This is a genomic window from Arthrobacter sp. Dra40 (assembly GCF_059091905.1).
This window is the reverse complement of sequence record NZ_JBNHHB010000007.1, coordinates 1-57671: the sequence shown is the minus strand read 5'-3', so window position 1 is coordinate 57671 and position 57671 is coordinate 1. Positions and strand designations below refer to the sequence as shown.

The window sequence follows — 57671 nt, the reverse complement described above, 5'->3', positions numbered from 1 at the left end:
TGCGCTGGACGCCGTGCGCAGCCTGGATCCGCAGGTTCCCGTGGTGGCCGGCAACGTGGTCAGCGCGGAAGGGGTTCGCGACCTGGTGGAAGCCGGCGCGGACATCGTCAAGGTCGGTGTGGGACCGGGTGCCATGTGCACCACCCGGATGATGACCGCCGTGGGCCGTCCGCAGTTCTCGGCCGTGCAGGAATGTTCGGAGGCCGCGCGCGAGCTCGGCGCGCATGTGTGGGCCGACGGCGGGGTCCGCTATCCGCGGGACGTGGCTCTGGCGCTGGCGGCCGGTGCCAGCCAGGTGATGATCGGCTCCTGGTTCGCCGGGACGCACGAGAGTCCGGGGGATCTGCTCACGGACAGCAGCGGCCGGAAATACAAGGAGAGCTTCGGCATGGCCTCTGCCCGTGCCGTACAGAACCGTAACCGGCGCGAGGACGCGTTCGAGCGGGCGCGCAAGGCTCTCTTCGAGGAGGGCATTTCGTCCTCGAAGATGTACCTTGATCCGCTGCGCCCAGGGGTCGAGGACCTGCTGGACGAGATCACCGCCGGCCTGCGCAGCTCGCTGACCTACGCCGGTGCGCAGAACCTGGTGCAGTTCCGCGAGCAGGCCATTGTGGGCGTGCAGTCGGCCGCCGGCTATGAAGAGGGCCGCCCGGTTCCGCAGAGCTGGTAGCGGGTACCGGCAGGCCGCGACGGCGGTCCGCCTGCTAGGCTTGTGCGCATAATGGACAGCTATTCTAGGAGCCGGTCCGTGACGCGCCCCGCAGGGCAGGCAGCATGCCGCACCGCGGGAGCACAGGCAGCCCAAGCGGCTGCCCCGTGCGAGGCGTCACCCAGCACCGGCAAATCCCGTGCACGTGCCCATCACACACTTGCCGCCAACGCGGCCGGTCAGGAGCCTTCTAGTCCGGGCTCGGATGACCACCTTCCATCTGCCCGCCTGATCTGCAGGACGGTGGCGCGCTAAATGGAATGGATCCAAATCGCCGCCGGCATGTTGCTGATCCTCGGCACCGGGTTCTTCGTCGCGGTTGAATTCGCCCTGGTGGCCCTTGACCAGCCCACCGTGCAGCGCGCCATCGACAAGGGCGACCGCGGCGCAGTCCCGCTGATGAAATGCCTGAAGTCCCTCTCTACACAGCTCTCCAGCTGCCAGCTCGGCATTACCTTGACCACGCTGCTGACCGGTTTCTTGATGGAACCGGCCATCAGCAGCTTGCTGCGGCCGCCGCTGGCGGCGCTGGGTCTGGCCGAGGCAGTCATTCAGCCCATCGGCGCCGTGATCGCCATGGTGATCGCCACCCTGCTCTCCATGTTGCTGGGCGAACTGGTGCCGAAGAACGCTTCCATCGCCCTGCCGATGGCAGTGGGCAAGCTGGTGGCACGGCCCCAACTGATCTTCACCGCCGTCTTCAAGCCGTTCGTACTGATGCTCAACGGCTTCGCCAACAAGGTGCTCCACCTGTTCGGGCTGGAAGCCAAGGAAGAGCTCTCCGGAGCCCGGACTCCCTCCGAGCTGGCGTCGCTGGTGCGCCGTTCCGCCGAAATGGGCACGTTGGATGCCGGGACCGCGAACTTCCTGGCCAAGACGCTGTCCTTCTCCGGCCGGACTGCGGCCGATGTGATGACGCCGCGGATCCGCGTCGAGTTCATCGATGCGGACCAGACCGTGGCCGACCTGATCGCCGCTGCCCGCCGTACCGGATTCTCCCGGTTCCCGGTGCTCGGCGATTCGCCCGACGACGTCCGCGGCGTCGCGCACATCAAGAAGGCCATCGGCGTCCCGCGCAAGAAGCGTGCGGCCCTGCCCGCGGCCACCATCATGACCGACGTGCTGCGGGTGCCGGAGACGGTGCACCTGGATTCGCTGCTCTCCGAACTGCGTGCCGCGAACCTGCAGTTCGCCGTCGTCCTCGACGAATACGGCGGAACCGCGGGGGTGGTCACGCTGGAGGACCTGGTGGAGGAAATCGTCGGCGAGGTCGCCGACGAACACGACCGGGTGAAGCCCGGAGTGCTGCAGAGCGCCGCTGGCAACTGGTATTTCCCCGGCCTGATGCGCCCGGATGAGGTCACCGAGCAGATCCCGCAGCTGACCGTGCCCGACGAGGCCAGCTACGAAACGGTGGGCGGCTTCATCATGGCCGAGCTGGGCCGGATTGCCGTGGTCGGCGATACGGTTCCGGTGGACGGCGGTACCCTGGAGGTCGAGCGGCTGGACGGACGGCGGGTGGACCGCGTGCGCTTCATCCCCGATCCGGCAACCGGTGCGGGACTGCCCAATGCCGGCAAGGCGGGTGAGCTCTGATGGCGGCGATGGGTATTTTCTGGTTGGTCGTGTTGCTGATCGGCAACGCTTTCTTCGTCGGCGCGGAGTTCGCCGTCATGTCCGCCCGACGCAGCCAGATCGAGCCTCTGGCCGAAGCCGGCTCCAAGCGTGCCAAGACCACCCTGTGGGCCATGGAGCATGTCTCCCTGATGCTGGCCTGTGCCCAGCTGGGCATCACCGTGTGTTCGCTGCTGATTCTGAACGTGGCCGAACCGGCGATCAAGGAACTGCTGCTGCTGCCGCTGGAGGGGTGGCTGGGCGTTCCGCATGAGGTCTCCTATGGGATTTCCTTCGCCGTGGCGCTGCTGGTGGTGACCTTCCTGCACGTGACCTTTGGCGAAATGGTGCCGAAGAACATCTCCGTCTCCGTGGCGGACAAGGCCGCGTTGCTGCTCGCCCCGCCGCTGGTGGCCGTGTCCAAGGTGGTGCGGCCGGTGATCGCCACGCTGAACTGGTCGGCTAACCACATCCTCCGGGCGGTGCGGATTCAACCGAAGGACGAGGTGACCTCCACCTTCACGCTGGAGGAGGTCCAGTCGATCGTGCAGGAGTCCACCAAGCACGGACTGGTGGACGACGACGCCGGACTGATCTCCAGTTCGCTGGAGTTCTCGGCCGTCACGGCGGCCACCGTGATGGTGCCCCTTGACCAGCTGGTGACCATCGGCGTCGACACCACGCCGGAGCAGTTCGAGCGGGTGGTGGGCCGCACCGGGTTCTCCCGGTTTGCGGTGGCCGACGCCGACGACAACCTCACCGGGTACCTGCACCTGAAGGACGTCATGACCATCCCGGAGGACCGGTTCAATAAGACCATTCCGCTGACCAAGGTCCGCACGCTGGCCAATCTGGCGCTGGATGAGGAAATCGAGGATGCGCTGGGCGTCATGCAGCGGACCGGGTCGCACCTGGCCCGCGTGCTGGGCACCGACGGCAGCACCCACGGCGTGCTGTTCCTCGAGGACGTGATCGAAGTGCTGGTGGGCGAGATCCGCGACGAGACCCAGGCCCAGGGCCTCCGCCGGACCGGCGAATAATCCGCCCCGAGGGCGCGGAACTGCTGCGGCGGTTCCGCGCCCTCGGTGCGCGGTAATGCGAACGGTTCGCAATGCGCTAAGCTGGAAATGCTTATTGTTATTGATTCTCATCTGTGAGTAGAACCGAGGTCGCCCGTGAGGCTCTCCCGTACCACCCCCGTCTGCGCAGGCCTGGCCGTGACCGCACTGCTGCTGTCCGGCTGCGCGGCTGCCGGGGGCGCGGACGAAGCGGACGGCACCGTGAGCGTAGTAGCCTCCACCAACGTCTACGGAGACCTGGCCCGCAGCATCGGCGGCGACCAGGTTGAGGTCACGTCGATCATCGACCGGATGGCCCAGGACCCGCACTCCTATGAGGCAACGGCCCGCGACAAACTGGCGGTGTCCCAGGCCGACCTCGTGCTGGAAAACGGCGGCGGCTACGACACGTTCATGCACACCCTCGCCGACGATACCGGCGTCGACCATAACAACATCATCACCGCGGTGGAGCTGTCGCCGCTGCCCGGCGCGGAAGGCGAGGCCGCGCACGCTCCTGCGGCCACAGGCGCCGACGACGGCGGCGCGAACCACGCGGGGGAGGGCGCCGACCACGCGGACCACGGCCATGCGGAGCACAGCCACGGCGGCTTCAATGAACACGTCTGGTACGACCTCGCCACCATGGCCAAGGTAGCCGATGCCGTTGCCGGGAAGCTGTCCGCGCTGGACCCGGAACAGGCCGACACCTTCAAGGCCAATGCCGGGCGGTTCCAAGCCGGGCTGGACAAGCTGCAGGCCGAGGTGGACGGACTGGCCGCAGCCGCCGACGGGGAAGCAGTGGCGGCCACCGATCCGGTGCCGCTGCACCTGTTCGACGCCCTGGGACTGGAGAACAGGACCCCCGACGACTTCATGGAGGCCGCAGAGGAAGGCAGCGATGCATCCCCGCAGGCCCTGAAAGCAGCCGAAGACCTGGTCACCGGCGGGTCGGTCCGGTTCGTCGCCTACAACGAACAGACCGAGGGACCGCAGACACAGCGCCTCCGCCTGTTGGCGGAGAAGGCGGGCATCGCCGTTGTCGATTTCACCGAAACCCTGCCGGAAGGCCAGGACTACCTCGGCTGGATGAGGGCGAACCTCCACGCCGTGGAGAAGGCGCTGCGCGGATGAGCGGGGTTACAACCGCCGCCGTCCGCCTGGAGGGTGCATCGCTGTCCTTCGGCCGGCGGGTGCTGTGGCACGACCTGGATTTGACCATCAGGCCGGGGGAGTTCTTCGCGGTGCTGGGTCCGAACGGCTCCGGGAAGACCAGCTTCCTGCGCGTGTTGCTGGGCCTGCAGCCGCTGAGCCACGGCACGGCCGAAATCAATGGGCGGCCGCTGGAACGCGGCAGCCGGGACATCGGCTACATCCCGCAGCAGAAGACCTTCGCCCCGGAGACACCGCTGCGAGCCCGCGATCTGGTGGGCCTGGGCCTGGATGGTCACCGGTGGGGCATCCGGCTGAACGCGCGGAAACATCGCCGGCGGGTGGACGAACTGCTGGAGATGGTCGGCGCCGAAGGCTACGCGGAAGCCCCGGTCGGGCAGCTTTCCGGCGGCGAACAACAGCGGCTGCGGGCGGCCCAGGCACTGGCTTCCGACCCCAAAGTCCTGCTCTGCGACGAGCCGTTGCTTTCCCTCGACCTGCACCACCAACAGGCCGTCAGCGCAATGATCAACCGGCAATGCCATGACAAGAACAGCGCCGTGGTGTTCGTGACGCATGAAATCAATCCCATCATCGACTACGTGGACCGGGTGTTGTACCTGGCCGGCGGGCAGTTCCGCGTGGGCACGCCGGAGGAAGTGATGACCACCGAGGTGCTGTCGCGGATGTACAACAGCCACGTGGAAGTCATCCACAACCAGGGCCGCATCATTGTGGTGGGCCTGCCGGACGCCACCACGCACCAGCACGGCGGGGGGGAGTAGCCATGGACCCCTCGGAGCTGCTGAACGCGGTCTTCAATTTCAGCGACTACGGCGAGTTGCTGCCGCTGGTGCGCAACTCGCTGATCGCCGGCGCCGTCCTGGGCCTGGTCGGCGGCCTGATCGGTGTGTTCGTGATGATGCGGGACCTGGCGTTTGCCGTGCACGGTATCGCCGAACTGTCCTTCGCCGGGGCGGCCTTCGCCCTGCTGATCGGCGCCAACGTGGTGTTCGGGTCGCTGGTGGGCTCGGTGATTGCGGCCGTCGTCCTGGGCATGCTGGGCATGCGCGCCCGGGACCGGAATTCGATCACCGGTGTGATCATGTCCTTCGGGCTGGGCCTGGGCATCCTGTTCCTTTCGCTCTACGAGGGCCGCTCGGCGAACAAGTTCGGCCTGCTGACCGGGCAGATTGTGTCCGTGGACACCGTGCAACTGAACCTGCTGGCCGCGGGATCGGCGGTAGTCATCCTGGGGCTGCTGGCCATCTGGCGTCCGCTGACCTTTGCCAGCGCCGATCCGGACTTGGCCGAGGCCCGCGGCGTACCCGTCGGTGCGCTGGCGATCGTTTTCATGTTCCTGCTGGGACTGGCCGTGGCGCTGTCCATCCAGGTGGTCGGTGCCCTGTTGGTGCTGTCGCTGGTGATTACCCCGGCGGCCGCCGCGCTCCGGGTCAGCAGTTCGCCGCGGGTGGTAGTGCTGCTGAGCGTGGTGTTCGCCATGACGGCAACCCTGGGCGGAATCCTGCTGGCTCTGGGCGGCAGCCTGCCGATCAGTCCCTACGTGACCACGATTTCGTTCCTGATCTACGTGGTGTGCCGGCTGGCCGGCGCCCGGCGGCAGCGCCGCGGCAGGGTGGGGCGGCGCACTGTGGCCGCGGTGAAGGTCAGCGCCGGCTAACGCAGGGCTACTGGGCGCCGGGCTACTGAACGGCGGGTTGCTGGGCTGCGGGGTTACTGGCCAACGGCGTCGCCGGGCGCGGCGCTGCATTCCGGGCACAGCCCGTACATTTCCACCGTGTGCGCCACCTGTGTAAAGCCGTGCTCCCGTGCCATCCGCGCCGCCCATTGTTCCACCGCCGGAGCCTCGATCTCCACGGTCTTGCCGCAGTTCCGGCAGAGCAGGTGATGGTGGTGGTGCTCGACCGCGCAGCGCCGGTAGACGGCTTCACCCTCGCCGTTGCGCATCACGTCCAGCTGGCCGTCGTCGGCCATGGACTGCAGGATCCGGTAGGTGGTGGCCAGGGAGACCGGCTCACCGCGCTCCTGCAACAACCGGTGCAGTTCCTGGGTGCTGACGAAGTCCTCCAGGCTGTCCAAGGCGGTGGCCACGGCTACCCGCTGGCGGGTCACTCGCTGCTCCGGACCGCGGCGCTGCGCCTGCGGTTTGGCTGACGGGACGGACATGTCCGCTTCGGCTCCTTGCTGCTGGTTCTGGACGCCCGTGGGCTTTTTCCAGCCTACCAGCAGCCCTGATTGGCAGGGCCTGCGGGCCGCCATACCGCCTTCCGCCCGGCGCGGTTAGGGTTGGTGCCATGCAGCTGACAAAATTCACCCATTCCTGCGTCCGGCTCGAAGAGAACGGGCACGTCCTGGCGATCGACCCCGGCAATTTCTCCGAGGTGGAGCAGGCCCTCGACGGAGCCTCCACCGTCCTGGTGACCCACGAGCACGCGGACCACCTCGACCGGGACCGGGTGCTCGGCCTGCTCGCGGAGGCGGACGGAATGGATCTGTATGCTCCGGCCTCGCTAGCGGCCGATCTCCGAGCGCTCGCCCCGGAGACGTCGGCGCGGATCCACGCGGCCGAGCCGGAGACTGAGTTCGAGGTGCCAGGGTTCCGCATCCGCACCTTCGGCGGCCAGCATGCGTTGATCCATCCGCACATCCCGGTGGTGGCCAACATCGGCTACGTCATTAACGACAACCTGTACCACCCGGGGGATTCGTTCATCGTGCCGCACGGGCTGATGGTGAAGAACGTGCTGGTGCCCATCCACGCTCCCTGGTCGAAGACGGCCGAGGTGATCGACTTCGTCACCGCCATGCGCGCCGAGCATGCCTACCCGATCCACGACGCCGGGCTCAGCGACCGCGGCCTGCCGCTGGTGGAAAAGCACGTGACGCTGTTCGGCGGCTACTACGGTACCGGCTACCAGCACCTGTCGCCGGGGGAGAGCGTGGACTTGGCCTGACAGCCGGGGCGGTCGGTGTCCGGGCGTGGACGCTTGGCCCGGTACCCGCCGCTGTGATGGACTGGCCGGACACCGGCGGGCAACGACGCCCGCCAGCAGTCAGGAGGAGATCTCATGAGGACTCTGATGGACGTGCAGACGCTGCGTGAACGGATGACCTCCGGACAGCGCACCGTACTGCTGGATGTCCGCTGGAAACTCGGCGACCGCGGCGGCGACGGCCAACGCCGCTACCGCCAAGCCCACATCCCCGGTGCCGTCTATGTTGACCTGCCGTCGCAACTTGCGTCCGCGCCGTCCGCGGCCGAAGGACGCCACCCGCTGCCGGAGCCGGAGGCCTTCCGCGAGGCCGCGCGGGACTGGGGCATCAACAACGGCGACGTGGTGGTGGCCTACGACGACAACGGCGGCCTGTCCGCCGCCCGGGTGTGGTGGCTGCTGCGCGACGGCGGCTTCGACACCGTGTACCTGCTCGACGGCGGACTGGCCGCGTGGAGCGCCGAAGGGTACGAACTCGACAGCGGCGAAGAACTGGCATCACTGGGAAACGTCGAACTGGGCAGCGGGCGAATGCCCCGACTCGAGCTGGAAGACGTGCTGGACTTCGCCGGTAGCTCGCTGTTGCTTGATGCCCGCGCGCCCGAGCGCTACCGCGGCGAGCTGGAGCCGGTTGACCCGCGCGCAGGCCACATTCCGGGCGCGGTGAGCGCACCGACCACGGAGAATCTCGCCCCCGGCGGGCATTTCCTGCCGGCCGCGGAACTCGCCGCGCGGTTCAAGGACCTGGGCGCCGACGGCCGGGACGTAGCGGTCTATTGCGGCTCCGGGATTAACGCCGCGCACCAAATCGCCGCCCTGGCCGAGGCCGGCATCGGTGCGTCCTTGTTCCCGGGGTCATGGTCCCAGTGGTGCGGGCATCCTGAGCTGCCGATAGCAACCGGCGACGAGCCGTGAACGGCGGCCGTCCGGCGTCGTGCACCACGGAAGCCGGAGCGTCACAGACGGTGCGTCCCGGTGGCATGGCGGTCCGGCAAACGGTAGCGTCGGGCTCATGACACTTGGCCGTCCGGCACCACCGCCGTTGGGAAAACCGCTTTCACTTCAGCAGGAACAGCTAGCCCACGCGGCAGCAGGCCGGCAGACACCGAGGAGCAGTATGGATACGGCGTTGGCCTATGGCGTGGAGGCCCCGGGCTCCGGCCTGGTCCCGCTGCAGGTAAAACGCCGCGACCCGGATGCGCACGACGTGGAGATCGCCATCGCGTTCTGCGGCCTCTGCCATTCCGATGTGCATACCGTCCGCGGGGAGTGGCGCGAGATCGACTACCCGCTGGTGCCCGGCCACGAAATCGTCGGCCGGGTCACCGCCATCGGCCAGGACGTGACACTGCACGCCGTGGGCGATCTGGTGGGCGTGGGCTGCATGGTGGATTCGTGCCGCGACTGCGCCGCCTGTGACGAGGGGCTGGAACAGTACTGCGACAAGGGCGCGGTGGGCACCTACGGGGCCCGCGACCGGCGCCACGGCGGTGAGGTGACGCAGGGCGGATACGCAACCTCCGTCGTCGTCGATGAAAATTTTGTGCTGCGGATGCCGCCGGAGCTGGACCCGGCCGCGGCGGCACCGCTGTTGTGCGCCGGCATCACCACGTACTCGCCGATGCGCTACTTCGGCGTGGAAGCCGGCGATTCCGTCGGCGTGGTGGGTCTCGGCGGGCTGGGGCACATGGCCGTCAAGCTGGCCAAGGCCATGGGCGCGTCCGTGACGGTCTTCACCAGCTCGGCGGACAAGGCCGATTCCGCCCGTGCGCTCGGTGCCGACCACGTGGTGGTGACCGGCGATGACGAGGCGCTCGCCGCCGCCCGGCGCAGTGTGGACCTGGTGATCGATACGGTGTCCGTGGCCCACGACCTGGCGCCGTACCTGCGGACGATCCGGCGCGACGGCGCGCTGATCCAGCTGGGTGTGCCGCCCGAGCCGATGCCGCCGGTGCCGGTCAACCTGCTGATGCGCCACCGGATTGCCTACGGGGCGTCGAACATCGGCGGTATCGCCGAAACCCAGGAGATGCTCGATTTCTGCGCCGAACACGGGATCACCGCCGACGTCGAACTGGTGCGCGCCCCGGAGCTGAACCAGGCCTATGACCGGATGGTGGCCGGCGACGTTGCCTACCGGTTTGTGCTGGACATCGCCTCGCTTAACGACTGAGTCTTCGCCGGCCCACTGATCCGCTGACTGCTGCCCAACTACTGACTGACCGACTGACTGACAGACTGACAGACAAGGATTCCCTTACATGAGCACACTGTTCACCAAGATCATCGACGGCGAAATTCCCGGCCGCTTCGTCTGGAAGGACGACGACGTGGTGGCCTTCCTGAGCATCAATCCGCTCGCGGACGGACACGCGCTGGTGGTGCCGCGGCAGGAAGTGGACCGCTGGACCGACGCCCCCGCCGACCTGCTGCAGAAGCTCACCGCGGTGGCCCAGACCGTCGGCAAGGCCCAAGTGGAGGCTTTCGGCGCCGCCCGTGCCGGCCTGATCATCGCCGGGTTCGAGGTGGACCACCTGCACCTGCACGTCTGGCCGTCGAACTCACAGGCCGAGTACGACTTCAAACGTGCCCAGCAGAACCCCGATCAGGACGTGATGGAGGAATCCGCCCAGCGGCTTCGGGCGGCTCTGCGCGACGCCGGCCACGGGGATAACGTCCCCGAAGACTGACCTTTCTGGAGGGTTGCGCCGGGTGGACATCGTGCCGGGCGAACAACGTGCCCGGCGGCGCGGCCCGGCGAAGCGTTGCGGATCGCGAGGTCAGGGTAGGGCGTCCAGATCACCAAGCGTCGTCCAAATCCGGGGCAGTAACCCCTGACGTGGGCGCCAAACCCTGAGGTCACGCTGAGGTCAGGGGCAGTAACCCCTGACCTCGGCCTGCCCCTGACCTCGGGCCCGGCCCTCGCCGCCGGCCCAGACTTGGCGCCAGACCCTGAGTCGCCAGACACTGAGGCCAGCGTCAGCCGGCGAGGGTCTCGTGCAGCGCCGCCCGGACGCGCTTCTCGGACACCGAGAACGCCGTTCCGAGTTCCTGCGCGAAGAAGCTGATCCGCAGTTCCTCCAGCATCCAGCGCACCTTGTCCAGGCCGGAACCGTCCAGGCTGCCCGGTTTCAGGGCCGCCCGGGCGTCGTCGTACTCGTCTTCGAGCCGTTGCACCACGGACATCTGCTGTGCGTCCCGGCCCACGGCCGTGGGCAGTTTCTGCAGCCTGCGCTCGATGCCCTCCAGATAGCGCGGCAGCTGGCTCAGCTGCGCGTACCCGGTGGCGGCCACGAAGCCGGGGTAGACCAGTTGTTCCAGTTGGCTCTTGATGTCGGAGAGCGGACTGATCAGCGCCAGGCTGGCGTTGGACTTCAGTTCCTTCTGGATCCGCCGGGAGCTGGAGAGGATCTTCTCCACAATGGCGGTCACGGTGAACACGGTGTCGATCAATTCGGCGCGGACCTGCTCGTACAGGGCATCGAACCCGGCCTTGGTGAACGGCAAATCGGCTGGCACCAGCTTGTCCACCGCGGCCTGCGTGCAGTCATCGATCAGCGACGCCACCGAGCCGTGCGGGTTCTGCGTGAAGGTCAGCTTCTCCGTGTTGTTCAGGTGATCCAGCACGTACCGCTGCGGCGAGGGCACGCGCAGCACCAGCAGGCGGATGACGCCCGAGCGCATGGCCGCCTGCTGGCTTGCCGGGGTCTGGAAGACCCGCACACCCGCGGTGGCGCCCTCATCGACCAGCGCTGGATAACCGGTCACGGTGTGGCCGGCCACCTCGCGCTTAACCTCGCGGGGAAGGTCGCCGTCCGGCCAGGCGGTCAGCCCGCTGCGTTCCTGCACGCCGCCGGTTGCCTGACCCGGGGAAGCCGACGACGGCGCGCCGGCACCGGGGGCGGCTGCGGCCGCGGCTCCTTGCCGGCCACCGTGCTTGCCATGCTTCTTGCCGGCACCGCCGCGGCCCTTCTCCGGCGACGGCTGGCCCGATGGTCGGCCAAGGCCGCTCGCGGCCGCCTGAGAACCCGGCGTTGCCCCCAGGGACTCGGCGATCGCCCGCCGGTTGGCCGGCGCCAGTTCCTGCTGCAGTTTCGCCAGGTCCTTGGCCTCGTCCAGCACCTTGCCCTTGCCGTCCACCACCTGGAAAGTCATCCGCAGATGCGGCGGCACGGTCTCCCAGTTCCAGGACCCGGGCGGGATGATGTGCCCCTTCAACCGGCGCAGCACCAGTTCCAGCGAGGGCTCCAGTGCATCCTCGGCCGGATTGAAGTCCGCGGCCAGGGCTGCCGCCGCGCTCCGGGCCACGTCCGGCGCCGGCACAAAGTTCTTGCGGATCTGCTTAGGCAGCGACTTGATCAGCGCGGTCACCAGTTCCACCCGAAGGCCGGGGATCTGCCAGCGGAAGGGGGCTTCGTCCAGCTGGTTCAGGAACAGGACCGGCACGTGCACGGTCACGCCGTCGGACGGATCCGGGGTGGCGCCCGGTGCCACCGGCGAGAATTCGTAGCTCAGCGGGAGCTCGAACGACCCTTGCTGCCAGGTCTTCGGGAACGCCGACGCGTCCAGCTCCTCGGCGTCGGCGGCCAGCACGGCGTCCGGATCGAAATCGAGCAGCGTGGGATCGTCCGCGCGGGCGTCCTTCCACCACTTGTCGAAGTGCCGTTCGGAGACCACGTCGGGTCCGATCCGCTCGTCGTAGAACTCGAACAGCGTCTCGTCGTCCACGCGCAGGTCGCGGCGGCGCATCCGGGTTTCCAGTTCCTCCACCTCGGCCAGCAGCCGGCGGTTGCGGTGGAAGAACTTGTGGTGCGTGCGCCAGTCGCCTTCCACCAGGGCGTGGCGGATGAACAGCTCGCGGCTGAGCTCCCGGTCGATCCGCCCGTACTGGATCCGCCGCTGCGGGACAATCGGCACCCCGTAGAGCGTGACCTTCTCGTACGCCATCACCGAGCCCATCTTCTTGGACCAGTGCGGCTCCGAATACGTTCGCTTGCACAGTTGCGGCGCAATCTCTTCGGCCCAGACCGGGTCGAAGGTGGCAGCAACCCGGGCCCAGAGCCGGGACGTTTCCACCAGTTCGGCCGCCATCACCCAGTCCGGCGACTTCTTGAACAGCGCCGAGCCCGGGAAGATGGCGAACCGGGTGCCGCGGGCGCCGGCGTATTCGCGCTTGCGTTCCTCGTACACGCCGATGTGGCTGAGCAGGCCGGCCAGCAGGGACTTGTGGATGTCATCGTGCTTGCCGGCGGGGTCAACATCCCGCCCGGACTCCAGCGTGATGCCCAGCGGCTTGGCAAGCTGGCGCAGCTGCGCGAACAGGTCCTGCCACTCCCGGACCCGCAGGTAGTTGATGAACTCGGTGCGGCACAGCTTGCGGAACTGGGTCGAGGAGAGCTCCTGCTGCTTCTCCTGCAGATAGCGCCACAGGTTCAGAACCCCGGTGAAGTCGGACTTCTCATCCACGAAGCGCTTGTGCTTCTCGGTGGCCTGCTGCTGTTGGTCGGTGGGGCGTTCCCTCGGGTCCTGGATGGTCAGCGCCGCCGCCAGCACCATCACCTCGCGCACGCATCCGCGCTGGCCGGCTTCCACGATCATCCGGCCCAACCGCGGGTCCACCGGCAGCAGCGCCAGTTTGCGCCCGACGGCGGTGAGTCCGGGTTTCGCCGTCGTCCCGCCTTTGGTGCCGGGTTCGGGCAGGGCTCCGAGTTCGCGCAGGAGCGTGACGCCGTCGTTGATGGCACGGGTCTCGGGCGGCTCCACGAACGGGAACGCCTCAATGTCCTTGGAGTCCCCGGCCACCCCCATGGCGGTCATCTGCAGGATGACCGCGGCCAGGTTGGTGCGCAGGATTTCGGGGTCGGTGAATTCCGGCCGGGAGTCGTAGTCCTCCTCGGAATAAAGCCGGATGGCAATGCCGTCGCTGACGCGGCCGCAGCGGCCCGAGCGCTGATTGGCCGAGGCCTGCGAGATCCGTTCGATCGGCAGACGCTGGACCTTGGTGCGGTGCGAGTAGCGGGAGATGCGCGCCGTTCCGGTGTCGATCACGTACTTGATGCCCGGAACGGTCAGCGAGGTCTCGGCCACGTTGGTGGCCAGCACAATCCGGCGCTGGCCCCCGGGGGAGAAGACGCGGTGCTGCTCCGCCAGTGAGAGCCGGGCATACAAGGGCAGGATCTGGGTGCCCGCCAGCCGGCGGTTGGTCTTGATCCTGGCCGTCAGGGCGTCGGCGGCATCGCGGATTTCGCGCTCGCCGGAGAAGAAGACCAGGATGTCGCCGGGTGCTTCCAGGGACAGTTCATCCACTGCATCGCAGACGGCGTCGAGCGGGTCCCGGTCTTCCTCCAGTTCGTCCGCGTCCGGGTTGTCGGCGTCCGAGCCCGCCGGTTGGTTCAGCGGGCGGTAGCGGATTTCCACCGGGTAGGTCCGGCCGGAAACCTCGATGACGGGCGCAGGGGCGTCGTCGTTGCCGAAGTGACGGGCGAATCGCTCCGGATCGATGGTGGCCGAGGTGATGATCACCTTCAGGTCCGGGCGCTTCGGCAGCACGCGCTTGAGGTAGCCCAGGATGAAGTCGATGTTGAGGCTGCGTTCGTGCGCCTCGTCGATGATGATGGTGCTGTATTTCTTCAGCAGCTTGTCATGCTGGATCTCGGCCAGCAGGATGCCGTCGGTCATCAGCTTGATCCGGGTATCCCGGCTGACTTCGCCGGTGAAGCGGACCTGGAAGCCCACTTCCTCGCCGATCTTTACATCCAGCTCTTCGGCAATACGCTCGGCCACGGTCCTGGCCGCCAGCCGCCGGGGCTGGGTATGGCCGATCAGACCCTTCTCGCCCAGGCCCAGCTCCAGGCACATTTTCGGGATCTGGGTGGTTTTGCCGGAACCGGTTTCGCCGGCGATGACGGTCACTTGGTTCGCGGCAATGGCCGCCATGATGTCCTCGCGCCGCTCTGAAACCGGCAGGGCCGAGGGATACGTGATATTCACAGCCATGATTGATCACAGTCTAGCGGCTGGACCGGCGGCCCCGGCCCGGCCGGACGGGGAGCCGCGGGAGCAAACGGACCGTGGACGAAAATAACTATCCGGTGACATGGGGATGCAATTTGTCCGGCAGAGGAGACGTATCTCATATGGTTGTCCTGACCCCGCGGGTCTGATTGGACAATGTGATTCGGTTCACAGGTAAGATCTTCAGGACGCTTTCCGCAGGGATCGCCCTGCCATATCTTCGGCGCCGATGACGCTGCCGTGGGTGGCGGACCGCAACAGCTGCGCCGGGGAGGGGCAGCAGGCGGAAATGTGCCGGATTACCGTCACATGATGGACATTCGAAAGGAACACCGTGAAGAAACGTTCGACCATGTTCGGCCTGGGTGCAGGCCTGCTGGCCACCACCCTGCTGGTTTCCGCGTGCGGCAGCCCGGCATCGTCCGAGGGCAACGCAGCCGAAGGCGCCACCGAATCCGTGGAAATCGGCATCAGCCAGATTATTTCGCACCCGTCCCTGGACGCGGCCAACGAAGGATTCAAGAAGGCGCTGGCCGACAACGGCTACGTCGAGGGTGAGACCGTGACCTACGACGAGCAGAACGCGCAGGGCGACCAGGCCACAGCCACCTCCATCGCCGGCAAGTTCGCCAGCGACAAGAAGGACCTCATCCTGGCGATCGCCACGCCGACCGCGCAGGCGGCCGTCCAGGCCATCGTGGACACCCCCATCCTCTTCACCGCCGTCACCGATCCGGTATCCGCTGACCTGGTGGAAAGCATGGACGCCCCGGGTTCCAACGTCACCGGTACGTCCGACCGCAACCCCGTCGAAGAGCAGTTGGCCCTGGTCAAGGAGCTGAACCCGGACGCGAAGTCCGTGGGCATTGTCTACTCCTCGGGCGAGGTCAACTCCGGCGTCCAGGTTGAGTGGGCCAAGGAAGCCGGCAAGAAGCTGGGTCTGGAGATCAAGGAAGCGGCCATTTCCAACTCGACCGAGGTCCAGCAGGCCGCCGAGTCGCTGGACGTCGACGCGTTCTACGTGCCGACCGATAACGCCGTCGTTTCGGCCCTCGAGTCGCTGATCCAGGTGGCCGAGTCCAAGAAGATCCTCACCATCGCCGCCGAAGGTGATTCGGTGAAGCGCGGCACGGTGGCCACCTACGGCATCAACTACGAAAAGCTGGGCTACCAGACCGGTGAGATGGCCGTGAAGATCCTCAAGGGCGAGGCCGAGCCGGCATCGATGCCGGTGGAGACCCAGACCGAGCTGGAACTCTACGTCAACGAGGCCGCTGCCAAGCGCACCGGCATCACGCTGCCCGACGGCTTTGCTGACAAGGCCAAGGCCGACCACGTCTTCAAGTAAACCCGAAGGCACTTCCGGCGCGAGCTGAAGAAGTCCGCAGTCCGTCCGGCGACCGGCCACCCCGGCCGCCGGACGGACCCCACGAGAGACCAAGGTCCTTTACTTATGATTACCGCGGTTGAGCTTGGGCTGATCTACGCGATCATGGCCCTGGGGGTCTATCTGACCTTCCGCATCCTCAATTTTCCCGACCTGACGGTCGACGGCAGCTTCACCACCGGTGCCGGAGTTGCCGCCATCAGCATCATCAACGGCATGCCACCGGTCATGGCCACGGTTTTGGCCTTCATTGCCGGCATGGCTGCCGGCGCCGTCACGGGCCTGTTGCATACCAAGGGCAAGATCAACGGCCTGCTGGCGGGCATCCTCACCATGATCGCCCTCTATTCCATCAACCTGCGCATCATGGGCAAGGCCAACCTGCCGCTACTGCGTGAGGAAACCCTGATCACTCCGCTGCGCGAAGCCGGCCTGCTCGGTGGCATCGGCGCCATCGCCATCTTCCTGCTGGTCGCGTTGGCGGTGAAGGTGATCATGGACTGGTTCCTGCACACCGACGTCGGACTGGCCATGCAGGCCACGGGCGACAACGAACAGATGATCCGCAGCTTCGGCGTCAGCACCGACAACCAAAAGATCCTCGGCCTGGCGCTGTCCAACGGACTGGTAGCACTCTGCGGGGCCTTCATCGCCCAGTACCAGGGCTTTGCCGACATCGGCATGGGCATCGGCCTGATCCTGGCCGGCCTCGCCTCGGTAATCATCGGCCAGGCTATCTTCGGCACCCGCCTGATCTGGATCGCCACGCTGGCCGTCGTGTTCGGCTCCGTTCTGTACCGCGTGGTCATCCAGTTGGCCCTGGAAGCCGGACTGAAGCAGACCGACATGAAGCTGGTCTCCGCCGTGCTTGTGGTCATGGCGCTGCTCCTTCCGCAATGGAAGGTCTTCGCCCGGGTCGGTGGTCTGGGGAAGATGAAGAAATCCCTGACGGGAGCGAAGGGCTGACATGCTGGATATCAAGAACGTTCACAAGACCTTCTTCGCGGGCACCGTCAACGAGCGTGTTGCCCTGCAGGACATCAATTTGACGCTGAAGGCCGGCGAATTCGTCACGGTCATCGGCAGCAACGGCGCCGGCAAATCGACCATTCTGAACATCACCTCCGGCAAGCTGCGCCCGGACACCGGCACGGTGAGCATTGACGGCAATGACGTCACAAGGCTTGCAGACCATCAGCGTGCCCGCTTCATCGGACGCGTGTTCCAGGATCCGATGGCCGGCACCTCGCCGGAAATGACCATCGAAGAGAACCTGGCCATCGCCTACGAGCGCGGCAAGCGGCGCGGTTTGCGCCCCGGCGTGACCCGCAAGAAGCGCGAGTTCTTCAAAGAAGAGCTGCGCTCCCTGGAACTGGGGCTGGAGAACCGGCTCAAGGCCAAGGTGGGACTGCTCTCGGGCGGCCAGCGGCAGGCCCTGTCCCTGTTGATGGCCACGTTCAGCAGCCCGAAGATCCTGCTGCTGGACGAGCACACCGCCGCACTGGATCCGCAGCGTGCGGAACTGGTCAGCCGGCTGACGGCCGAGGTGGTGGACCGCCATCAGCTGACCACCCTGATGGTCACGCACAACATGGAGCAGGCGCTGCGGCTGGGCACCCGGCTGATCATGATGCATGACGGCCGGATCATCCTGGACCTCGATCAAGAGCAGAAGCTGAAGGCCACCGTGCCGGACCTGCTGCACGAGTTCGAAAAGATCAAGGGCGTGGTGGACGACCGCACCATGCTCCAGTAGTAACTGGCGCTCCCGGAATAACAGACCACGGCAGCGCACGACGGCGGCTGTCCCACCTACGCGGGTGGGGCGGCCGCCGTTTCCGTGCCCGCGGCAGCGGACAGCCGGCCGGCGAGCTCCGCGGCGCGCTGCCGGAATTCCGCCGGTTCCAGGATTTCGAAGGCGAAGCCGACGGCGGCCAGCTGTACCAGGGGATAGTCGAGCGAGTCGTAACCTGCGCGCAGCATGGTGGCATCGCCGTCGTCGGACAGGGTGGCGATGTTCGGCGGGATCCGCTCCGCCACCGCCTGTAGCGGAGCGTGGATCCGTACCACCACGTCGAACTGGTAGGGAGACCGGGTGATCGACTGCTGGACGTACGCGGCGAGGTCCGGCTGTGGCAGCTGGCGCGGGGCGAAGCGTTCCCGGGGCGTCGGAACGGACTCGAACCGGTCCACCCGGAAGGTGCGCCAGTCCTGCCGGCCGGTGTCGAAGGCCACCAGATACCAGCGGCGGCCCGTGTCCACCAGCCGGTACGGTTCGGCCAGCCGGCGGGAGGATTCGCCGTCGGCCTTGGCGTAGCGGAAGCCGATCACGCGCCGCTCGGCGACGGCGCTGGAAATTCCGGTCAGCACCTCGGGATCCACCGCGGCGGTGGGGCCGGCCAGGGTGACCACGGCGTTCTTCAGGGTGGAGAACTTGGGCCGCAGCCGCGAGGGCAGCACTTGCTCCAGCTTGGTCAGGGCCCGCAGCGACGCCTCGCCGACGCCGGCCACCGGGCTGGCCGTCACGGCGCTAAGGCCCAGTGCCACGGCCAGGGCTTCGTCGTCGTCAAGCAGCAGCGGCGGAAGCTGGGCGCCCGCACCCAGCTGGTAGCCGCCCGCGACGCCGGGGGAGGCGTTGATGGGATAACCCAGGTTGCGCAGCTTGCCGATGTCCCGGCGCACCGTGCGCTCGGTGACGCTCATCCGCTCGGCCAACGCGGAGCCGGTCCACTCCCGGCGCATCTGGAGCAGGGAAAGCAGTTGCAGCAGCCGTGCTGACGTTTCGAGCATGGTCACCTGTGTCTGAAGCCGCCGGCCCGGCGGATGCTATCCGCCGTGGACCGGAGCCGGTATTTCCGGGGTAAGGCCAATCTACCCACGATTGCGGACAAGAGCTGTCCGTGATGACCGCCGCGTGGTCGGCTATGAGGCACTGAAGACTGGGCAACGCGGTCAGGCCGCTCCAAGATGGACTGGAGGGTCCGCGTGGCGGAGTTTCAGGGCTGATGGGAGCGGCGATGTCTTTCAATGCGGCAGTGGAATTGGTCGAGCAACTGACCTGGCACTGGGACGCCCAGGCGCGGCCCCGGTTGCAGGGACTCACCGACCAGGAGTATTTCTGGGAGCCCGCCGAGGGCTGCTGGAACGTCCGCCATCGTGGCATCAGCACCGCCCAGATGGCGGTGGGCGCCGGGGACTTCGTCATCGAATTCGCGGTCCCGGAACCCAAACCGCCGCCGGTAACCACGGTGGCCTGGCGCCTGAACCACATTCTGGTGGGGGTGCTCGGGAGCCGGAATGCTTCACACTTCGGCGGCCCAGAAGTGGGCTACGAGTCCTTTGAGTATCCCGGGACCGCCGTCGGTGCCTTGGCCCTGCTGGACGAATACTATGCGCGGTGGCTCCAGGGTGTCCGCGCTCTGGGCGAGGACGGGCTTGACCGGCCCTGCGGTCCTGCGGAAGGGGCCTTTGCCGACAGGTCCATGGGGACCCTCGTGCTGCACATCAATCGGGAAATGATTCATCATTTGGCCGAGATTGCGCTCTTGCGGGACTTGTTCGCGCACCGCCAGTAGCAAGACGAAGCCCGGCCGGGTAGCGGTCGGGCTCGGGGTGGATTGAGGGTAGGCAACGGTCGGGTCAGACCAACCGGATGACCTCCGAATAGGGGCGGCTCGGGACGGAGCCGGCGGTCCAATCGGCATGTGAACGTTCCGGCGGGGTGGCGCCGCGGCCGTCACGGATGATCAATCGGAGAGTGGCGACGATGACGAAGAGGGCCAGTGCGGTAATCAGAAGGAGTTCCATGCCTCTATGGTGATCCCGCTGGAACGGAAAAAAGAGTGGCAGAAACGACCATAAAGCACAAAAAACTGCCATACTGGTTGCATGTTGAAAACAGTGGCTGTGGTGGTGCTTCCGGGGGCCGCGCCGTTCGAGTTTGGGGTGGTTTGCGAAGTCTTCGGTATCGACCGGTCCGACCGCGGCACGGGCGTTCCGGCGTTTGACTTCCGGATCTGCACGACCGTGCCCGGGGTGGTCAGCAGCAAGCTGGGATTCTCGCTCAACGTCCCGCTTGGACTGGAGGCGGCCGCCGACGCAGACCTGGTGGTGGTTGCGCCTTACCAACAGATGGACCAAGTCCCCGACGAACTAAGGGAAGCCCTGCACGCGGCGCACGCCCGCGGCGCCTGGGTGCTGTCCGTGTGCTCGGCGGCCTTTGTGCTGGCCGAAGCGGGACTGCTGGATGGTCGCCGAGCCACCACGCACTGGCAGTACTCCCATCAGTTGGCGGCCAATTATCCGCAGATCGAAGTCGACGAAAACGTGCTGTATGTCGAGGACGACCGCATCATCACCAGCGCCGGGACGGCCGCGGGGATCGATGCCTGCCTGCATCTGGTCCGGACCGAACTCGGCGCCTCGGTGGCCACGGCCATCGCCCGGGACATGGTGGTGCCGCCGCACCGGGCCGGCGGGCAGGCGCAATATATTGACCGTCCGATGTCGCTGGCCGGCTGCCACACTCTGAAAGACCTGCTGGTGTGGCTGGATGAAAATCTGGCCCAGGACGTGACGGTCGCCCAGTTGGCCGACCGGGTGCATATGTCCGAGCGCACGTTCGCGCGCCGCTTCCGGGCCGAAACCGGGGCCACGCCGGCAGCGTGGATCAACGCGCAGCGGGTGCTCCGCGCGCAGGAGTTGCTGGAGGAATCGGACCTCAATATCGACGAAATTGCGCGGATCACGGGATTCGGCCAGGCGGTGCTGCTGCGCCACCATTTCGCCAAGTCCGTTGGCGTAAGCCCGGCGGCCTACCGCCGCACGTTCCGCGGCAGCGGTGTTCCGGCCAAGGCTCTTCAGCCTACGGCCGCGGCCCGTTAGGGGCGGTCACCTGTGGATCCGCGATGACCTGCCCTTGTGCTGCAGCCTTGCCGCATGGACAATCATAAGCGTGCTTAGTATATGGGCTGGCGATCACCGTTCGGCGGTTTGCTAGGCGCGCGACATCACGCTAGCAAGGGAGATCCGGTGATGAGTTCAGATTCAGAAGGAGCCAGCAGTTCAAAGGGACGCCGCGATGATGTGGTCGCCGCCGAGCATCGCCAGTTTGGCGGAATGAAGTTCGGGTCGGCGTTCTTCGGCTGGATAGCCGCCACTGGTATAGGAGCGATCCTGACTGCGTTGGTGGCCGCCATTGGCGCGGCCACAAGTTCGCAGAGCGCAGATCCGAGCCAGGCCGCCGACCAAGCGTCCCAAAATCTGGGCACGGTGGGGATAATCGGCGGTATCGTCCTGGCCGTGATCCTGTTCATTTCGTACTTCTGCGGCGGATATGTGGCAGGACGGATGGCTCGGTTCGACGGCGTGAAGCAAGGTTTGGCCGTGTGGCTCTGGGCCATCGTGGTGGCGATTGTGCTGGCCGTCCTGGGGTTGATCGTTGGTAGCCAGTTCAATGTACTCAGCAAATTGAACAGTTTCCCCCGCATCCCCGTGGGTGAAGAAACGTTGACGACCGGGGGAATCATCGTCCTGGTGGTCGCGGCACTAGTCTCGCTGGCGGGTGCGCTGCTCGGTGGCAGGTCCGGAATGCACTTCCACCGCAAAGTGGACCAGGTCGGTGTGGACCACAGTCTGGGGTCGGCAGAGCGCTGACGCAGGCGGTTGCCAAAGCCGAACAGGGGTAAGCTGCTCCGACTGGCGCTTAAACAAGGGAATCCCCGGCCGATTGGCCGGGGATTCCCTTGTCCTGCATCATCAGTGCCCTCGATAGGATTCGAACCTACGGCCTTCTGCTCCGGAGGCAGACGCTCTATCCCCTGAGCTACGAGGGCGCGGCACCGGCTGTTCGCCTGATGCCCTGCGGGACCTATTGAGCTTATCAGCATCCGAGCCGCCAGAAGAAATGCGCAACGCTGCACGCCGAAAGGAACTGTTGTGGGGGAGCGGCCGGCCCCCGCCCCCGCAAGCCCGGTGCGAGCCCGGTCACAGCCGGAGGGCGGAAAGCGGGGCGGTACAAGCGATTGCCCTATGCTTGTTGGGTGACTCCTGAAGAACTTTCCGCTGCCATTGCCGCCTGCCTGCAGGCCGCCGTCGACGCCGGCGATTTCGCCGTCGAAATGCCGGACGAGGTCCGGGTGGAGCGTCCGAAGAACCGGGAGCATGGAGACTGGGCCACCAACATTGCCATGCAGTTGGGCAAGAAGGCCGGCATGAACCCGCGCCAGTTTGCGGAGATTCTCAGTGCCCGTCTGGAGAAGATCGACGGCGTCGCCCGGGTTGAGATTGCCGGGCCCGGCTTCCTCAACATCACCGTGGATGCCGCCGCGGCCGGCGTGCTGGCCAAGAGCATCGTCGAAGCGGGAACAAGCTACGGCACCAGCGACGACCTGGCCGGGCAGCGCATCAACCTGGAGTTTGTCTCCGCCAACCCCACCGGACCGATCCACCTGGGCGGCACCCGCTGGGCCGCGCTCGGCGATTCGCTGGCGCGCATCTTGGTTGCCCAGGGCGCCGACGTGGCCCGCGAGTATTACTTCAACGACCATGGCTCGCAGATCGACCGCTTTGCCCGCTCCCTGCTGGCGAAGGCCAAGGGCGAGCCAGCGCCGGAGGACGGCTACGGCGGCGACTACATCGCCGACATCGCCAACGCGGTGCTGGCACAGAACCCGGACGCGCTCTCCGCCGCGGACCCGCAGGAAGAATTCCGCAGTCGCGGCGTGGAGCTGATGTTCACCGCCATCAAGAAATCGCTGCATGAATTCGGCGTGGATTTCGACGTGTACTTCCACGAGAATTCGCTGTTCGAGGACGGCGCCGTCGAGAAGTTGCTGGAAGAGCTGAAAGGCTCCGGCAGCCTCTACTTCAACGACGGCGCATGGTGGCTGAAGTCCACCGACTTCGGCGACGACAAGGACCGCGTGGTCATCAAGTCCGACGGCAACGCGGCCTACATCGCCGGCGACATCGCCTACTTCAAGAACAAGCGCGACCGCGGGTTCGACCTGTGCATCTACATGCTCGGCGCCGACCACCACGGCTACGTCGCTCGGTTGAAGGCCGCCGCGGCCGCGATGGGCGACAGCGCCGACCGGGTGGAAGTGCTGATCGGCCAGATGGTCAACCTGGTCAAGGACGGCAAGCCGATGCGGATGTCCAAGCGCGCCGGCACCGTGGTGACCATGGAGGACCTCGTCGACGCCGTGGGCGTGGATGCGGCCAGGTACGCACTGACCCGCTCGCACGCCGATTCGAACATTGACATTGACCTGGACCTGCTGGTCAAGCACAGCAACGACAACCCGGTCTACTACGTGCAGTACGCCCACGCGCGCACCTGCGCCGTCGCCCGCAACGCTGCCGCCTCCGGAGTGGAACGCAGCGCGTTCGACGCATCGCTGCTGGACCACGCCACCGAGAATGAACTGCTGGCCGTGCTGGGCGCCTACCCGTCGGTGGTCGCCATGGCCGCGAAGTTCCGGGAACCGCACCGCGTCGCGCGCCACCTGGAAGTCATCGCCGGCGCCTACCACCGCTGGTACGACGCCTGCCGGGTCACCCCGATTGGCGACGGCGAAGTCACCGACACGCACCGGACCCGGCTGTGGTTGAACACCGCCGTGACCCAGGTGCTGGCCAACGGCCTGGACCTGCTGGGCGTCAGCGCCCCGGAGAGGATGTAATGCCCGCAGCACACGTATCCGGCGCGGCGTCCGAGTTGGCCCCGGACTGGCTGACCTGCCCGCAGGATGTCAACGCGCTGGACGCCAAGCTGTGGGCCCAGGACGTGGCCCGCGGCGCAGCCGGAGAGCTGGAAGTCTCCGGCATCGGCGTCCGCGAGCTCAAGGAGCAGTTCGGCACGCCGCTGTTTGTGGTGTCCGAGGACGACTTCCGTGCCCGTGCCCGCGCCTTCAAGCAGGCCTTCGACGATGCCTTCAGCTCGCTCTGCGGCGGCGTGGATGTCTACTACGCCGGCAAGGCGTTCCTCAGCGTGGAGATTGCCCGCTGGGTGGCACAGGAAGGGCTGCGGCTGGATACCTGCAGCGGCGGGGAGCTTGCCGTGGCCGCCCGCGCAGGGATTCCGGGGGAGAACCTGGGCCTGCACGGCAACAACAAGTCGGACGCCGAGATCCACCGCGCCCTGGACATGGGGCTGGGCCGCATCGTGGTGGACAGCCTGGATGAACTGGCACGGGTCGGGGCCATCGCCGCCGCCCGCGGCGAGATGGCCAACGTGATGCTGCGGCTGACCCCCGGCGTGCACGCGCACACGCACGAGTTCATCGCCACGGCGCATGAAGACCAGAAGTTTGGCCTCTCGATGGCCGCCGCCGACGCCGGCCGGGAGCAGGAGAACACGGAGCACGACGGCGGGGCGCCGGTTCAGTCCGCCGGCTCGCCTGCCGCGCAGGCCGTGGCGGCGGCGCTGGCGCACGAGTCGATCAACCTGCTGGGCCTGCACTGCCATATCGGCTCGCAGATTTTCGAGCCCGAAGGCTTTGCGCTGGCCGCGGAGCGGCTGCTGACCTTCGTGGCGCAGGTCCGGGATGAGCACGGCGTTGACCTGCATGAACTCGATCTGGGTGGCGGCTACGGCATCGCCTACACCGAAGCGGACACCCCGCGGCCGCCGGCCGAACTCGCTCAGGCGATGGCCGCCGTCGTGCGCGCCGCCACCGAGCGGCTGGGCATCCCGGTGCCGCGGATCTCGATTGAGCCGGGCCGCGCGATCGCCGGGCCGAGCACCTTCACCCTCTACTCGGCCGGTACCCGGAAGACCGTGCAGGTTGACGTGGATGGCGGCGGCAGCCGTCCGCGGCGCTACGTGTCCGTGGACGGCGGCATGAGCGACAACGCCCGCCCGGTGCTCTACGACGCCGATTATTCGGCCGTGTTGGCTTCCCGTGTGACGGAAGCGGCGCCGATTATTTCCCGCGTGGTTGGTAAACACTGCGAGAGCGGTGACATTGTAGTCAGGAACGTTTACCTGCCCGAGGACATCGAGGCGGGGGACCTGCTGGCGGTGCCGGCGACCGGGGCCTATTGTTGGGCGCTCTCCAGCAACTACAACTATGTGGCCCGGCCGCCTGTGGTTGCCGTGCGCGGCGGCGAGGCGCGGTTGATCATCCGCGGCGAAACCGAAGACGACCTGCTGGCCCGCGACCTGGGCTGACCCCCGACGGGCGGCAGGCAAGGCGAGCGAGATAAAAGACTGAGAGTTTGAGCAGCATGAAAACGCTGAAAGTGGCACTGTTGGGATGCGGGAACGTCGGAGCCCAGGTGGCCCGGATCCTGATTGACGACGCCGAGGTGCTCGCCGCGCGTACCGGCGCGCGGCTGCAACTGACCGGGATCGCGGTGCGCGACGTTGCCGCCAAGCGGACCGTGGAACTGCCCGCCCGGCTGTTCACCACCGAGGCCGTGCCGCTGGTCAAGGACGCCGACATCGTCATTGAGCTGCTCGGCGGACTGGAACCGGCGCGGTCGCTGATCCGCAGCGCCATCGACAGCGGCGCCGCCGTCGTCACCGGCAACAAGGCCCTGCTGGCCGCCGACGGCCAGGACCTCTACGCCCGTGCCGACGAAGCCGGCGTCGAGCTTTCCTTTGAAGCGGCAGTTGCCGGCGCCATTCCGCTGCTCCGGCCCATCCGCGAGTCGCTGGCCGGCGACCGCATCACCAAGGTGATGGGCATCGTCAACGGCACCACCAACTACATCCTGGACCAGATGGATTCCACCGGGGCCCAGTTTGCCGACGCGCTGGCCGCCGCGCAGGAACTCGGCTACGCCGAAGCGGACCCCACGGCCGACATCGAAGGCCACGACGCCGCCGCCAAGGGCGCGATCCTCGCGGAACTGGCCTTCCACACCGCGTTCGACCTGGCCGACGTCCAGTGCCAGGGCATCAGCTCCATCTCCGCGGACGACATTGCCGCGGCCAAGGACGCCGGCTACGTGATCAAGCTGCTCTCCATCGCCGAGCGGCTGCGCGGCGTGGACGGCCGCGAAGGCGTGGCCGTGCGCGTCCACCCGACCCTGCTGCCGCTCAAGCACCCGCTGGCAGCCGTGCATGGGGCATTCAACGCAGTCTTCGTGGAGGCCGAAAACGCCGGCGAAATGATGTTCTACGGCCAGGGCGCCGGCGGAGCGCCGACCGCCTCGGCCGTGGTGGGCGACGTGGTCAGCGCCGCCCGGCGCATGGTCGGCGGCGGCCCGGGACGGACCGAAACCCCCACGGTGGCCTTGCCCGCCGTCGGACTGGATTCGGTCAAGACCAGCTACTACATCGGCCTGGACGTGGCCGACCAGCCGGGCGTGCTCTCGCAGATCGCCGGCGTCTTCGCCGAGCACGGCGTCTCCATCGAGACCATGCGCCAAACCATCCACGCCGAAGACCCCCTGGCCTCTGCCAACGACGGTGGCCAAGTGACCGCCGAGCTGCGCTTCGTCACGCACCGGGCGTCCGAGGCTTCGCTGGCCGCGACGGTCGAAGCCGTGCGCGCACTCGATATTGTCAACGCTGTTACCTCTGTCCTGCGAGTAGAAGGAATCTAAGTGGCCCACCAATGGCGCGGCGTCATCCGTGAATACGCGGACCGGCTGCCGGTAACGGAGCAGACCGAGATCATCACCCTCGGCGAAGGCGGCACCCCGCTGGTGCGGGCCAAAGCCCTCTCCGAACTGACCGGCTCCGAGGTCTACCTGAAGGTGGAGGGGATGAACCCCACCGGCTCCTTCAAGGACCGCGGCATGACCATGGCCATGACAGCGGCGGTGGAGGCAGGTGCCAAGGCCGTGGTCTGCGCGTCCACCGGCAACACGTCCGCCTCGGCGGCCGCCTACGCCACCCAGGCCGGGCTGAAGTGCGCGGTGCTGGTCCCCGCTGGCAAGATCGCCATGGGCAAGATGAGCCAGGCGATCGCGCACGGCGCCGAAATCATCCAGATCAACGGCAACTTCGACAACTGCCTGGAAGTGGCCCGCAAACTCTCCGAGGCCTACCCGGTGTTCCTGGTGAACTCGGTGAATCCGGCGCGCATCCAGGGCCAGAAGACGGCGGCCTTCGAGACGGTTGACTACCTGGGCGACGCCCCGGACATCCACGTGATGCCGGTGGGCAACGCGGGCAACATCACCGCCTACTGGAAGGGCTACCAGGAGTACGCCGCGCCGTACGAATCGGCCACTGCCGGCATGCTGGGCCCGGTCGCCACCAAGACCCCGACGCTCTGGGGCTTCCAGGCCGCCGGTGCCGCCCCGCTGGTGCTGGGCCACCCGGTGACCGAGCCGGAGACCATCGCCACCGCGATCCGGATCGGTAACCCGGCCTCCTGGGACACCGCCATCGCCGCCCGCGACGAGTCCGGCGGACTGATCGATTCCGTGACCGACGACGAAATCCTGGCCGCGCACCGCTGGCTGTCCTCGAAGGAGGGCGTCTTCGTGGAGCCGGGTTCTGCTGCCGGCGTGGCCGGCGTGATCAAGAAGCACGCCGCCGGCGACGTGCCGTCGGGCAAGACCATTGTCATCACGGTCACCGGCCACGGCCTGAAGGACCCGCAGTGGGCACTGCGAACCGAGGATGGCAGCGAAGCGTCGCCGATCAAGGTGGACTTCGACGTGGTCAGCGTGGCCTCCGCCCTGGGTCTTGAGTAGCAGCACCTTGGCGGGGGAGGACGCCGCGGTGGCCGGCCGCGTCGCGCCCGGCCAGCGCATCACGGTGCGGGTGCCGGCCACCAGCGCCAACCTGGGTCCGGGCTTCGACAGCCTGGGCCTGGCCCTCGCGTTCCACGACACCGTCACGGTGGAGTCGACCGACGACGGCGTCTTCCAGGCGTCCGTCACGGGCGAGGGCGCGGCCAACCTGCCCACGGACGAATCGCACCTGATCATCCGCACCCTGCGCAGTACGCTGCGCGAGGCAGGGTACGACGCCGGTGGGTTGCGTTTGGAAGCCGAGAACCTGATCCCGCATGGGCGGGGGATGGGTTCCTCCGCCGCCGCCGTGGTGTCCGCCGTGCTGTTGGCCGATGCCCTGCTTCCGGAGCGGGCACGCCTGGGTGCCGGGAAGATTCTGCAGATCTGTTCGGCCCTGGAAGGCCATCCCGATAACGTGGCGCCGGCTCTGAGCGGCCAGTTGGCCATCTCTTGGGAGGAAGTCGGGGTGTACTACAGCACCTGCGTCCCGATCTGCCAGGACATCGTGCCGGTGGTGGCGATACCCTCCTACGAACTCTCCACCGAAACGGCACGGAATCTGCTGCCTGCCTCGGTGCCGCACCACGTTGCCGCCGCCAACTCCGGCCGCGCCGCGCTGTTGGTCCACGCACTCACCCGCGACCCCTCCCTGCTGCGGGCCGGAACCGAAGAGTGGCTGCACCAACGGCACCGGGCGCCGGCCATGAAGCCCAGCGCCGCCCTCATCGAGGCGCTGCGCAGCGAGGGCTATGCCGCCGTCGTCTCCGGCGCCGGACCCACCGTCATGACGCTTGCCGCGAATGAGGCCGAAGCGGTGCAGGTCCAGAAGGCCATCGCCACCCATCTGGAGCAGCACGACATGCCGGGAAGCTGGCGTGTTCTGAAACTGGCAGTGGACACAGATGGTGCTAAAGTGGAAGTGCACCCCCGGGATTAACCGGCGAGGAATCCTGCCCGGATGCTCCGGATCACTCAAGCCGAGCAGCCGTTGAGGTAGAATCCACGTTCCAGGTGCAGCCTTTTAGGAGCCTTCCGCGGCACTCAACGGCGTTGCTGTCGGCCATCGGCCGGACAGGACCTCCCTCGTTCCAGCCGGATGGCTTGTTTCAAAGGCTTTCATATCTGTTCACCCGGACTTTCCTCGGCATGACGCCGGAGGCAACAACGGGCCCCGGCCGCGCTTCTCATGCTTGGTCGGGTGGCAAACAACGCGGTGCGCTTCATATGCACACCGCCCGACGAGGGGGAAGGATCCTTCGTGACCGAAACCACTGACCTGACTGCAGGTGTGGAAACAATAGACTCTCCTGCACCGAAGAGTGCAGGCCTTGCCGGTCTGAAGCTGGCCCAGCTGCAGGTGCTGGCCGGACAGCTCGGCATCACCGGCGGCTCCCGGATGCGCAAGGGCGACCTTGTCACTGCGATTTCCGACCACCAGCGCGGATCTTCGGTTGCAGACCGTGCAGCCAAGAAGGCCGACCAGCCGGCGCGCACCGAAGCTCCTGCTCCGGTGAAGGAAGAGACCGCCGGCACGGCCGGTGAGGGCGCCGGCAGCACGCCCGGCGGTGACCTCACCAAGGCCGCCGAGCGGGTCAGCCGTACCCGCAACCGTAACCGCCGCGCCAGCAGCGACGGCACGGTGGCATCTGCCGACGGCGAGGCCACGGCCTCGAACACCGCCACCGCGGCGCCGGCCGAGGCCCCTGCCCAGGCCCCGGCCGCGGAGACCGTCCAGGCCGACGGCGAAGTCCGCCAGGAGCGCCGCGGCCGCGGACGCAACCGCCGTTCGGACTCCGGCCAGCAGGACGCAGCCGAGACCAAGGCCGACACCCAGCAGGACACCGCCGAAGCCGGCAAGCAGGACGAAAAGAAGGACGGCCAGGACGGCGCCCAGCAGCAGCAGTCCGGCCGCGGCGAAGGCCAGTCAGACCGCCGCAACCGCGATCGCAACCGCAACCGCAACGAGGCCGACCGCGACAGCCGGGACACCCGCGACAGCCGGGACACCCGCGACACCCGTCAGGACACCCGCGACAACCGGCAGGACAGCCGGGACAACCGTCAGGACGACGGCGAGGACGGCGGCCGCGGACGCAACCGCAACCGCCGCAACCGCCGCGACAACGACACCAACACCCGTTACCGCGACCGGAACGAGCGCCGCCGCGGCCGCGACCGCGGCCCGGATGTGGACGACACCGAGGTCTCGGACGACGATGTGCTGCTGCCCGTCGCCGGCATCCTGGACGTGCTGGAGAACTACGCCTTCGTGCGTACCTCCGGCTACCTGCCCGGACCGAACGACGTCTACGTCTCGCTGGCCCAGGTCAAGAAGTACAACCTGCGCAAGGGCGACGCCGTCGTCGGCGCCATCCGCGCCCCCCGCGACGGCGATTCGGGCGGCCAGAGCAGCCGGCAGAAGTTCAACGCGCTGGTCAAGCTCACTAACGTCAACGGCAAGCCGGTGGAAGACAACAAGGACCGCGTTGACTTCACCAAGCTGGTACCGCTCTACCCGTCGGAGCGCCTGCGCCTGGAGACTGAGCCGAAGAAGATCGGCCCCCGCGTCATCGACCTGGTGGCCCCGATCGGCAAGGGCCAGCGCGGCCTGATCGTCTCCCCGCCGAAGGCCGGCAAGACGCTGATCCTGCAGTCCATCGCCAATGCGATCACCACCAACAACCCTGAGGTCCACCTCATGATGGTGCTGGTCGACGAGCGGCCTGAAGAGGTCACCGACATGCAGCGCACGGTCAAGGGCGAGGTCATTGCCTCCACCTTCGACCGTCCCGCCGATGACCACACCACCGTGGCCGAACTGGCCATCGAGCGCGCCAAGCGCCTGGTGGAAATGGGCATGGACGTGGTGGTCCTGCTGGACTCGATGACCCGCCTGGGCCGCGCCTACAACCTGGCCGCCCCGGCTTCCGGCCGCATCCTCTCCGGCGGTGTGGATTCGTCCGCACTGTACCCGCCGAAGCGCTTCTTCGGTGCCGCCCGCAACATCGAAAACGGCGGCTCCCTGACCATCCTCGCCACGGCTTTGGTGGAGACCGGGTCCAAGATGGACGAGGTCATCTTCGAGGAATTCAAGGGCACCGGCAACATGGAACTGCGCCTGTCCCGCTCGCTGGCCGACAAGCGCATCTTCCCGGCCGTCGACGTCAACGCCTCCGGCACCCGCCGCGAGGAGAACCTGCTCTCGCCCGAAGAGGTCAAGATCATGTGGCGCCTGCGCCGCGTCCTCTCCGGACTGGACACCCAGCAGGCGCTAGAACTGCTCACCGGCAAGATCCGGGAAACGCAGTCCAACGTGGAATTCCTGATGCAGGTCCAGAAGACGACGCTCGGCTCGAAGGCCGAGAACGACAAGTAGCTGCCTAATAGCCGCTGATTTTTTGCCGGCCCCGCCCCTACGCCGGGCGGCCCAGGATCTGCGATCCTGAGCCGCCCGGCTCCGGTAGGCCCGATGCCACTCCCGGGCCGGCAAAAAAATCAGCGGCTGTTGCTGTTAATTCGGCTTTGCCTGCCCGTCCTTGTCGTTGCTATTTAGACTTGTTGTGAGTCGAAAGAGGTTTGAAGATGTTTGAGTCCGTTCAGGGGTTGCTCGATGAGCATGCCCAGCTGCAGAAGGAATTGAGCGACCCTGCTGTCTATGCCGACCAGGCGCGGGCGCGGAAGCTGGGGCGGCGTTCGGCGGAGCTGAACGGCATTGTGGAGGCGCACAAGCGCTGGTCGCACCTGTCGGACGATCTCGAAGCGGCACGCGAACTTGCCGACGAGGATCCGGAACTGGCGGCCGAGGTGCCGGGCCTGGAGGCCGAAGTCGAGACCGCCCAGGAACGGCTCCGCCGGCTGCTGATCCCGCGGGATCCGGACGACGCCCGCAACGTGATCATCGAGGTCAAGGGCGGCGAAGGCGGCGACGAGGCGGCACTGTTCGCGGGCGACCTGCTGCGGATGTACATGCGCTACGCGGAATCGCGCGGCTGGAAGACCGAAATCATCTCCGCGACGGAGTCCGACCTGGGCGGCTACAAGGACGTCCAGATGGCCATCAAGGGCAACTCCAACGACCCCGCCGAAGGCGTGTGGGCCAGGCTGAAGTTCGAGGGCGGCGTGCACCGCGTGCAGCGTGTCCCGGTGACCGAATCGCAGGGCCGCATCCATACCTCCGCTGCCGGCGTGCTGGTGCTGCCCGAAGTCGACGAGCCGGAAGAACTGGACATTCACCAGAACGACCTGAAGATCGATGTCTATCGTTCCTCGGGCCCCGGCGGCCAGTCCGTGAATACCACCGACTCGGCGGTGCGCATCACCCACCTGCCCACCGGCATCGTGGTGGCGATGCAGAACGAGAAGTCGCAGCTGCAGAACCGTGAGGCCGGCATGCGCGTGCTCCGTGCGCGGCTGCTGGCCCACCAGCAGGAGCAGATCGACGCCGCGAACTCCGAGACCCGCAAGTCCCAGATCCGCACCATGGACCGGTCCGAACGCATCCGTACCTACAACTTCCCGGAGAACCGGATCGCCGACCACCGCACCGGCTACAAGGCCTACAACCTGGACGCGGTGATGAACGGCGAACTGGAACCGGTGATCCAGTCGGCCATCCAGGCGGACGAGGAACACCGGCTGGCCGCCCTGGGCGAGGAAAACTAGCCAGCGGTGCCCGGCACGAATCTTGCCGACGCCCTCTCCGCCGCCGCCGCGCGGCTGGCAGAGGCCGGCGTCCCTTCGCCGCGGGTGGACGCCGAATTGCTCGCCGCCCACCTGCTGGGCGTCTCGCTGGGCCGCGTCCGTGCGCTGGCGCTGATGGACGCGGAGTCTCCGGACGGACTTGAGGACCTGGTGGCCGAACGCGCCACCCGCGTTCCGCTGCAGCACATTACCGGCCGGGCCTTCTTCCGGCACCTTGAACTGCAGGTGGGGCCGGGCGTCTTCGTGCCGCGGCCGGAGACCGAAACCGTCGCCCAGCACGCCATCGACCAGGCGCTGGCGCTGCCCGCGGCCAAAGTCGTGGACCTGGGCACCGGCTCCGGCGCCATCGCCGCCGCCGTCGCCAGCGAAGTGCCCTCGGCCACCGTGTACGCGGTGGAACTCAGCGACCTCGCGCATGCCTGGGCCCAGCGGAACCTGGCTCCGCTGGGCGTCACCCTGCTCAGGGAGGACCTGCGCACCGCGCTGTCCGCGCACGACGGAACCTTCGACGTCGTCGTGTCCAATCCGCCCTACATTCCCGCCGAAGCGGTCCCGCGCGAGCCCGAGGTCGCCGACCACGATCCGCAGATGGCGCTCTACGGCGGGGGAGCGGACGGGATGGAGCTGCCGGCCGCCACCGCGGCAACCGCTGCGCGACTGTTGAAGCCCGGCGGCTACTTCATCATGGAGCATGCCGAGGTCCAGGCCGCAGCGGTGCTGTCCCTCCTGCAGGCTGCCGGATGCTGGCAGCAGGTGGCTACCGAGTACGATCTAACCGGGCGCGAGCGGGCCACGTCCGCTCGACGGTTATGAGAATGGAACAATGAAACTGTGAGCACCACGTTCAACTGCACCGACGCCGCTGACCGCAGCGAGGGACTGGCTGCCGCACAAGCCGCCCTCGCAGACCGGCAGTGTGTTGTCATGCCCACCGATACGGTCTACGGCATCGCCGCCGACGCGTTCTCGCCCCAGGCGGTGGCCACGCTGCTGGCCGCCAAGGGCCGCGGGCGGAAAATGCCGCCGCCGGTGCTGGTGCCGCGGCCGCAGACCATGGACGGCCTCGCCACCGACGTGAGCGACGAAGCCCGCGCCCTCGCCGATGCGTTCTGGCCGGGCGGCCTGACGCTGATTTTCCGTGCCCAGCCGTCGCTGACCTGGGACCTGGGCGAAACCAAGGGCACCGTCGCCCTGCGCATGCCCGACGACGAGCTCGCGCTGGAACTGCTGGCAGCCACCGGACCCTTGGCCGTGTCCTCCGCCAACCGCACCGGCCAACCCTCGGCGCAGACGGCCGCGCAGGCCATGGAGCAGTTGGCTGAGTCGGTGGACGTCTATTTGGAAGATGGCTTTCGTCCTGCCGAAGGCGCGACGGCGGTGCCTTCCACCATCGTGGACTGCACCTCCAGCCCGCTGCGGGTGGTGCGCGAAGGCACCATCAGCCTGGAAGCCTTGCGCACGGTCGTCCCGGATGTCCTGGGCCTCGGGGAGACGGTAGAAGCATGAGCCGCGATTCCGCTCTTCCGGCCGGCAAAACGGCCAGCAGCGACCGCGCCCTGTGGCTGTGGTCGCAGATCCTGCTGGACTCCCTTGCCTGGGTCGTGGCAATTCTGCTGGCCGTTTTCCTGCGCTACGAGATGACGCTGAGTCCTGCCAAGATTCCCGGCATCATCCTGCTCTGCGCGCTGGCAATAGCGGCCCAGGTGGCCGTCGGGTCCGCCTTCGCACTGTACAAGGGGCGCTACAGTTTCGGCAGTTTCCACGAGGCCAAGCTGCTGGTCATGGTGACCATCTCGGTGTCCGTGATCCTGACCCTCGGACTGCTGACGTTCGGCATCTCGCTCGGCATCGCGCGCGGCATCGGCCTGATCGCGTTCCCCTTCGCCTGTCTGTTCATGGCGGCGGTGCGCTACCTGAAGCGGATGTATGTGGAAAGCAAAGCCAAGCCGGGCGAACAGGCCGAACGGACGCTGATTTTCGGCGCCGGGTTTGTGGGCAACAACATCGTGACCCGGATGAGCAACGACCCCGCCTCTCCGTGGCTGCCGGTGGGGCTGATCGACGACGATCCGGCCAAGAAGCACCTGCGCATCGCGTCAGTTCCGGTCCTGGGCCGGATGGAAGACCTGCCGGAGATCGTGCAGCGCACCCAGGCAACCGTCCTGCTCGTGGCGATCGCGGACATCGACTCCGTGCAGATGCGCAAGATCTCCGACACCATCGCCGGCCTGAACGTGCGGGTCTTGGTGGTGCCGCCGCTGAAGGACATGCTGACCGGACGGCAGGACTTTTCCTTCCGCGAGGTGGCGATTGAAGACCTGATCGGGCGCCAGCCGGTGGATATCCACGTGGAGGAAATCGCCCATTACGTGACCGGCAGGCGGGTGCTGGTCACCGGCGCCGGCGGGTCCATTGGTTCCGAGCTCTGCCGGCAGATCCACGCCTTCCAGCCGTCCGAACTGATCATGCTGGACCGTGACGAGACCGGTTTGCAGGGCACCCAGATTTCCATCACCGGACAGGGTCTGCTCACGGGCAAGGACACCGTGCTGGCCGACATCCGCGACGCCGGTGCACTCGAAGCCATCTTCCTGGACCGCAAGCCGGAAGTGGTGTTCCACGCCGCGGCGCTGAAGCACGTCTCGCTGCTGGAGCAGTATCCGGAGGAAGCCTGGAAGACCAATGTGCTCGGCTCGCTGAACGTGCTGCGTGCTGCACGCGCTGCCCGGGTCGAGACCTTCGTCAATGTTTCCACCGACAAGGCCGCCAACCCCACCACCGTGCTGGGCCACTCCAAGCGGGTAGCTGAGAAGCTGACAGCCTGGGTCGCGCAGCAAACCGGACTGAAGTACGTCTCCGTCCGGTTCGGCAACGTGCTGGGCAGCCGCGGATCGGTACTGCCGCTGTTCAGCGAGCAGATCCGCAAGGGTGGTCCGGTCACCGTTACCGATGCCGAAGCCACCCGCTTCTTTATGACCATCCCGGAAGCTTGCCAGTTGGTGATCCAGGCCGGCGCCATCGGCACCGGCGGCGAAGTGTTGATTTTGGACATGGGCGAACCGGTGAAGATCCTGGATGTGGCCGAGCGGATGATCGCCATGTCAGGCCGGGACATCGAGATCGTCTTCACCGGCCTGCGCCCGGGGGAGAAGCTGCACGAAGACCTGATCGGGGAGGGCGAGACCGACTCGCGGCCGCTGCACCCCAAGATTTCGCACGCGTCCATCCAGGGACTTGATCCCGACCGGATGAGCCTGACCGACTGGAAGAGCCGGCAGCATCTGGTCTCTGCATCCACCGGTGCACTGGACACCGTCCCGCTGGCGGTTGCCCCGGACGACAACCTTGAGCCCGACGGGCAGGAGCGGGCCTCGTGACCACGGCCGTGGTGGCCGTTGTTGCGGCCCTTCTGCTGAGCCTGCTGCTGCCGTTCGCGCTGATTCCGCTGCTCAAACGGCACGGAGTGCTTGATGTGCCGAATGAACGTTCTTCGCACACGCGGGCGGTGGTCCGCGGCGTCGGCATCACCGTCGCCGTCGGCCTGCTGGCCGGGCTCCTGATTGCCGGCCTCGGCGGTGCTGCGGAAGCACCGCAGTTGCTGCTGGCCGTTGCCGTGGTGGCTGCGGCGGCCGCACTGCTGGGCTGGGTCGAGGACTTCCGCGGGCTGTCCATCCGTGGACGGGCCGCGCTGCAGCTAGGCATCGGCGCCGGCGGAACAGCGCTGGCCATCGAACTCACCGGCCAGACATGGTGGTGGCTGCCACTGGGCGCCCTGGCGCTGGCCGCCTACATCAACATCGCCAATTTCATGGACGGGGTCAACGGGATCTCCGGGCTGCATGGCACCGCGGAGGGACTGATGTTCGCCGCCATCGGGGCAGTCACCGGCCACAGCTGGCTGGTGGTCGGCGGTGCCGTGGTGGCTGCCGCGTTCGTGGCGTTCCTGCCGTGGAATCTCGGGCGGGGCAACGTCTTCCTGGGCGACGTCGGCAGCTACCTGCTGGGCGCCTCGCTGGCCATGCTCGGCCTGACGGCGTTTCTCGACGGTGTGCCAGCCGAGTACCTTTTGGGGCCGGTGGCCATCTACTTGGCGGACACGCTCGCCACGCTGCTGCGCCGGATCAGTGCGGGGGAGCGGTGGTACGCACCGCACCGCACGCACGTCTACCAGCGGCTGACGGACGTGGGCTTCAGTCACCTGCAGTCGGCGCTGCTGGTCACCGGCTGCTCACTGCTGACCGGTTTGTGCGGCTACTTGGCCGCCGAATCTGACCTGAAGGGAAAGGCCGCCGCCATCGCCGCCGGCGCCGCCATCGTCGTTTTCTATTTACGTTCGCCGGTGATCTTCAGCCGGCGCTCAACGAACGCTGCGGGCCCCGCAGCGTAACAGCAAGGCCGGAATCGTCGGCCAGTTCTATCTCATGTAGAATTATTCCGGCCGGTTCCGGCCAGCTGACTTCGCCTGCAACCGAAACGGACTACTCAATGCGCGCTTCCCGCCACGACGGCACTCCTGCCGCCGGCGGAGCCATCGACGCATCCGGTCCGACCCGGTCGCCATGGCTGAAGATCCTTTGCGCTTCCCTGGTGGCAAGCGGCGGAGCCGCCGTGCTGATCATCGCGACGGCGGGCATCGTGGCCGGCGCAGTAGGTGCGGTGAGCGCCCTGCTCGGCGCCGTGCTGGTGATGCTGTTCTTCGCCATTAGCTTGCTGGTGGGCCATTTTGTGGGTCGGTCGAATCCGTCCGGTGCCATCGGTGCCTTCATCGCCACCTACGTCATCAAAGTGGTGGGATTCGGTGCCGCGCTGTTCCTCATTGGGACGCCGGACTGGCTGGAGCGCACCTGGTTCTTCGTCGCGGCGGTTACCGCCGTCGTCGTCTGGCAGGCAGCAGAAGTGTTCGCCTTCTCGCGCACCCGGCATCAGCTGTACGCCGATCCCGAGCCGGCGCCGGAAGACCGTGAGCAGCAGCCGAAGGGGGAGTCCTCCCATGGCGGCTAAAGGCTCATCCGGACCCACGAACAACGGTTCCGGCGACCACTCCACCTACCAAGGCGGCAACACCCTCCTGACCTATATAGTTGGCGGGATCATCGCCTGGGGTTTGGTAGGCTGGGGGTTGGACTATCTGCTGGATACCCGCTGGCTGATTTTCGCCGGCGCCGTTCTAGGCGCTGGAGGCGGATATTACTTGGCCCGCAAACACAAGCTCACGCGCGGCGCTCGGCGTCGCCATGAGGGCGGCCCGGGGGACCACACCTAAATGTCAGAAAACTTCATATGGTGGCCTGCCTTGACGGCGATCCACCCTGAAACGCCCATAGATGGACACTGCAGAGAGGAAACGCGTTGATCGCGCTTGCGCTTCCGGCGGCCGCTAATGAAGGTGGCTTCGTCCCACCGAGCCTCGAAGATATGCATCTACCGGAGATTCTTCCGTGGATGGCCCCCTACGGCGAGGGCTTCGGCAAGCAGATGCTGCTGGTCCTGCTGTCCGTCGTCTTGATTTCCTGGTTCTTCATCGTGGCCTCCCGCCGCCGCCAGCTTGTCCCGGGCAAGCTGCAGTACCTGGGCGAAATGAGCTACAACTTCGTCCGAAACTCGGTGGGTAAGGACATCATCGGTGAGCGCGACTTCAAGCCGTTCGTGCCGCTCCTGTTCGCACTGTTCTTCTTCATCCTGGTGAACAACCTCTTCGGTTCCATCCCGCTGATCCAGCTGCCGACCCCGTCCCACGTGGGAACGGCCTACGCCCTGGCCGGCATCGTCTACATCACCTGGATTGTGCTCGGCATCAGGAAGCACGGCATCGGCTACTTCAAGCTGGCCGTGGTGCCTTCCGGTGTGCCGAAGGCCATCCTGCCGCTGGTCGTGCTCATCGAGATCATCTCCACCTTCCTGGTCCGCCCGGTCACGCACAGCCTGCGTCTCTTCGCCACCATGCTGGCCGGCCACCTGATCATCATGCTGGCCGCAGCGGGCACCCAGTTCCTGCTGGTGGAAGCCGATTTCTGGTTGAAGCCGCTGGGCATCCTCACTCTCGCCGGTGGCGTGGCCATGTACTTCTTCGAAATCCTGATCCAGGTTCTGCAGGCCTACGTGTTCGTCCTGCTGACCGCGATCTACATCCAAGGCTCCCTGGCCGAGGAACACTAAGTTTCCCCTCTGGGGAAGAACCTGAACCAACAACCTGCCCCCTGGGCATCTTGAAAGGAAAAAAATGGAAGGCAATATCAACCTCGTCGGTTACGGTCTCTCCGCTATCGGCGGTGCCATCGGTGTGGGCCTCGTGTTCGCTGCTTACATCAACGGCGTTGCCCGCCAGCCGGAGGCACAGCGCGTGCTTCAGCCGATCGCGTTCCTGGGCCTGGCGCTGACTGAAGCTCTGGCCATCCTCGGTCTGGTGTTCGCGTTCGTCCTCTAATCAAGGCAACGCGAACCATCCACACCGAATAGATAGGACGGGTGAGATATGAATCAGGCAATGATCCTCGCCGCCGCGGAGGGTGCTAATCCTCTGATCCCTAACGTCTGGGAAATCGTCGTCACGCTGATCGGCTTCGCGATCCTCATGTACATCGTCGCCAAGTTCGTCGTTCCGGCGTTTGAGAAGACGTTTGCAGAGCGGACCGAAGCCATCGAAGGCGGGATCGCTAAGGCGGAGGCAGCTCAGGCTGAAGCCAGCGCTGCACTGGACGAGTACAAGCAGCAGTTGATGGACGCCCGCACGGAAGCCAACCGCATCCGTGAGGAAGCCCGCGCCGAAGGCGCCCAGATCCTGGCGGAGCTCAAGGAAAAGGCGCAGTCCGAAGCCGCACGCATCAGCGAGCAGGCCCAGGTCCAGATTGACGCCGAGCGTCAGGCTGCGGTGACTTCGCTGCGCAGCGAGGTCGGATTCTTGGCGACCGAACTGGCTGGCAAGATCGTCGGCGAAGCGCTCAATGACGACGAGCGTTCTGCGCGCGTCGTGGATCGCTTCCTTGCCGACCTTGAGTCACAGAGTGCAGGTGCTGCTAAATAATGGCCGGTGTATCGAGCGAGTCGCTGAAAGCGGCACTGCAGGAGCTGGAAGCTAAGCTTCCCACCGCTTCGCTGTCCTTGGCCGAGGAACTCTTCGGGGTCCTGGGTGTCTTGGACAGCAATGCCGGACTGCGCCGTGCCCTGACCGATCCGTCGCGCGACAGCAAAGAGAAGGCCGAGATGTTCGGCCGTCTCCTCGAGGGGAAGGTCTCGGCAGACGCCCGGGACATCGTCACCTCGCTGGCTGCTAAGCGTTGGGCCTCTGCGCGCGACATCGGGGACGCCTTGGAGACCCTGGCGGCCACCACCGCCGTCGCCGTTGCAGAGAAGGGCCAGGGTGTAGACGGACTCGAAGGTCTGGAGCGCGACCTGTTCGCGTTCAACCGCGTTGTCGGGTCGGATCACGACCTGCAGCGCGCCTTGGTTGAGCCCCAGGCTTCGGACGAAGCCAAGACGGCGCTGGCACTGCAGCTGGTGCCAAGCGCGGGTCCCGCAGCCCAGCTGCTGATCCGGCAGGCGGTGTCCGCACCGCGCGGCATCAAGCCCACGGCATTGGTAGAGCGGTTCGTCCAGCTGGTGGCCAAGCGCCAACAGCGCTGGATCGCTGAAGTCAGCGTCACCCGTCCGCTGACCAGCGAACAGGCGACCCGCCTGCAGTCCGGCCTTGACCGGCTGTACGGCCGCGGACTGAAGATGAACGTCAACGTTGATCCGAGACTGGTTGGCGGCGTGCGGGTCATGGTCGGGGACGAGGTTGTGGATGCGTCCGTGATCTCCCGCCTGGCTGAACTCCGCAGGAGTCTCACGGTGTAGTTTCCTCACGGAGACTGGGACCGGAAGCCTCACACAGACTGAATTACACACCGGTCGTCGCGCACCCCGCGATGATCACAAACACAGGAGAGCAGGGACTGCAGATGGCCGAATTGACCATCAACGCCGACGACGTCCGCAATGCGCTGAACGAGTTCGCGGCGTCCTATGAACCCGGAAGCGCCGAGCGGGTCGAAGTCGGCCACGTGACCAGTGCCAGCGATGGCATCGCCCGTGTCGAGGGTCTTCCCTCGGTCATGGCAAACGAACTGCTGCGTTTCGAGAACGGCGTTTTGGGCCTGGCCCAGAACCTCGACACCCGCGAAATCGGCGTCGTGATCCTCGGCGACTTCACCGGCATCGAAGAAGGCATGGAAGTTCACCGCACCGGTGAGATCCTGTCCGTCCCGGTCGGCGACGCCTACTTGGGCCGCGTCGTGGACCCCCTGGGCCACCCGATCGACGACAAGGGCCCGATCGAGTCGAACGAGCGCCGTGCACTGGAGCTGCAGGCTCCGGGCGTCACCCAGCGGAAGTCAGTGCACGAGCCGCTGCAGACCGGTATGAAGGCCATCGACGCCATGATTCCGATCGGTCGCGGCCAGCGCCAGCTGATCATCGGCGACCGTCAGACCGGCAAGACCGCCATCGCCGTCGACGCCATCCTGAACCAGAAGGCCAACTGGGAGTCCGGCGACGTCACCAAGCAGGTCCGCTGCATCTACGTGGCGATCGGCCAGAAGGCATCGACCATCGCTGCCGTTCGCCAGACCCTGGAAGACAAGGGTGCGCTGGAGTACACCACTATTGTGGCGTCGCCCGCATCCGACCCGGCTGGCTTCAAGTACTTGGCGCCTTACGCAGGCTCGGCCATCGGCCAGCACTGGATGTACGGCGGCAAGCACGTCCTGATCATCTTTGATGACCTCTCCAAGCAGGCCGAAGCCTACCGCGCCGTGTCGCTGCTGCTGCGCCGCCCGCCGGGACGCGAGGCCTACCCGGGCGACGTGTTCTACCTGCACTCCCGCCTGCTGGAGCGTTGTGCCAAGCTCTCCGACGAGCTGGGCGCGGGCTCGATGACCGGCCTGCCGATCATCGAGACCAAGGCAAACGACGTCTCGGCCTACATTCCGACCAACGTCATCTCGATCACGGACGGTCAGATCTTCCTGCAGTCCGACCTGTTCAACGCCAACCAGCGTCCGGCCGTTGACGTGGGCGTGTCCGTCTCCCGCGTGGGCGGCGCAGCACAGGTCAAGGCGATGAAGAAGGTCTCCGGCACCCTGAAGCTGGACCTGGCCCAGTACCGCGATATGCAGGCATTCGCCATGTTCGCGTCGGACCTCGACGCAGCATCTCGCCAGCAGCTGACCCGCGGTGCCCGTTTGATGGAACTGCTCAAGCAGGGCCAGTACACGCCGTACCCGATGGAGGATCAGGTTGTCTCCATCTGGGCCGGTACCAACGGCTACTTGGACGATGTTCCGGTCGAGGATGTCACCCGCTTCGAGACCGACTTCCTCTCGCACCTGAGGCACCGCAGCTCGGTGCTGACGACCATCGCGCAGACGAACCTGCTCGAGGATTCCACGGTGGACGAGTTGAAGTCGCAGATCGTCGACTTCAAGCAGGGCTTCTTCGGGGAGGGCGACAACCGTCTGGTTGGCGCCGGCCGCGAAGAGTACGACGCCCTGGCCGAAGACGAAGTTGCCCAGGAACAGATCGTCAGGCAGAAGCGCTAATTCATCTTCGTTGATCGGGCGGGACCACACCGCGGTCCCGCCCGGCCGCCGAGGACGAGGAAAGGAAGAGTATGGGAGCCCAGATTCGGGTCTACCGCCAGAAGATCGCATCGACTTCGTCGCTGCGGAAAATCTTCAAGGCGATGGAGCTGATCGCCGCCTCACGCATTGGCAAGGCCCGCAGCCGTGTCGCGGCTTCGATGCCGTACGCCAATGCGATCACCCGTGCCGTTTCTGCTGTGGCTTCGCAGTCCGAGATCGATCATCCGCTGACCACCGAGCCGGAGCAGATCCGCAGGGCCGCCGTGCTCGTGCTGACCTCCGACCGCGGTCTGGCGGGGTCGTACTCCGCGTCCGTGCTGAAGCAGGCCCAGTCCCTGACTGAGCTGCTTCACGGAGAAGGCAAGGAAGTCCGCCACTACCTGGTCGGCCGCAAGGCGCAGGCCTACTTCGACTTCCGGAACATCCAGTACCAGCAGGTCTGGTCGGGCGGTACGGACTCTCCCGAGTTCAGCACCGCCCGCGAGATCGGCGAGGAACTGCTCTCCGACTTCAACACGCCGTTCGAGGACGGTGGCGTGGACGAGATTCACATCGTCTACACCCGCTTCAAGTCCATGGTTGTCCAGGAGCCTGCGGTCATCCGACTGCTGCCGCTGGAGGTTGTGGAAGAAGAGGCCACCGCGGAGACCGACCTGCTGCCGCTGTACGAGTACGAGCCGGAGCCCGAACAGGTTCTGAACGCACTGCTGCCGCGCTACATCGAGTCGCGCATCTTCGCGGCATTGCTGCAGGCTGCGGCCAGCGAGCTTGCCGCCCGCCAGCGAGCGATGAAGTCCGCCAGCGACAACGCCACGGACCTGATCGAGAAGTACACGCGTCTGCGCAACAACGCGCGTCAGGCAGAGATTACGCAGGAACTCACCGAAATTGTCGGTGGCGCGGACGCCCTGGCAGCGTCCTAATCAGTCCCTGCAGCAACAGCACACATAAACCACGCCATCGAAACTGAGAAGTGAGAAAGATGACTGCCCAAACCATCGAGCACGGAACCGGTTCCGTCGCTACGGGCGCTACCGGCCGTATCGCCCGTGTCATCGGCCCGGTTGTCGACGTCGAATTCCCGGCGGACGCAATCCCCGCAATGTACAACGCCCTCACCGCTGAGATCACCCTCAACGGCGAGACCCGCACCATCACCTTCGAGACCGCGCAGCACCTGGGCGACAACCTGGTCCGCGCTATCTCGCTGCAGGCCACCGACGGACTGGTCCGCGGCACCACGGTGCAGGACCTCGGCTCCCCGATCACCGTGCCCGTGGGCGACGGCGTCAAGGGCCACATCTTCAACGTCCTGGGCGAGCCGCTCGACGTCGAAGCCTCCCAGCTGGAAATCACCGAGCGCTGGCCGATCCACCGCAAGGCACCGAACTTCGCCGAGCTGGAAGGCTCCACCGAGATGCTGGAGACCGGCATCAAGGTGATCGACCTGCTGACCCCGTACATCAAGGGCGGCAAGATCGGCCTGTTCGGCGGCGCCGGCGTGGGCAAGACCGTGCTGATCCAGGAAATGATCACCCGTGTGGCCCGCAACTTCGGCGGTACTTCCGTGTTCGCCGGCGTCGGCGAGCGTACCCGTGAGGGCAACGACCTCTGGGTGGAAATGGAAGAAGCCGGCGTGCTCAAGGACACCGCCTTGGTGTTCGGCCAGATGGATGAGCCGCCGGGAACGCGACTGCGCGTGGCCCTGTCTGCCCTGACCATGGCGGAGTACTTCCGCGATGTTCAGAAGCAGGACGTGCTGCTGTTCATCGACAACATCTTCCGGTTCACCCAGGCTGGTTCCGAGGTCTCCACGCTGCTGGGCCGTATGCCCTCGGCCGTGGGCTACCAGCCGAACCTGGCCGACGAGATGGGTGTGTTGCAGGAACGCATCACCTCCACCAAGGGCCACTCGATCACCTCGATGCAGGCGATCTACGTCCCCGCGGATGACTACACCGACCCGGCTCCGGCGACCACCTTCGCCCACCTGGATGCGACCACGGAACTTTCCCGTGAAATCGCTTCGCGTGGCCTGTACCCGGCCGTGGATCCGCTGACCTCGACGTCGCGCATCCTGGATCCGCAGTACATCGGACAGGACCACTACAACACCGCTGTCCGCGTGAAGCAGATCCTGCAGAAGAACAAGGAACTGCAGGACATCATTGCCATCCTCGGCATCGATGAACTGGGCGAAGAAGACAAGATTGTCGTCGCACGCGCCCGCCGCATTCAGCAGTTCCTGTCGCAGAACACCTACACCGCCAAGCAGTTCACCGGCGTCGAGGGTTCCACGGTTTCCATCAAGGACACCGTGGAGGGCTTCAAGGCCATCTGCGACGGCGAGCTCGACCACATCGCCGAGCAGGCCTTCTTCAACGTCGGCGGCCTGGATGATGTTGAGCGCCAGTGGGCCAAGATCCAGGAACAGACCGGGAAGTAAGGCCTGTGGCTAATAATTCTGCTGAACTGGAAGTTGAGATTGTCGCGGCGGACCACTTCGTGTGGTCCGGCCAGGCAACAATGGTCAAGGCGCGGACCAGCGACGGCGAAATCGGGATCCTGCCCGGGCACACCCCGGTGCTGGCGGTCCTGGCCGCCGGCGAGCTGGCCATCGAGCCGGTTTCTGGTGACCGCATCACCGTGAATGTCGACGGCGGGTTCTTCTCCGTCGACAGCAACCGGGTTGTCATCGTCGCAGACAATGCGACGGCTGGCGACGAGGCCACGGCGACCCGCTAGCCGCCGGTGAACGGTCTCGACATCACGTTCGCCATTCTGGCCGCAGTGTTCCTGCTGCTGGTGTTGGCACTGATTGCCTTCGGGGTGCGCCGCTATCAACTGCGGCGCACTCTGGGCACCTTCGACGCCTCCATCGCCATGCTGCCCGGCAGCTGGCAGATGGGGGTTTGTCGTTATACGGACACCCATTTGGAATGGCTGCGCCTGCTGTCGTTAAGTCCCAAGCCGCGCTACAGGTTCCGGCGCAGCTCGCTGGAATTGCAGGGATGGCGGCAGCCGACCGAAGCCGAACGGGCAAAGATTCAGCCCGGTGCGATCGTCGTGATGCTGACGCATGAAAAACAGGACCTGTCCATGGCGATGACGTTCGACGTCTACGCAGGTCTGTCGTCGTGGCTGGAAGCCGGACCGGTGATCGGCATCGGCACCTGGCGCTAGTCCTGAATCTGGCGGCGCGGTTCCCCCGGGAGCCGCGCCGTCAGCCGTTTAACCAGCACAGTCGTGCCACAACCGTAGGATGGAATTCATGGATGAGGTGATCGTGGTGCGCGGACCCAGCACGCTCAACGGGCGGGTGGAGGTCTCGGGCGCCAAAAACAGCGTCTTGAAGCTGATGGCAGCAGTGCTGCTGGCGGAAGGCCGATCGACGATCACCAATGTGCCGGATATCCAGGACGTCTGGATCATGTCCGAACTGCTGCGCCGGCTCGGCTGCGCGGTGGACTACGACGTCGACGGTGCCAGCGTCCACATCGACGTGCCGACCGCGCCGGCGCACCAGGCGGACTACGACCTGGTCCGCGCCATGCGGGCCTCCATTTCCGTGCTGGGGCCGCTGGTGGCCCGCTGCCGCCAGGCCGAGGTGGCGCTGCCCGGGGGAGACGCCATCGGCAGTCGTGGACTGGATATGCACCGGTCCGGGCTGGAGCAAATGGGTGCGCGGATCAGCATCGACCACGGTTATCTGGTGGCCAAGGCGCCGAACGGACTGCACGGCGCCCACCACCGCCTGCCCTATCCGTCGGTCGGGGCTACCGAGAACCTGATGATGGCGGCAACGCTGGCCCGGGGAGTGACGGTGATCGACAATGCCGCGCGGGAACCGGAGATTACCGACATTGCCGACCTGCTGGTCTCTATGGGCGCGCGGATCGACGGGATTGGTTCGCCAACCCTGGTGGTCACCGGCGTCGAGCGCCTGCACCCGGTGCGCCACAGCACCGTGCCCGACCGCATTGTTGCCGGCACCTGGGCCTTTGCCGCTGCCATCACCGGCGGAACCGTGGATGTGGCCAAGTCCAACCCTGGCCACCTGGCCGTGGTGCTGGACAAACTGGCCCAGGCCGGCTGCAGGATTACCCGCCGGGACGACGGCTTCACGGTGGAAGGACCGCAGCGTCCGGACCCGATCAACGTTTCCACGCTGCCGTATCCGGGCTTCCCCACGGACCTGCAGCCGTTCGTCGTCGCCTTGAACGCCGTAGCCAACGGGCACGGGATGGTGACGGAAAACGTCTTCGAAGCGCGCTGGGGGTTCACCTCCGAACTGTCCCGGTTGGGCGCGGTGGTGCGGCTGGACGGGCACCATGCGCTGATCAAGGGCGTCCCGCAGCTGTCCGGTGCCCCGGTTGAAGCCAACGACATCCGTGCCGGAGCCGCTCTGGTGATCGCCGGGCTCGTGGCCGAAGGTACCACCGAGGTCCACGGGGTGGAGCACATCGACCGGGGGTATGAGCGGTTCGACGAGCGGCTGCGGTCCTTGGGCGGAGACGTGGTCCGGCTGGGGTCGCCGAAGTTGCCGGCCTGACACCGGAAACAGCAGAACCCCTCCGGATCCGTCCGAAGGGGTTCTGCTGGCGGTGCGCTGCCGTGGGCCGCGCGGTGCTGAAGCCGAAGCTAGATGACAGTGACGCCGGTGGCCTGCGGGCCCTTGGCTCCCTGGCCGATCTCGAAGCTCACACGCTGGTTCTCATCGAGCGTCTTGAAGCCGCCCGACTGGATCTCGGAGTAGTGAACGAAGACATCTCCGTCTGCCTCATCCGGAGTGATGAAGCCGAAGCCCTTTTCCGCGTTAAACCACTTGACGGTCCCCTGTGCCATTTAAATCTCCTCATCGTGGAACAGAATCAAGCCGGTACACCTCGTACCAACCCGGTTACTCCGTGGAAGATCCGAACAACAAGGCCCTCGGGCCGGACGCTGAGGAGCTTCACACTCGCAACATGTCTTGCGAGCATGAAAAACATCACCTACACAAAGACTGAGTTAAGCATCACATAAGCAACATGGGCGGTCAACGGTACAAAGGGCGATTCAATCTAAAATTAAGGAAGAGTTCGATTCGTGGTAAAAGCCCGCCGTGTGGTTCAGCGCGGCGGTAAGTCGAGCCAGCGTCCCCCGCGCAACACCGCGGTCAAGGCCAAGTCTCCGGAGGTCGCCAGGAGGTCGGCCCTGAATCCGATGGACAGTACGCCGGCTTCCCCTGCCAACCCCAGCACCGCGGCCGGCACGGCGGAGGCGGAGAAAACGGCGGTTTCCAGCGGGACCCCGGCAGCGACCGCACTGCGCACGCAGTCCAGGAGAGTGGCCGTGCCGCCGGCCAACGCGCCGCTGGCGGCCACCCTGGCAATGCCGCCCCTGACGCTCACATCGTTGGCGCCCAGCACATACCCGCCGTCGCCCAGCCCCGTGGCCGCCATCCCATCGGACACCAACACGATGTTGGCGCCGCCCACCAGGTCGAAAACGGTCAGCACGGTCTCCGGGTCCAGATGGATTCCATCGGCAATGAGTTCGACGGCGGCGCGCCCCGTTGCGGCGGCGCGCAAGCAGGCTGCCGCGGCACCGGGGGAGCGGTGGTGCAGGGGCGGCATCGCGTTGAACAAGTGCGTGACCAGAGGGCGCCGGCGGTCCCGGTCCACGCCGGCCTTCGCCAAACCCTCCGCCGCGCGGGCCAGCGAGGCGGCGGCCGTTGCGGCATCGGCGTCGGTATGCCCGAGGGACGGCGTCACGCCGAGCGCGGTGAGCAGATCAACCAGTTCGTCGGCACCGTCCAGCTCCGCGGCGTAGGTCATCGAGACCAGCTGGCCGCCGGCGGCCTCGACCAGCTCGGCGGCAAAGCCGGCGTCCGGTGCGAGTAGATTGTCGGGGTTCTGCGCGCCGCAGCGTGCTGGCGAGAGAAAGGGGCCTTCGGCGTGGACGCCGGCGAGCACTCCCTCGCGGGACAGTGCTCCCAGCAGCCGCACGGTCGCCAGCATGTTGTCCCGGGAACCGGCCATGGCGCTGGCCACCACGGTGGTGGTGCCGCTGCGATGCAGGAAGCCGGCTGCGCGCCGGGCGCCCTCCTCGTCTGCGGAGGAGAAGTCGCCGCCGGAGGCTCCGTGGCAGTGGGTGTCGATCAGCCCGGGTAGCAACAGGCTCTCCGCCGGGAGGTCAACCTGGCGCCAGCCCGCGGGGTCGAAATGCGAGGCGGGGCCGGCATAGTGGATCCGGTCGCCCGTAAAGGCGACGACGCCGTCGTCGAGCGTGGTTCCTGACGAGACGATCCGGCCCCGGACGTACTGCGGTTGCGGACCGGCCTGCCCGGGGGAGCTCATGCTCCGATTCTAGGCTGGCGCCTGCTCCTGCAGCTGATGGGGAGGCCGCCGGCTCAGAACAGGCGGGACTCGGCGTCGTCCACGCCGCGCATTTCGTCGTAGTCCAGGGTCAGGCAGGAGATGCCGCGGTCGGTGGCGAGCACCCGCGCCTGCGGCTTGATCTGCTGCGCGGCGAAGATCCCCTTGACCGGGGCCAGCAGCGGATCGCGGTTAAGCAGTTCCAGGTAGCGGGTGAGCTGTTCCACGCCGTCGATGTCGCCGCGCCGCTTGAGCTCAACGGCCACGGTGCCGCCGTCGGCGTTGCGGGCGAGGATGTCCACTGGACCGATCGCCGTCATGTATTCGCGCCGCACCAACGTGTGGCCCGGGCCGAGGCGATGGATCTGCTCCGCCAGCAGGCGCTGCAGATCGGCCTCCACGCCGTCCTTGACCAGCCCCGGGTCGACGCCCAAGTCGTGGCTGTACTCGTGCAGGTGCTCGTGGATGCTGATCACCAGGCGGTCATCGCTCTTGGCGTGCTGGACGTGCCAGACTTCCTGGACGCCGGACTCTGCGTCGTCAGTTTCCGGGTCGGCAACACGCAGCGTGGCCGGCGGGCTCATCCAGTTGAGCGGCTTATAGGAACCGCCGTCGGAATGGATCAGGACGGAGCCGTCCGCCTTCACCATTAACAGGCGCGTGGCCAGCGGAAGGTGGGCGCGGAGGCGGCCGATGTAATCGACGGAGCAGCGGGCAATGACAAGACGCACAGTAGGCCACTTTACCTTCTGCCGGGTGGGTGGTTCGGCCCGGGCCGCGGCGGTGGGGCAGAATGGATGCCATGCCCCGATCCAACCGTCCGCGCCGCCGTTCGGGGACGGGCAGCAGCAAGTGGACGCGGGAAAGCGAGCTGGACCTGGACCGCGCCCGCGCCGGCATCCCCGAGCGCCAGAACGCCCCCGACGGAGAGTGGAACGTCCGGCGGATCACCGGCTCGAACGCCGCCAAGTACTACACCTGCCCGGGCTGTCACCGCACGATCGGCCCCGGAATGGAGCACCTGGTGGCCTGGCGCGCCGATTCCTTGTTCGGCGGCGAGACGGCGCTGGCCGAGCGGCGGCACTGGCACCCGCGCTGCTGGCAGACCCGCAGTTTCCGTTACCGCTGAGCGGTGAGTTCAGTTGCGGTCCTGCCGCACAATAAAGACGTCCTTCAGCAGCAGCATCACCGCTGCCGCGACCGGAATCGCCATCAGCGCGCCCAGGACGCCCAGCAGCGAGCCGCCGGCAATCACGGCGATCACCGCGACCGCCCCGGGAACCGCAACCGCCCGCTGCATGACGCGCGGCGACACGAAATAGGCCTCGATCTGCAGATACGCAAAGTAGATGACGGCGAACAGCGCCGCCGTCTGCCAGCTGACGGTCAGGGCCACCAGCGAGACGAGCGCCCCGGCAATCACAGCACCGATCAGCGGGATGAACGCTAGCAGGGCGACGACGAACGTCAGCAGGGCGGTGAACGGCACCTGGGCAATGGACATGGCGATGAAGGCCACGGTTGCGTTGATCAGTGCCACGCAGGCCTGTCCGATCACGTAGCTGCCCACGCTGCTGCTGATCTCTTCGGACAGGCGCTGCACCTGCTGCCGCCTGGACCGTGGGGCCAACCGGTAGGCCCAAATCTTCAGCGCCGGAAGCGACGCCAGGAAGTACAGCGTGAGCACCAGCACGATCAGCGCCCCGAAGGCACCCTGGAGGACGGCACCCCCGACGCCAAGGACGCCGCCGAAGATGCCGGTGACGTTCTCAGAATTGGCAAAGAACTTGGCCAGTTCCACGTCGATGCGCTCTCGGACCTGGAACTGCTCATCGACGCTCTGGAAGACGGCCGAGTTCAGGAAGTCGTCAACATAGCGCGGGGCGTTGGCCACGATCTGGGTGGTCTGATTGACGATGGTCGGGATCAGCGTGGAGATAAAGGCGGCGACCAAACCCGCCAGGATCAGCACCACAATGATGACGCCGGCCGGTCGCGGGAGACCCTTGCGTTCCAGCCAGCGGACGATCGGGTCGAGCCCCAGGGCAATGAACAGGGCCGCCGCAATCCACGCCAGCAAAGCACCAACGTTGATGAGCACAAAGTAGAGCAGCAGGGCGAAACCGACGCCGACCGTTGCCATGAACCCGAAATGGATCGGATGCCGCGCAGGGGACATGTCTGTGCCGACCTGCCCCGAGGGAGTAGCAGTCGGCGGATCCGACTCGGGCGGCATTTCGAACCGGACGCGGGGCCTGGCGCGGGGCATGGAGGCTCCGATGCGCCCGAGGGCGCTCAGGACCGCGCGCTGGCGTGCAGCCGTCACGGGCGCCGAGGCCGGAGGTTGGGCCGGAGAATCGGCGGCCGCCCGATGGTCTTCGGCATCCTGTCCGTTGCCCGCGCCGGGCATCGGACCGTCCCGGTGTTCGTTCACGCAGCATCCTCTCTTACGCCTGCAGCCGCTGAAGCTGCGGGCGGGCGCTTCTGTGTCGCGGTAGGCAGCAACGGCGCAGGATGGTCGATTCTGAGCGAAAGACTACCAGTATGGCGCGGCGCTGCAGCGGATGAGGTCAGGCAATAGGACCGGCGTGGGCCGGCGCGGGATCCGGCTCCACGCGGACCGCGAGACGGTTCGTTACCATAGGGTTATAAAGTTTAACCGACGCCGGGCAACCGCTCCGGCCGTATAGGCTTGGGCGGACCCGCGGCCCTTCCTTCCTGCACGATCGACGATTGGTATTTTTGTGCGTTTCAAGATTTCCGTGGCCCTGATGGTGATCGGACTGTTGGCCATCGCGCTGGGCATCGCCCAGCGCACCGTCTGGGCCCCGCCCGAGCGGGCATCCGCCAGCTACGCGGCGGACGCCACCGCGCCGGTCACCGTGATTGAACCGGAAGTCTTTGGTATCCACGGGGAAGAAGTGGACGTTTCGGTGGAGGCCGAGGGCGACTTCCTGCTGGCCATCGGCCGGGCCGGCGACGTCGACGCCTGGGTCGGGAAGGCCGCGCACACCTCCCTGACCGGCATCGAGGACGGCCAGCTGCGGGGGACCGTGACCGAGGGCGATGCCAAGGTGCCGAATCCGGCCGGATCCGACCTCTGGGTAAGCGAAGAGCAGGCCGAGGGCAGCATTCAGCACCGTTGGCAGGCTCCGGCCGACGGCGAGTGGTCCATCCTGCTGGCCTCGGACGGCAGCGCGCCGGCTCCGACCAATGTGACCGTCACCTGGCCGAACGACACGTCCGTCCCGTGGTCGCTTGCCCTGATCATCCTGGGCGCCCTGCTGGTGGTACTCGGCGTGGCGATGGCCGTAGTGTCCCGCCGTCCGAACCGCCAGACCCCGGGCAACGACTCGCCGGGCATCGGCTCGGGCAACGACTCGGGCCCCGGCAGCGGAACCGGCAAGCGGACCGTCGCCGCCCCGGCGACCGCGCCGCTGGCCGAGACCGACGCCGCCGCGCCGGCCGGCCGCGCTAGTGAAGCCGCGCCGGCAAGGCCCGGCACGGAGAATCCGGAGGAGGGCTCGCGTCCCTCGGGCCGCCGTGCCTTGATGGTCCGCCCCGCGCTCGGCCTGCGTGCCGCCGCCGCGGCGGGCACCGCCGTCGTGCTTGCCGCCGGCACAGTGCTGCCCGCGCAGGCGGCTGCTTCCCCGGAAGCCGAGGAAGCAGCCGGCACCCCGGTAGTGCTGGAGAGCCAGTTGACCCGGATCATGGATTCCGTGGCGGCGTCAGTGTCGGATGCCGACAAGGCGCGGGACGCCGGCAAGCTCGAGCCCCGCGTCGGCGGGGCGGCGCTGACGGTCCGCGAGGCCAATTACACGGTGCGGGCCGAAAACGGCAACGCGGCGGCTCCGGTTCCGGTGGCCGCCGGACCGATCCTGGCCTCGATGGTCAGCACCAGTGCCGAGTGGCCGCGGACCGTGGTGACGGTGACCGAAGGCGAGGACAACCCGGTGCCGCAGGTGATCGTGCTGACGCAGCAGGATCCCCGTTCGAACTACCGGATGGTGGGTGCGCTGCAGATGTTGCCGGGAACAACGTTCCCGCAGGTCTCCACCGAGAGCGGCGGCACGCCGGCCGTTCCGCTGGATGCCGAGGACGGCCTGCTCTACTCGCCGCAGACGGCCGTGAAGATGGTCGCCGAGAACCTGGATAGCGGCAAACACCAGAACAAGATTGGCAAGAACACCTTCTCCGACCAGATCCAAAAGATTCAAAAGGACCAGGTCAAATCCAACAAGAGCGCGGACATCTCCTTCCGCCGCAGCGTCGACGACAAATCGCTGAGCGCGCTGCGCACGGCCGACGGCGGCGCCGTGGTGTTCGGCCACATCAAGTCGGTGACCAGAAGCGTGCCGGACGAGGCCGGCGCCACCGTGGAACTCTCGCCCGAGTTCGCGGCGCTGGCGGGGGAGGACTCCACCACCGAAGGCGTGGACGTCACGTACAGCGAAGCAGTCTTCCTGCGCGTGCCGCCGGCCGGCTCCGAGGAAAAGCTCACCGTGGTGGGAGTGGCCCAGGGCCTGGTGGACGCCAAGCTGAAGTAGAGCCTGCCCGGCCGGACAACCCGGCCGGGCAGCGTCGCTTGCCGCCCGCAATTCCTGACGCCCACCGAGACGTATTAGTGTGATGCTATGACCACTCCAACTCCAGAGCAGGGCCCCGCGCCGTCTTCCGTCAGCCTGCGCGGCGCCGTTGACCTGTCGGCACTGAAAAAGCCGCAGCAACCGGTTCCGGGTGCGCCGGCCGCGGCCGCCGGAGCGCCGGCAGCGGGCGACGGCGACACCGCAGGCTACATCGTCGAGGTGAACGAGCAGAGCTTCCAGGCGCTCGTCCAACTGTCCGCCCAGGTACCCGTGATCGTGGAGTTGACCGCATCGTGGAGCGACCTGGCGCAGCAGTTGTCCTCCGCCATGGCCGAGGTGACCAACGAATTTGCCGGCCGGTTTGTTTTGGCACGGGTGGACGTCGACGCCAGTCCCGGCATCGCCCAGGCCTTCCAGCTGCAGAGCGTGCCGGCCGCCGTCGCGCTCTTGAAGGGGCAGCCGATCCCGCTGTTCCAAGGCGCGGCGTCGGCCGACGAGCTCCGGCAGTTCGTCAACGAGCTGCTCAAGGTGGCACAGGCCAACGGCGTGACCGGCACGGCTCCCGGCGCGGCGGACGCTCCGGCCGAGGAAGAGAAGCCGCTGCCGCCGCTGCATCAGGAAGCATTCGATGCCATCGAGGCCGGCGATTACGCCCGGGCAGCGGCGGCGTACCAGAAGGCGCTGGCCGAGCAGCCGGCCGATAACGAGGCCCGCACGGGGCTGTATCAGGTGCAGCTGCTGAAGCGGCTCCAGGGTGCCGATGCCAATGAGCTGCGCCGCGCCGCCGCCGACAAGCCCGACGACCTGGAGGCACAGCTGGCGGTAGCCGACCTGGACGTGTCCGGCGGGCATGTCGAGGACGCCTTTGCGCGGCTGGTCGGCTTCATCAGCCGGCACGCCGGAGACGAACGGGAAGCGGCCCGGGCCAGGATCGTGGAACTGTTCGATGTGGTGGGCAGCTCCGACCCACGGGTCTCCAAGGCACGTCAGGCCTTGGCGCGGGCGCTCTTCTAAATGGTGCAGGCTTCAGCCGGCGGCCTGTTCGACCCCATACGGCTGCGCGGACTGCAGCTGGCCCATCGCGGCTGGGTGGCGCCCATGTGCCAGTATTCGGTCCGCCGGGACGATGCACCGGGAACGCCGAACGACTGGCACCTGATGCACTTGGGCCAGTTCGCCGCCGGCGGCGCGGCACTGATTCTCACCGAGGCGACGGCGGTCAACGCCACCGGCCGGATCAGTCCGCAGGACACCGGCATCTGGACCGACGCGCAGGCGCAGGAGTGGAGCCGGATCACGGAGTTCGTGCACCGTTACGGTTCGGCGGACACCAAGATCGGCATCCAGTTGGCCCACGCCGGGCGCAAGGCCTCGACCTACGCACCGTTTGCCCGGGAATCCGGTTCCGTCCCGCACGCCGAGGGCGGCTGGCAGACCGTCGCTCCGACGACCGAGGCCTTCGGCCGCTACGCTGCGCCGGCGGCGCTGGACGAGTCGGGCATCCGGCAGATCGTCTCCGACTTCCGCGACGCGGCGGCCCGTGCGGTCTGGGCGGGGTTCGACACGATGGAGATCCACGGCGCCCACGGCTATCTGCTGCACCAGTTCCTGTCCCCGCTGGTCAACACCCGGACCGATGAGTGGGGCGGGTCGGCGGCCAACCGTGCGCGCCTGCTGCTGGAGGTGGTGGAGGCGGTCCGCGGCGTGATCCCGGATGCCATGCCGCTGCTGCTGCGTGTCTCCGCCAGCGACTGGGCGGACGGCGGCCTGGGGCCGGAAGCGGTGGCCGACGTGGTGTCCCAGGCGGCCGCCCGCGGCGTGGACCTGGTGGACGTGTCCAGCGGCGGCGCGGTGCACGGCGTGAAGATTCCGCTGGGCCCCGGCTACCAGGTGCCTTTCGCTGCCGCCATCCGCCGCCAGTCCGGCGTGCCGACCGGCGCCGTCGGGCTCATCACCACGCCGGCGCAGGCCGACGCGGTCATTAGGGAGGGCTCGGCCGACGCCGTGCTGCTGGCGCGCGCGGCCCTGCGCCATCCGCACTGGTGGCAGCGCGCCGCCGTCGAACTGGGACACGACCTGGCGTGGGCGCCGCAGTACGAGCGTGCCGCGGTGACGGAGAATTATTAGTCCTTGCGGATGATGCCCGCGCGGACGCCGCGTTGTTAACGTGGCAGTATGACTTCGCACCCATCACATCCACCGGTCCAGCAGCCGGACGACCAGAACCCCGGCCAGCCGCCTGCGCCCGCCGGCGGTGCCCAGGCTCCGGCCCCCGCCTACGGTGCCCAGGCTCCCGTTCCCGCCCTGGCCGTGCGCGGCCTGGCCAAGCGGTTCGGCGAGAAGATCGCCGTCAACGGCGTCAACCTGGACGTGCCGGCCGGGTCCTTCTACGGACTGGTCGGCCCCAATGGCGCCGGCAAGACTACCTCGCTCTCCATGGCCACCGGCCTGCTCCGGCCCGACTACGGCCAGGTGTGGGTGCACGGGGTGGACGTCTGGGCCGAGCCGCTGAAAGCCAAGCGCCTGATGGGCGTGCTGCCCGACGGCGTGCGGCTGTTCGACCGGCTGACCGGCGAGCAACTGGTCACCTACGCCGGTTTGCTGCGCGGCATGGACCGGGAGACGGTGGCCGCGCGGGTACCGGACCTGCTGCGGGCGATGGACCTGACCAATGACGCCGGCACCCTGGTGGTGGACTATTCCGCCGGCATGACCAAGAAGGTCGCGCTGGCCACGGCGTTGATCCATGCGCCCAAGCTGCTGGTGCTGGACGAACCGTTCGAGGCGGTAGACCCGGTCTCCGCCGCGAACATCCGCGACATCCTCCACGACTACGTGGCCTCCGGCGGAACGGTGATCGTTTCCAGCCACGTGATGGACCTGGTCCAGCGCATGTGCGACCACGTGGCGGTCATCGCCGGCGGCAACGTGCTGGCCGCCGGGACCGTGGACGAGGTCCGCGCCGGTGCCAGCCTGGAAGAGCGATTCGTCCAGTTGGTCGGCGGCCGGACCCAGGCGGAGGGGCTCGAGTGGTTGCGCACCTCGTAAGGCTGAAGCTGACGCTGCTGCGCAACGGCTTCAAACGCAGCCCATGGCAGCTCGTCGGCGTGATCCTCGGCGGCCTGTACGCCATCGGCATGCTGGCACTGCTGATCTCCGGACTGTTCTTCCTCAGCTACACCGAGCCGGAGATGGCTCGCATGGTGGTGGTGCTGGGCGGCACCGCGGCCTTCTTGGGCTGGGCTCTGATCCCGATGATGGCCACCGGCGTGGACATGACGCTGGACCCGGCCCGCTTCGTCACCTACGCCGTGCCCATGCGGCAATTGCTGCTGGGGCTCGCCATCGGCGGCCTCGTGGGCATCCCCGGCGTGGTGACCCTGGTGGCAGCGCTGGGTCAGGCGGCCGCGTGGTGGCAGCACCCGGTAGCGCTTGTGGCCGCCGTGCTGTGCGCGGTGATCGCCACCCTCACCTGCGTGGTGCTCTCCCGCGTGACCACGTCGGCGTCCACCACGCTGGCCAGCTCGCGCCGGTTCAAGGACATGAGCGGCGTCATCGGCATCATCCCGCTGGTGCTGCTGGGACCGATCATGCTCGGCATCACCGAGGGCTTCCGCAGCTCGCAGGACTTCCTGCCGTCGCTGGCCGAGGGCCTGGCCTGGTCGCCGCTGGGCGCGGTCTGGGCCGTGCCGGGCGACCTGGCGCTGGGCAACTGGGGCGCCGCGGCGGCCCGGCTGCTCATCGCGGTGGCCTTCCTGGTGGTGATGGCCTGGCTGTGGAAGCTGAGCCTGGCCCGCGCGCTGGTGACTCCGCCGTACAACGCGGTGTCGCGCAAAACCGGCGGCAAGCTGGGCTGGTTCTCCCGAATGCCCGCCACCCCCGCGGGGGCCGTGGCGGCGCGCGCGCTGATCTACTGGTTCAAGGATCCGCGCTACGGCGCGTCGCTGGTGTCCATTCCGCTGATCCCGGTGGCCGTCTTCTTCGGCCTCTCGCAGGCCGGCGACTTCACCTTCATGCTCTGGCTGGGCCCGATGATCGCCTTCCTGCTCTCCTTCGGCATCTCCGCCGACATCGCCTACGACAACACGGCGTTCGCGCTGCACGTCAGCACCGGCGTGAGCGGCCGGGACGACCGGATCGGGCGCGCCGTCGCCTGCGCGGTGATCGCCCTGCCGGCCACCGTGGTGCTGACCGTGCTGCCGTTCGTCTTCATCGGCGAATGGCACCTGCTGGCCCCCGTGTCCGGGGTCGCGCTCGGCGTGCTGCTGACCGGACTGGGCCTGTCCAGCGTGGTCTCGGCCCGGTACACCTACAACGTGCCGCTGCCGGGGGAGAGCCCGTTCAAGACCCCGCCCGGTTCGACCGCCCGGATGATGCTGGTCCAGCTCGGCGGCCTCGGCGTGCTGGTGCTGCTCTCGCTGCCGGAGTTGGTGCTGGCGCTGATCGGCGTCTTTACCGGCGACGCGCTGTGGGGCTGGCTGGCCCTGCTGGTCGGCGTCGTGCTCGGTGCGGTGCTGCTGGTGGTCGGCGTTGTGCTGGGCGGCCGCTGGTACGACCGCCGCACGCCGGAACTCCTCCAGGCTGTGGCGAAAAACAAATAGCAGCCCAACTCACCTGCTACGGAAGGCGAGGACGACGCCGGAGGCTGCCTCCGCCGTCGTCCTTCCTTTTTCAGGGGTTAAGATGGTTGGCATGAGTCTTCCCCCGGATCCTTTCGAAAACGACCCCCGCGCGCCGCAGACCCCGGGCGGGTCCACCGC

General features: G+C 67.0%; 52 protein-coding genes, 1 tRNA gene and 1 pseudogene (1 of these 54 running past the window's edge). 45 read left to right on the top strand and 9 right to left on the bottom strand.

The genetic code is table 11. From position 1 onward, the window contains the following. The 6 genes from guaB1 to AC5RWT_RS05575 form a co-directional block, all read left to right on the top strand. A protein-coding gene (guaB1, locus tag AC5RWT_RS05600) for a GMP reductase (RefSeq protein WP_494045642.1) crosses the window boundary here: on the top strand, positions 1–670 show its final stretch. The gene continues 785 nt to the left of window position 1, outside the view; 670 of the gene's 1455 nt are visible here — the last part of the coding sequence; its start codon lies beyond the left edge, outside the window; its stop codon occupies positions 668–670. 294 nt (positions 671–964) lie between these two features. Continuing rightward, on the top strand, positions 965–2305 hold the full coding sequence (locus AC5RWT_RS05595) for a hemolysin family protein (RefSeq protein ID WP_494045643.1): 1341 nt from the start codon (positions 965–967) through the stop codon (positions 2303–2305). Positions 2306–2313: 8 nt separating this feature from the next. Further along, positions 2314–3363: a hemolysin family protein gene (locus tag AC5RWT_RS05590; protein WP_494079484.1), complete on the top strand. Its 1050-nt coding sequence runs from the start codon at positions 2314–2316 to the stop codon at positions 3361–3363. 135 nt (positions 3364–3498) lie between these two features. Continuing rightward, entirely contained in the window at positions 3499–4515 is a 1017-nt protein-coding gene (locus tag AC5RWT_RS05585; RefSeq protein WP_494079483.1) for a metal ABC transporter solute-binding protein, Zn/Mn family, read from the top strand. After that, positions 4512–5318, top strand: a complete 807-nt coding sequence (locus AC5RWT_RS05580; protein ID WP_494079482.1) for a metal ABC transporter ATP-binding protein — start codon at positions 4512–4514, stop codon at positions 5316–5318. The genes AC5RWT_RS05585 and AC5RWT_RS05580 overlap by 4 nt, the downstream gene beginning before the upstream one ends. Before the next feature lie 2 nt (positions 5319–5320). Continuing rightward, the gene (locus tag AC5RWT_RS05575; protein ID WP_494045647.1) at positions 5321–6214 is read left to right on the top strand and encodes a metal ABC transporter permease; all 894 of its coding nucleotides are present in this window, start codon (positions 5321–5323) and stop codon (positions 6212–6214) included. 53 nt (positions 6215–6267) lie between these two features. On the opposite strand, the gene AC5RWT_RS05570 is transcribed toward AC5RWT_RS05575, so the two are convergent. After that, positions 6268–6720 (bottom strand): Fur family transcriptional regulator, encoded by a 453-nt coding sequence (locus AC5RWT_RS05570; protein WP_494045648.1) that lies wholly within the window; start codon positions 6718–6720, stop codon positions 6268–6270. Between the two features lie 128 nt (positions 6721–6848). Between AC5RWT_RS05570 and AC5RWT_RS05565 the strand changes: the two genes are divergently transcribed. The 4 genes from AC5RWT_RS05565 (at position 6849) to AC5RWT_RS05550 (ending at position 10237) form a co-directional block, all read left to right on the top strand. Continuing rightward, positions 6849–7508, top strand: a complete 660-nt coding sequence (locus tag AC5RWT_RS05565) for an MBL fold metallo-hydrolase (RefSeq protein ID WP_494079481.1) — start codon at positions 6849–6851, stop codon at positions 7506–7508. Between the two features lie 114 nt (positions 7509–7622). Continuing rightward, positions 7623–8462, top strand: coding sequence for a sulfurtransferase (locus tag AC5RWT_RS05560; protein ID WP_494079480.1), 840 nt, complete (start codon positions 7623–7625; stop codon positions 8460–8462). 202 nt (positions 8463–8664) lie between these two features. Beyond that, entirely contained in the window at positions 8665–9720 is a 1056-nt protein-coding gene (locus AC5RWT_RS05555) for an NAD(P)-dependent alcohol dehydrogenase (protein WP_494045651.1), read from the top strand. An 88-nt stretch (positions 9721–9808) separates the two neighbouring features. Next, complete coding sequence (locus tag AC5RWT_RS05550; RefSeq protein ID WP_494079479.1) at positions 9809–10237, top strand: HIT family protein; 429 nt, start codon at positions 9809–9811, stop codon at positions 10235–10237. 289 nt (positions 10238–10526) lie between these two features. Here the strand turns inward: AC5RWT_RS05550 and hrpA are convergent, their stop codons facing one another. Next, entirely contained in the window at positions 10527–14543 is a 4017-nt protein-coding gene (gene hrpA, locus AC5RWT_RS05545; RefSeq protein ID WP_494079478.1) for an ATP-dependent RNA helicase HrpA, read from the bottom strand. Between the two features lie 370 nt (positions 14544–14913). Between hrpA and AC5RWT_RS05540 the strand changes: the two genes are divergently transcribed. From AC5RWT_RS05540 to AC5RWT_RS05530, 3 genes are all read left to right on the top strand, one after another. Continuing rightward, positions 14914–15909 (top strand): ABC transporter substrate-binding protein, encoded by a 996-nt coding sequence (locus AC5RWT_RS05540; protein ID WP_494045859.1) that lies wholly within the window; start codon positions 14914–14916, stop codon positions 15907–15909. A 105-nt stretch (positions 15910–16014) separates the two neighbouring features. After that, on the top strand, positions 16015–16914 hold the full coding sequence (locus tag AC5RWT_RS05535) for an ABC transporter permease (RefSeq protein WP_494045654.1): 900 nt from the start codon (positions 16015–16017) through the stop codon (positions 16912–16914). Between the two features lies 1 nt (position 16915). Then, positions 16916–17704 (top strand): ABC transporter ATP-binding protein, encoded by a 789-nt coding sequence (locus AC5RWT_RS05530; protein WP_494045655.1) that lies wholly within the window; start codon positions 16916–16918, stop codon positions 17702–17704. A 56-nt stretch (positions 17705–17760) separates the two neighbouring features. On the opposite strand, the gene AC5RWT_RS05525 is transcribed toward AC5RWT_RS05530, so the two are convergent. After that, the gene (locus tag AC5RWT_RS05525) at positions 17761–18738 is read right to left on the bottom strand and encodes a helix-turn-helix transcriptional regulator (RefSeq protein ID WP_494045656.1); all 978 of its coding nucleotides are present in this window, start codon (positions 18736–18738) and stop codon (positions 17761–17763) included. Positions 18739–18965: 227 nt separating this feature from the next. Here AC5RWT_RS05525 and AC5RWT_RS05520 point away from each other — a divergent pair, with 227 nt between their 5' ends. Next, positions 18966–19523, top strand: a complete 558-nt coding sequence (locus tag AC5RWT_RS05520; protein ID WP_494079477.1) for a DinB family protein — start codon at positions 18966–18968, stop codon at positions 19521–19523. A gap of 64 nt (positions 19524–19587) precedes the next feature. Here the strand turns inward: AC5RWT_RS05520 and AC5RWT_RS05515 are convergent, their stop codons facing one another. Beyond that, a complete protein-coding gene (locus AC5RWT_RS05515; RefSeq protein ID WP_494045658.1) occupies positions 19588–19755 on the bottom strand; it encodes a hypothetical protein in 168 nt (55 codons plus the stop codon). A gap of 81 nt (positions 19756–19836) precedes the next feature. Between AC5RWT_RS05515 and AC5RWT_RS05510 the strand changes: the two genes are divergently transcribed. After that, complete coding sequence (locus AC5RWT_RS05510) at positions 19837–20832, top strand: GlxA family transcriptional regulator (RefSeq protein WP_494045659.1); 996 nt, start codon at positions 19837–19839, stop codon at positions 20830–20832. A 150-nt stretch (positions 20833–20982) separates the two neighbouring features. Continuing rightward, positions 20983–21603, top strand: coding sequence for a hypothetical protein (locus AC5RWT_RS05505; RefSeq protein WP_494079476.1), 621 nt, complete (start codon positions 20983–20985; stop codon positions 21601–21603). A 106-nt stretch (positions 21604–21709) separates the two neighbouring features. Here the strand turns inward: AC5RWT_RS05505 and AC5RWT_RS05500 are convergent. Then, a tRNA-Arg gene (locus AC5RWT_RS05500) sits at positions 21710–21782 on the bottom strand. A 207-nt stretch (positions 21783–21989) separates the two neighbouring features. Between AC5RWT_RS05500 and argS the strand changes: the two genes are divergently transcribed. From argS to murA, 23 genes and pseudogenes are all read left to right on the top strand, one after another. Next, complete coding sequence (argS, locus tag AC5RWT_RS05495; protein ID WP_494045661.1) at positions 21990–23633, top strand: arginine--tRNA ligase; 1644 nt, start codon at positions 21990–21992, stop codon at positions 23631–23633. Continuing rightward, positions 23633–25123 (top strand): diaminopimelate decarboxylase family protein, encoded by a 1491-nt coding sequence (locus AC5RWT_RS05490; RefSeq protein WP_494079475.1) that lies wholly within the window; start codon positions 23633–23635, stop codon positions 25121–25123. Before argS ends, AC5RWT_RS05490 begins: the two co-directional genes overlap by 1 nt. 56 nt (positions 25124–25179) lie before the next feature. Next, positions 25180–26505: a homoserine dehydrogenase gene (locus AC5RWT_RS05485; RefSeq protein ID WP_494079534.1), complete on the top strand. Its 1326-nt coding sequence runs from the start codon at positions 25180–25182 to the stop codon at positions 26503–26505. Beyond that, positions 26506–27606: a threonine synthase gene (thrC, locus tag AC5RWT_RS05480; RefSeq protein ID WP_494045664.1), complete on the top strand. Its 1101-nt coding sequence runs from the start codon at positions 26506–26508 to the stop codon at positions 27604–27606. Continuing rightward, complete coding sequence (thrB, locus tag AC5RWT_RS05475; protein ID WP_494045665.1) at positions 27599–28585, top strand: homoserine kinase; 987 nt, start codon at positions 27599–27601, stop codon at positions 28583–28585. Before thrC ends, thrB begins: the two co-directional genes overlap by 8 nt. Positions 28586–28906: 321 nt before the next feature. Continuing rightward, the gene (gene rho, locus AC5RWT_RS05470; protein ID WP_494079474.1) at positions 28907–31024 is read left to right on the top strand and encodes a transcription termination factor Rho; all 2118 of its coding nucleotides are present in this window, start codon (positions 28907–28909) and stop codon (positions 31022–31024) included. A gap of 206 nt (positions 31025–31230) precedes the next feature. After that, positions 31231–32310, top strand: a complete 1080-nt coding sequence (gene prfA / locus AC5RWT_RS05465; RefSeq protein ID WP_494045667.1) for a peptide chain release factor 1 — start codon at positions 31231–31233, stop codon at positions 32308–32310. A gap of 6 nt (positions 32311–32316) precedes the next feature. After that, complete coding sequence (gene prmC, locus AC5RWT_RS05460) at positions 32317–33162, top strand: peptide chain release factor N(5)-glutamine methyltransferase (RefSeq protein WP_494079473.1); 846 nt, start codon at positions 32317–32319, stop codon at positions 33160–33162. Between the two features lie 18 nt (positions 33163–33180). Beyond that, positions 33181–33840 (top strand): annotated as a pseudogene (locus AC5RWT_RS05455) (L-threonylcarbamoyladenylate synthase); the annotation flags it as partial. Between the two features lie 11 nt (positions 33841–33851). Then, the gene (locus AC5RWT_RS05450; RefSeq protein ID WP_494045669.1) at positions 33852–35726 is read left to right on the top strand and encodes a polysaccharide biosynthesis protein; all 1875 of its coding nucleotides are present in this window, start codon (positions 33852–33854) and stop codon (positions 35724–35726) included. Next, positions 35723–36736, top strand: coding sequence for an MraY family glycosyltransferase (locus tag AC5RWT_RS05445; protein WP_494079472.1), 1014 nt, complete (start codon positions 35723–35725; stop codon positions 36734–36736). Before AC5RWT_RS05450 ends, AC5RWT_RS05445 begins: the two co-directional genes overlap by 4 nt. Positions 36737–36834: 98 nt before the next feature. Next, entirely contained in the window at positions 36835–37350 is a 516-nt protein-coding gene (locus AC5RWT_RS05440) for a Cg1360 family ATP-synthase-associated protein (protein WP_494079471.1), read from the top strand. Next, entirely contained in the window at positions 37340–37612 is a 273-nt protein-coding gene (locus AC5RWT_RS05435) for a hypothetical protein (protein WP_494045672.1), read from the top strand. Before AC5RWT_RS05440 ends, AC5RWT_RS05435 begins: the two co-directional genes overlap by 11 nt. An 86-nt stretch (positions 37613–37698) precedes the next feature. Further along, on the top strand, positions 37699–38505 hold the full coding sequence (gene atpB, locus AC5RWT_RS05430) for a F0F1 ATP synthase subunit A (RefSeq protein WP_494045673.1): 807 nt from the start codon (positions 37699–37701) through the stop codon (positions 38503–38505). A 64-nt stretch (positions 38506–38569) separates the two neighbouring features. Beyond that, positions 38570–38773, top strand: a complete 204-nt coding sequence (atpE, locus tag AC5RWT_RS05425; protein WP_074701684.1) for an ATP synthase F0 subunit C — start codon at positions 38570–38572, stop codon at positions 38771–38773. Between the two features lie 48 nt (positions 38774–38821). Then, the gene (locus AC5RWT_RS05420) at positions 38822–39370 is read left to right on the top strand and encodes a F0F1 ATP synthase subunit B (RefSeq protein ID WP_494045674.1); all 549 of its coding nucleotides are present in this window, start codon (positions 38822–38824) and stop codon (positions 39368–39370) included. After that, complete coding sequence (locus tag AC5RWT_RS05415) at positions 39370–40182, top strand: F0F1 ATP synthase subunit delta (RefSeq protein ID WP_494079470.1); 813 nt, start codon at positions 39370–39372, stop codon at positions 40180–40182. The genes AC5RWT_RS05420 and AC5RWT_RS05415 overlap by 1 nt, the downstream gene beginning before the upstream one ends. Before the next feature lie 104 nt (positions 40183–40286). Further along, positions 40287–41924, top strand: a complete 1638-nt coding sequence (gene atpA, locus AC5RWT_RS05410) for a F0F1 ATP synthase subunit alpha (protein WP_494045676.1) — start codon at positions 40287–40289, stop codon at positions 41922–41924. Between the two features lie 71 nt (positions 41925–41995). Beyond that, positions 41996–42889, top strand: coding sequence for a F0F1 ATP synthase subunit gamma (locus tag AC5RWT_RS05405; protein ID WP_494045677.1), 894 nt, complete (start codon positions 41996–41998; stop codon positions 42887–42889). A 59-nt stretch (positions 42890–42948) separates the two neighbouring features. Then, complete coding sequence (gene atpD, locus AC5RWT_RS05400; RefSeq protein WP_494045678.1) at positions 42949–44412, top strand: F0F1 ATP synthase subunit beta; 1464 nt, start codon at positions 42949–42951, stop codon at positions 44410–44412. Between the two features lie 5 nt (positions 44413–44417). Next, positions 44418–44711: a F0F1 ATP synthase subunit epsilon gene (locus AC5RWT_RS05395; protein ID WP_494079469.1), complete on the top strand. Its 294-nt coding sequence runs from the start codon at positions 44418–44420 to the stop codon at positions 44709–44711. Between the two features lie 6 nt (positions 44712–44717). Next, positions 44718–45149: a DUF2550 domain-containing protein gene (locus AC5RWT_RS05390; RefSeq protein ID WP_494045680.1), complete on the top strand. Its 432-nt coding sequence runs from the start codon at positions 44718–44720 to the stop codon at positions 45147–45149. 88 nt (positions 45150–45237) lie between these two features. Continuing rightward, positions 45238–46518 (top strand): UDP-N-acetylglucosamine 1-carboxyvinyltransferase, encoded by a 1281-nt coding sequence (gene murA, locus AC5RWT_RS05385; protein ID WP_494079468.1) that lies wholly within the window; start codon positions 45238–45240, stop codon positions 46516–46518. A gap of 89 nt (positions 46519–46607) precedes the next feature. Here murA and AC5RWT_RS05380 read toward each other — a convergent pair whose 3' ends face one another. From AC5RWT_RS05380 to nucS, 3 genes are all read right to left on the bottom strand, one after another. Then, positions 46608–46811, bottom strand: coding sequence for a cold-shock protein (locus AC5RWT_RS05380; protein WP_136787594.1), 204 nt, complete (start codon positions 46809–46811; stop codon positions 46608–46610). Positions 46812–47077: 266 nt separating this feature from the next. Next, positions 47078–48307, bottom strand: coding sequence for an N-acetylglucosamine-6-phosphate deacetylase (locus AC5RWT_RS05375; protein WP_494079467.1), 1230 nt, complete (start codon positions 48305–48307; stop codon positions 47078–47080). A gap of 53 nt (positions 48308–48360) precedes the next feature. Then, positions 48361–49056, bottom strand: a complete 696-nt coding sequence (gene nucS, locus AC5RWT_RS05370; RefSeq protein WP_494079466.1) for an endonuclease NucS — start codon at positions 49054–49056, stop codon at positions 48361–48363. A 71-nt stretch (positions 49057–49127) separates the two neighbouring features. Between nucS and AC5RWT_RS05365 the strand changes: the two genes are divergently transcribed. Further along, the gene (locus AC5RWT_RS05365) at positions 49128–49454 is read left to right on the top strand and encodes an Rv1322 family protein (RefSeq protein ID WP_494079465.1); all 327 of its coding nucleotides are present in this window, start codon (positions 49128–49130) and stop codon (positions 49452–49454) included. A gap of 9 nt (positions 49455–49463) precedes the next feature. Here the strand turns inward: AC5RWT_RS05365 and AC5RWT_RS05360 are convergent, their stop codons facing one another. Continuing rightward, entirely contained in the window at positions 49464–50759 is a 1296-nt protein-coding gene (locus AC5RWT_RS05360) for an AI-2E family transporter (protein WP_494045685.1), read from the bottom strand. A gap of 310 nt (positions 50760–51069) precedes the next feature. On the opposite strand from AC5RWT_RS05360, the gene AC5RWT_RS05355 reads away from it, so the two are divergent. From AC5RWT_RS05355 to AC5RWT_RS05335, 5 genes are all read left to right on the top strand, one after another. Continuing rightward, a complete protein-coding gene (locus AC5RWT_RS05355) occupies positions 51070–52872 on the top strand; it encodes a DUF8094 domain-containing protein (RefSeq protein WP_494079464.1) in 1803 nt (600 codons plus the stop codon). An 87-nt stretch (positions 52873–52959) separates the two neighbouring features. After that, the gene (locus tag AC5RWT_RS05350) at positions 52960–53925 is read left to right on the top strand and encodes a tetratricopeptide repeat protein (RefSeq protein WP_494079463.1); all 966 of its coding nucleotides are present in this window, start codon (positions 52960–52962) and stop codon (positions 53923–53925) included. Next, on the top strand, positions 53926–55038 hold the full coding sequence (locus AC5RWT_RS05345; protein ID WP_494079462.1) for an NADH:flavin oxidoreductase/NADH oxidase: 1113 nt from the start codon (positions 53926–53928) through the stop codon (positions 55036–55038). 48 nt (positions 55039–55086) lie between these two features. Further along, the gene (locus tag AC5RWT_RS05340) at positions 55087–55959 is read left to right on the top strand and encodes an ABC transporter ATP-binding protein (RefSeq protein ID WP_494079461.1); all 873 of its coding nucleotides are present in this window, start codon (positions 55087–55089) and stop codon (positions 55957–55959) included. Beyond that, positions 55941–57512, top strand: a complete 1572-nt coding sequence (locus tag AC5RWT_RS05335) for a transporter (RefSeq protein WP_494079460.1) — start codon at positions 55941–55943, stop codon at positions 57510–57512. Before AC5RWT_RS05340 ends, AC5RWT_RS05335 begins: the two co-directional genes overlap by 19 nt. Positions 57513–57671 lie beyond the last annotated feature (159 nt).

Excerpts from the sequence above, each read along its gene's own strand:
- AC5RWT_RS05595 (WP_494045643.1), top strand. The coding sequence starts at position 965 with ATGGAATGGATCCAAATCGCCGCCGGCATGTTGCTGATCCTCGGCACC.
- AC5RWT_RS05590 (WP_494079484.1), top strand. The coding sequence starts at position 2,314 with ATGGGTATTTTCTGGTTGGTCGTGTTGCTGATCGGCAACGCTTTCTTC.
- AC5RWT_RS05580 (WP_494079482.1), top strand. The coding sequence starts at position 4,512 with ATGAGCGGGGTTACAACCGCCGCCGTCCGCCTGGAGGGTGCATCGCTG.
- AC5RWT_RS05575 (WP_494045647.1), top strand. The coding sequence starts at position 5,321 with ATGGACCCCTCGGAGCTGCTGAACGCGGTCTTCAATTTCAGCGACTAC.
- AC5RWT_RS05570 (WP_494045648.1), bottom strand. The coding sequence starts at position 6,720 with ATGTCCGTCCCGTCAGCCAAACCGCAGGCGCAGCGCCGCGGTCCGGAG.
- AC5RWT_RS05565 (WP_494079481.1), top strand. The coding sequence starts at position 6,849 with ATGCAGCTGACAAAATTCACCCATTCCTGCGTCCGGCTCGAAGAGAAC.
- AC5RWT_RS05560 (WP_494079480.1), top strand. The coding sequence starts at position 7,623 with ATGAGGACTCTGATGGACGTGCAGACGCTGCGTGAACGGATGACCTCC.
- AC5RWT_RS05555 (WP_494045651.1), top strand. The coding sequence starts at position 8,665 with ATGGATACGGCGTTGGCCTATGGCGTGGAGGCCCCGGGCTCCGGCCTG.
- AC5RWT_RS05550 (WP_494079479.1), top strand. The coding sequence starts at position 9,809 with ATGAGCACACTGTTCACCAAGATCATCGACGGCGAAATTCCCGGCCGC.
- hrpA (WP_494079478.1), bottom strand. The coding sequence starts at position 14,543 with ATGGCTGTGAATATCACGTATCCCTCGGCCCTGCCGGTTTCAGAGCGG.
- AC5RWT_RS05540 (WP_494045859.1), top strand. The coding sequence starts at position 14,914 with ATGTTCGGCCTGGGTGCAGGCCTGCTGGCCACCACCCTGCTGGTTTCC.
- AC5RWT_RS05535 (WP_494045654.1), top strand. The coding sequence starts at position 16,015 with ATGATTACCGCGGTTGAGCTTGGGCTGATCTACGCGATCATGGCCCTG.
- AC5RWT_RS05530 (WP_494045655.1), top strand. The coding sequence starts at position 16,916 with ATGCTGGATATCAAGAACGTTCACAAGACCTTCTTCGCGGGCACCGTC.
- AC5RWT_RS05525 (WP_494045656.1), bottom strand. The coding sequence starts at position 18,738 with ATGCTCGAAACGTCAGCACGGCTGCTGCAACTGCTTTCCCTGCTCCAG.
- AC5RWT_RS05520 (WP_494079477.1), top strand. The coding sequence starts at position 18,966 with ATGTCTTTCAATGCGGCAGTGGAATTGGTCGAGCAACTGACCTGGCAC.
- AC5RWT_RS05515 (WP_494045658.1), bottom strand. The coding sequence starts at position 19,755 with ATGGAACTCCTTCTGATTACCGCACTGGCCCTCTTCGTCATCGTCGCC.
- AC5RWT_RS05510 (WP_494045659.1), top strand. The coding sequence starts at position 19,837 with ATGTTGAAAACAGTGGCTGTGGTGGTGCTTCCGGGGGCCGCGCCGTTC.
- AC5RWT_RS05505 (WP_494079476.1), top strand. The coding sequence starts at position 20,983 with ATGAGTTCAGATTCAGAAGGAGCCAGCAGTTCAAAGGGACGCCGCGAT.
- AC5RWT_RS05490 (WP_494079475.1), top strand. The coding sequence starts at position 23,633 with ATGCCCGCAGCACACGTATCCGGCGCGGCGTCCGAGTTGGCCCCGGAC.
- AC5RWT_RS05485 (WP_494079534.1), top strand. The coding sequence starts at position 25,180 with ATGAAAACGCTGAAAGTGGCACTGTTGGGATGCGGGAACGTCGGAGCC.
- prfA (WP_494045667.1), top strand. The coding sequence starts at position 31,231 with ATGTTTGAGTCCGTTCAGGGGTTGCTCGATGAGCATGCCCAGCTGCAG.
- AC5RWT_RS05450 (WP_494045669.1), top strand. The coding sequence starts at position 33,852 with ATGAGCCGCGATTCCGCTCTTCCGGCCGGCAAAACGGCCAGCAGCGAC.
- AC5RWT_RS05440 (WP_494079471.1), top strand. The coding sequence starts at position 36,835 with ATGCGCGCTTCCCGCCACGACGGCACTCCTGCCGCCGGCGGAGCCATC.
- AC5RWT_RS05435 (WP_494045672.1), top strand. The coding sequence starts at position 37,340 with ATGGCGGCTAAAGGCTCATCCGGACCCACGAACAACGGTTCCGGCGAC.
- atpE (WP_074701684.1), top strand. The coding sequence starts at position 38,570 with ATGGAAGGCAATATCAACCTCGTCGGTTACGGTCTCTCCGCTATCGGC.
- AC5RWT_RS05420 (WP_494045674.1), top strand. The coding sequence starts at position 38,822 with ATGAATCAGGCAATGATCCTCGCCGCCGCGGAGGGTGCTAATCCTCTG.
- AC5RWT_RS05415 (WP_494079470.1), top strand. The coding sequence starts at position 39,370 with ATGGCCGGTGTATCGAGCGAGTCGCTGAAAGCGGCACTGCAGGAGCTG.
- atpA (WP_494045676.1), top strand. The coding sequence starts at position 40,287 with ATGGCCGAATTGACCATCAACGCCGACGACGTCCGCAATGCGCTGAAC.
- AC5RWT_RS05405 (WP_494045677.1), top strand. The coding sequence starts at position 41,996 with ATGGGAGCCCAGATTCGGGTCTACCGCCAGAAGATCGCATCGACTTCG.
- atpD (WP_494045678.1), top strand. The coding sequence starts at position 42,949 with ATGACTGCCCAAACCATCGAGCACGGAACCGGTTCCGTCGCTACGGGC.
- murA (WP_494079468.1), top strand. The coding sequence starts at position 45,238 with ATGGATGAGGTGATCGTGGTGCGCGGACCCAGCACGCTCAACGGGCGG.
- AC5RWT_RS05380 (WP_136787594.1), bottom strand. The coding sequence starts at position 46,811 with ATGGCACAGGGGACCGTCAAGTGGTTTAACGCGGAAAAGGGCTTCGGC.
- AC5RWT_RS05375 (WP_494079467.1), bottom strand. The coding sequence starts at position 48,307 with ATGAGCTCCCCCGGGCAGGCCGGTCCGCAACCGCAGTACGTCCGGGGC.
- AC5RWT_RS05365 (WP_494079465.1), top strand. The coding sequence starts at position 49,128 with ATGCCCCGATCCAACCGTCCGCGCCGCCGTTCGGGGACGGGCAGCAGC.
- AC5RWT_RS05350 (WP_494079463.1), top strand. The coding sequence starts at position 52,960 with ATGACCACTCCAACTCCAGAGCAGGGCCCCGCGCCGTCTTCCGTCAGC.
- AC5RWT_RS05345 (WP_494079462.1), top strand. The coding sequence starts at position 53,926 with ATGGTGCAGGCTTCAGCCGGCGGCCTGTTCGACCCCATACGGCTGCGC.
- AC5RWT_RS05340 (WP_494079461.1), top strand. The coding sequence starts at position 55,087 with ATGACTTCGCACCCATCACATCCACCGGTCCAGCAGCCGGACGACCAG.